62 protein-coding genes (1 of these 62 running past the window's edge) are annotated in these 57,671 nt (G+C 45.1%); 54 read left to right on the forward strand and 8 right to left on the reverse strand.

The genetic code is table 11. The features are described 5' to 3' along the window. Positions 1-85: 85 nt before the first annotated feature. Positions 86-598 (reverse strand): DUF2529 family protein, encoded by a 513-nt coding sequence (locus BA724_RS09895; RefSeq protein WP_211272229.1) that lies wholly within the window; start codon positions 596-598, stop codon positions 86-88. Positions 599-820: 222 nt separating this feature from the next. Here BA724_RS09895 and BA724_RS09900 point away from each other — a divergent pair, with 222 nt between their 5' ends. From BA724_RS09900 to spoIID, 34 genes are all read left to right on the forward strand, one after another. Then, positions 821-1,183, forward strand: coding sequence for a response regulator (locus BA724_RS09900; RefSeq protein ID WP_069938499.1), 363 nt, complete (start codon positions 821-823; stop codon positions 1,181-1,183). Positions 1,184-1,285: 102 nt separating this feature from the next. Next, entirely contained in the window at positions 1,286-2,143 is an 858-nt protein-coding gene (locus BA724_RS09905; RefSeq protein ID WP_069938500.1) for a class II fructose-bisphosphate aldolase, read from the forward strand. Between the two features lie 119 nt (positions 2,144-2,262). Continuing rightward, complete coding sequence (gene fsa / locus BA724_RS09910) at positions 2,263-2,910, forward strand: fructose-6-phosphate aldolase (protein ID WP_069938501.1); 648 nt, start codon at positions 2,263-2,265, stop codon at positions 2,908-2,910. A gap of 95 nt (positions 2,911-3,005) precedes the next feature. Next, positions 3,006-4,289: a UDP-N-acetylglucosamine 1-carboxyvinyltransferase gene (locus BA724_RS09915; protein WP_069938668.1), complete on the forward strand. Its 1,284-nt coding sequence runs from the start codon at positions 3,006-3,008 to the stop codon at positions 4,287-4,289. A gap of 98 nt (positions 4,290-4,387) precedes the next feature. Then, positions 4,388-5,353: a class II fructose-bisphosphatase gene (gene glpX, locus BA724_RS09920; RefSeq protein ID WP_069938502.1), complete on the forward strand. Its 966-nt coding sequence runs from the start codon at positions 4,388-4,390 to the stop codon at positions 5,351-5,353. A 139-nt stretch (positions 5,354-5,492) separates the two neighbouring features. Then, positions 5,493-6,776 (forward strand): transcription termination factor Rho, encoded by a 1,284-nt coding sequence (gene rho / locus BA724_RS09925; RefSeq protein ID WP_069938503.1) that lies wholly within the window; start codon positions 5,493-5,495, stop codon positions 6,774-6,776. Between the two features lie 128 nt (positions 6,777-6,904). Further along, entirely contained in the window at positions 6,905-7,117 is a 213-nt protein-coding gene (gene rpmE, locus BA724_RS09930; RefSeq protein ID WP_069938504.1) for a 50S ribosomal protein L31, read from the forward strand. Between the two features lie 74 nt (positions 7,118-7,191). Further along, positions 7,192-7,764, forward strand: coding sequence for a thymidine kinase (locus tag BA724_RS09935; protein WP_069938505.1), 573 nt, complete (start codon positions 7,192-7,194; stop codon positions 7,762-7,764). Positions 7,765-7,781: 17 nt separating this feature from the next. Next, complete coding sequence (prfA, locus tag BA724_RS09940; protein WP_069938506.1) at positions 7,782-8,852, forward strand: peptide chain release factor 1; 1,071 nt, start codon at positions 7,782-7,784, stop codon at positions 8,850-8,852. Between the two features lie 3 nt (positions 8,853-8,855). Further along, positions 8,856-9,701 (forward strand): peptide chain release factor N(5)-glutamine methyltransferase, encoded by an 846-nt coding sequence (gene prmC / locus BA724_RS09945; RefSeq protein ID WP_069938507.1) that lies wholly within the window; start codon positions 8,856-8,858, stop codon positions 9,699-9,701. A gap of 45 nt (positions 9,702-9,746) precedes the next feature. Further along, positions 9,747-10,409, forward strand: coding sequence for a stage II sporulation protein R (locus tag BA724_RS09950; RefSeq protein ID WP_069938508.1), 663 nt, complete (start codon positions 9,747-9,749; stop codon positions 10,407-10,409). A gap of 92 nt (positions 10,410-10,501) precedes the next feature. Then, positions 10,502-11,548, forward strand: coding sequence for an L-threonylcarbamoyladenylate synthase (locus BA724_RS09955; protein ID WP_069938509.1), 1,047 nt, complete (start codon positions 10,502-10,504; stop codon positions 11,546-11,548). A 132-nt stretch (positions 11,549-11,680) separates the two neighbouring features. Next, positions 11,681-12,208: a manganese efflux pump MntP gene (locus tag BA724_RS09960; protein WP_069938510.1), complete on the forward strand. Its 528-nt coding sequence runs from the start codon at positions 11,681-11,683 to the stop codon at positions 12,206-12,208. Positions 12,209-12,292: 84 nt separating this feature from the next. Continuing rightward, positions 12,293-12,715 carry a low molecular weight protein arginine phosphatase gene (locus BA724_RS09965; RefSeq protein WP_069938511.1) on the forward strand — a complete coding sequence of 141 codons (423 nt, stop codon included), beginning with the start codon at positions 12,293-12,295 and terminating at the stop codon, positions 12,713-12,715. Further along, the gene (locus tag BA724_RS18865; RefSeq protein ID WP_069938512.1) at positions 12,712-13,257 is read left to right on the forward strand and encodes a HAMP domain-containing protein; all 546 of its coding nucleotides are present in this window, start codon (positions 12,712-12,714) and stop codon (positions 13,255-13,257) included. The genes BA724_RS09965 and BA724_RS18865 overlap by 4 nt, the downstream gene beginning before the upstream one ends. Positions 13,258-13,405: 148 nt before the next feature. Continuing rightward, the gene (locus BA724_RS18870; protein WP_069938513.1) at positions 13,406-13,603 is read left to right on the forward strand and encodes a hypothetical protein; all 198 of its coding nucleotides are present in this window, start codon (positions 13,406-13,408) and stop codon (positions 13,601-13,603) included. 57 nt (positions 13,604-13,660) lie between these two features. Beyond that, positions 13,661-14,110 (forward strand): ribose 5-phosphate isomerase B, encoded by a 450-nt coding sequence (rpiB, locus tag BA724_RS09980; RefSeq protein ID WP_069938514.1) that lies wholly within the window; start codon positions 13,661-13,663, stop codon positions 14,108-14,110. Further along, positions 14,110-14,688, forward strand: a complete 579-nt coding sequence (locus BA724_RS09985; protein WP_069938515.1) for a TIGR01440 family protein — start codon at positions 14,110-14,112, stop codon at positions 14,686-14,688. The genes rpiB and BA724_RS09985 overlap by 1 nt, the downstream gene beginning before the upstream one ends. Before the next feature lie 164 nt (positions 14,689-14,852). Next, positions 14,853-16,094, forward strand: coding sequence for a serine hydroxymethyltransferase (glyA, locus tag BA724_RS09990; RefSeq protein ID WP_069938516.1), 1,242 nt, complete (start codon positions 14,853-14,855; stop codon positions 16,092-16,094). A gap of 304 nt (positions 16,095-16,398) precedes the next feature. Then, complete coding sequence (upp, locus tag BA724_RS09995) at positions 16,399-17,028, forward strand: uracil phosphoribosyltransferase (RefSeq protein ID WP_069938517.1); 630 nt, start codon at positions 16,399-16,401, stop codon at positions 17,026-17,028. Positions 17,029-17,047: 19 nt separating this feature from the next. Next, on the forward strand, positions 17,048-18,196 hold the full coding sequence (gene wecB, locus BA724_RS10000) for a non-hydrolyzing UDP-N-acetylglucosamine 2-epimerase (RefSeq protein WP_069938518.1): 1,149 nt from the start codon (positions 17,048-17,050) through the stop codon (positions 18,194-18,196). A 255-nt stretch (positions 18,197-18,451) separates the two neighbouring features. Next, positions 18,452-18,676 (forward strand): AtpZ/AtpI family protein, encoded by a 225-nt coding sequence (locus BA724_RS10005; protein ID WP_069938519.1) that lies wholly within the window; start codon positions 18,452-18,454, stop codon positions 18,674-18,676. A gap of 6 nt (positions 18,677-18,682) precedes the next feature. Continuing rightward, complete coding sequence (locus BA724_RS10010) at positions 18,683-19,075, forward strand: ATP synthase subunit I (protein ID WP_069938520.1); 393 nt, start codon at positions 18,683-18,685, stop codon at positions 19,073-19,075. Position 19,076: 1 nt separating this feature from the next. Continuing rightward, entirely contained in the window at positions 19,077-19,799 is a 723-nt protein-coding gene (gene atpB, locus BA724_RS10015; RefSeq protein WP_069938521.1) for a F0F1 ATP synthase subunit A, read from the forward strand. Positions 19,800-19,879: 80 nt separating this feature from the next. After that, positions 19,880-20,092 carry a F0F1 ATP synthase subunit C gene (gene atpE / locus BA724_RS10020; protein WP_045852010.1) on the forward strand — a complete coding sequence of 71 codons (213 nt, stop codon included), beginning with the start codon at positions 19,880-19,882 and terminating at the stop codon, positions 20,090-20,092. 324 nt (positions 20,093-20,416) lie between these two features. Next, positions 20,417-20,935 (forward strand): F0F1 ATP synthase subunit B, encoded by a 519-nt coding sequence (gene atpF, locus BA724_RS10025; RefSeq protein ID WP_069938669.1) that lies wholly within the window; start codon positions 20,417-20,419, stop codon positions 20,933-20,935. Continuing rightward, positions 20,932-21,474 carry a F0F1 ATP synthase subunit delta gene (locus BA724_RS10030; RefSeq protein WP_069938522.1) on the forward strand — a complete coding sequence of 181 codons (543 nt, stop codon included), beginning with the start codon at positions 20,932-20,934 and terminating at the stop codon, positions 21,472-21,474. The genes atpF and BA724_RS10030 overlap by 4 nt, the downstream gene beginning before the upstream one ends. Before the next feature lie 49 nt (positions 21,475-21,523). Further along, complete coding sequence (gene atpA / locus BA724_RS10035) at positions 21,524-23,032, forward strand: F0F1 ATP synthase subunit alpha (protein ID WP_069938523.1); 1,509 nt, start codon at positions 21,524-21,526, stop codon at positions 23,030-23,032. Positions 23,033-23,111: 79 nt separating this feature from the next. Further along, positions 23,112-23,972 (forward strand): F0F1 ATP synthase subunit gamma, encoded by an 861-nt coding sequence (locus tag BA724_RS10040; protein WP_069938524.1) that lies wholly within the window; start codon positions 23,112-23,114, stop codon positions 23,970-23,972. A 52-nt stretch (positions 23,973-24,024) separates the two neighbouring features. Beyond that, positions 24,025-25,431: a F0F1 ATP synthase subunit beta gene (gene atpD / locus BA724_RS10045; protein ID WP_069938525.1), complete on the forward strand. Its 1,407-nt coding sequence runs from the start codon at positions 24,025-24,027 to the stop codon at positions 25,429-25,431. A gap of 23 nt (positions 25,432-25,454) precedes the next feature. Then, positions 25,455-25,862, forward strand: a complete 408-nt coding sequence (locus BA724_RS10050) for a F0F1 ATP synthase subunit epsilon (protein WP_069938526.1) — start codon at positions 25,455-25,457, stop codon at positions 25,860-25,862. A 111-nt stretch (positions 25,863-25,973) separates the two neighbouring features. Beyond that, entirely contained in the window at positions 25,974-26,207 is a 234-nt protein-coding gene (locus BA724_RS10055; RefSeq protein ID WP_069938527.1) for a DUF1146 family protein, read from the forward strand. A 308-nt stretch (positions 26,208-26,515) separates the two neighbouring features. Beyond that, a complete protein-coding gene (gene murA, locus BA724_RS10060) occupies positions 26,516-27,805 on the forward strand; it encodes a UDP-N-acetylglucosamine 1-carboxyvinyltransferase (RefSeq protein WP_069938528.1) in 1,290 nt (429 codons plus the stop codon). A 123-nt stretch (positions 27,806-27,928) separates the two neighbouring features. Next, positions 27,929-28,867 carry a stage II sporulation protein D gene (spoIID, locus tag BA724_RS10065; RefSeq protein WP_425389018.1) on the forward strand — a complete coding sequence of 313 codons (939 nt, stop codon included), beginning with the start codon at positions 27,929-27,931 and terminating at the stop codon, positions 28,865-28,867. Positions 28,868-28,894: 27 nt separating this feature from the next. Here spoIID and BA724_RS10070 read toward each other — a convergent pair whose 3' ends face one another. Next, entirely contained in the window at positions 28,895-29,329 is a 435-nt protein-coding gene (locus BA724_RS10070; protein WP_069938670.1) for a VanZ family protein, read from the reverse strand. A 152-nt stretch (positions 29,330-29,481) separates the two neighbouring features. Between BA724_RS10070 and BA724_RS10075 the strand changes: the two genes are divergently transcribed. The 10 genes from BA724_RS10075 to BA724_RS19045 all read left to right on the forward strand — a co-directional run bounded on the left by BA724_RS10075 (position 29,482) and on the right by BA724_RS19045 (position 35,497). Further along, positions 29,482-30,138, forward strand: coding sequence for a M23 family metallopeptidase (locus BA724_RS10075; protein WP_069938530.1), 657 nt, complete (start codon positions 29,482-29,484; stop codon positions 30,136-30,138). Between the two features lie 121 nt (positions 30,139-30,259). Continuing rightward, entirely contained in the window at positions 30,260-30,511 is a 252-nt protein-coding gene (gene spoIIID / locus BA724_RS10080; protein ID WP_069938671.1) for a sporulation transcriptional regulator SpoIIID, read from the forward strand. A 292-nt stretch (positions 30,512-30,803) separates the two neighbouring features. After that, positions 30,804-31,808: a rod shape-determining protein gene (mreB, locus tag BA724_RS10085; RefSeq protein WP_069938531.1), complete on the forward strand. Its 1,005-nt coding sequence runs from the start codon at positions 30,804-30,806 to the stop codon at positions 31,806-31,808. Between the two features lie 140 nt (positions 31,809-31,948). Continuing rightward, positions 31,949-32,749, forward strand: coding sequence for a flagellar hook-basal body protein (locus BA724_RS10090; protein WP_069938532.1), 801 nt, complete (start codon positions 31,949-31,951; stop codon positions 32,747-32,749). Between the two features lie 13 nt (positions 32,750-32,762). Then, positions 32,763-33,551, forward strand: coding sequence for a flagellar hook-basal body protein (locus BA724_RS10095; protein WP_069938533.1), 789 nt, complete (start codon positions 32,763-32,765; stop codon positions 33,549-33,551). Between the two features lie 14 nt (positions 33,552-33,565). Beyond that, a complete protein-coding gene (locus tag BA724_RS10100; RefSeq protein WP_069938534.1) occupies positions 33,566-33,769 on the forward strand; it encodes a DNA-directed RNA polymerase subunit beta in 204 nt (67 codons plus the stop codon). Positions 33,770-33,783: 14 nt separating this feature from the next. Further along, complete coding sequence (fabZ, locus tag BA724_RS10105; protein WP_069938535.1) at positions 33,784-34,203, forward strand: 3-hydroxyacyl-ACP dehydratase FabZ; 420 nt, start codon at positions 33,784-33,786, stop codon at positions 34,201-34,203. 216 nt (positions 34,204-34,419) lie between these two features. Next, entirely contained in the window at positions 34,420-34,776 is a 357-nt protein-coding gene (locus BA724_RS10110; protein ID WP_069938536.1) for a hypothetical protein, read from the forward strand. A gap of 143 nt (positions 34,777-34,919) precedes the next feature. Continuing rightward, complete coding sequence (locus BA724_RS10115; RefSeq protein WP_069938672.1) at positions 34,920-35,324, forward strand: hypothetical protein; 405 nt, start codon at positions 34,920-34,922, stop codon at positions 35,322-35,324. Between the two features lie 38 nt (positions 35,325-35,362). Beyond that, positions 35,363-35,497 (forward strand): hypothetical protein, encoded by a 135-nt coding sequence (locus tag BA724_RS19045; protein ID WP_281182007.1) that lies wholly within the window; start codon positions 35,363-35,365, stop codon positions 35,495-35,497. Between the two features lie 14 nt (positions 35,498-35,511). Here the strand turns inward: BA724_RS19045 and BA724_RS10120 are convergent, their stop codons facing one another. Further along, positions 35,512-35,952: a YwpF family protein gene (locus BA724_RS10120; RefSeq protein ID WP_069938537.1), complete on the reverse strand. Its 441-nt coding sequence runs from the start codon at positions 35,950-35,952 to the stop codon at positions 35,512-35,514. Between the two features lie 223 nt (positions 35,953-36,175). Between BA724_RS10120 and BA724_RS10125 the strand changes: the two genes are divergently transcribed. Then, positions 36,176-36,553 carry a single-stranded DNA-binding protein gene (locus BA724_RS10125; RefSeq protein WP_069938673.1) on the forward strand — a complete coding sequence of 126 codons (378 nt, stop codon included), beginning with the start codon at positions 36,176-36,178 and terminating at the stop codon, positions 36,551-36,553. A 394-nt stretch (positions 36,554-36,947) separates the two neighbouring features. Here the strand turns inward: BA724_RS10125 and BA724_RS10130 are convergent, their stop codons facing one another. Further along, positions 36,948-39,695 (reverse strand): DEAD/DEAH box helicase, encoded by a 2,748-nt coding sequence (locus BA724_RS10130; RefSeq protein WP_069938538.1) that lies wholly within the window; start codon positions 39,693-39,695, stop codon positions 36,948-36,950. Further along, on the reverse strand, positions 39,688-40,989 hold the full coding sequence (locus tag BA724_RS10135) for a hypothetical protein (protein WP_141719914.1): 1,302 nt from the start codon (positions 40,987-40,989) through the stop codon (positions 39,688-39,690). The genes BA724_RS10130 and BA724_RS10135 overlap by 8 nt, the downstream gene beginning before the upstream one ends. 248 nt (positions 40,990-41,237) lie before the next feature. On the opposite strand from BA724_RS10135, the gene BA724_RS10140 reads away from it, so the two are divergent. The 4 genes from BA724_RS10140 to BA724_RS10155 all read left to right on the forward strand — a co-directional run bounded on the left by BA724_RS10140 (position 41,238) and on the right by BA724_RS10155 (position 48,151). Then, positions 41,238-42,659 (forward strand): N-acetylmuramoyl-L-alanine amidase, encoded by a 1,422-nt coding sequence (locus BA724_RS10140; protein ID WP_069938540.1) that lies wholly within the window; start codon positions 41,238-41,240, stop codon positions 42,657-42,659. A gap of 103 nt (positions 42,660-42,762) precedes the next feature. After that, positions 42,763-44,691, forward strand: coding sequence for a S8 family peptidase (locus tag BA724_RS10145; RefSeq protein WP_069938541.1), 1,929 nt, complete (start codon positions 42,763-42,765; stop codon positions 44,689-44,691). Positions 44,692-45,056: 365 nt separating this feature from the next. Continuing rightward, a complete protein-coding gene (locus BA724_RS10150; protein ID WP_083256176.1) occupies positions 45,057-46,061 on the forward strand; it encodes a C40 family peptidase in 1,005 nt (334 codons plus the stop codon). Positions 46,062-46,168: 107 nt separating this feature from the next. Then, entirely contained in the window at positions 46,169-48,151 is a 1,983-nt protein-coding gene (locus BA724_RS10155) for an S-layer homology domain-containing protein (protein ID WP_069938542.1), read from the forward strand. 54 nt (positions 48,152-48,205) lie between these two features. Here the strand turns inward: BA724_RS10155 and BA724_RS19050 are convergent, their stop codons facing one another. Further along, positions 48,206-48,328 (reverse strand): hypothetical protein, encoded by a 123-nt coding sequence (locus BA724_RS19050; protein WP_281182008.1) that lies wholly within the window; start codon positions 48,326-48,328, stop codon positions 48,206-48,208. 462 nt (positions 48,329-48,790) lie between these two features. Between BA724_RS19050 and murJ the strand changes: the two genes are divergently transcribed. The 3 genes from murJ to gndA are packed head-to-tail and all read left to right on the forward strand — an operon-like array spanning position 48,791 to position 53,259. Continuing rightward, positions 48,791-50,308, forward strand: coding sequence for a murein biosynthesis integral membrane protein MurJ (gene murJ, locus BA724_RS10160; protein WP_211272227.1), 1,518 nt, complete (start codon positions 48,791-48,793; stop codon positions 50,306-50,308). Beyond that, positions 50,305-51,792 (forward strand): hypothetical protein, encoded by a 1,488-nt coding sequence (locus BA724_RS10165; RefSeq protein ID WP_069938544.1) that lies wholly within the window; start codon positions 50,305-50,307, stop codon positions 51,790-51,792. Before murJ ends, BA724_RS10165 begins: the two co-directional genes overlap by 4 nt. Before the next feature lie 51 nt (positions 51,793-51,843). Then, positions 51,844-53,259, forward strand: a complete 1,416-nt coding sequence (gene gndA, locus BA724_RS10170; protein ID WP_069938545.1) for an NADP-dependent phosphogluconate dehydrogenase — start codon at positions 51,844-51,846, stop codon at positions 53,257-53,259. A gap of 207 nt (positions 53,260-53,466) precedes the next feature. Here the strand turns inward: gndA and BA724_RS10175 are convergent, their stop codons facing one another. Continuing rightward, the gene (locus BA724_RS10175; protein WP_069938546.1) at positions 53,467-54,633 is read right to left on the reverse strand and encodes a glycosyltransferase family 4 protein; all 1,167 of its coding nucleotides are present in this window, start codon (positions 54,631-54,633) and stop codon (positions 53,467-53,469) included. Between the two features lie 11 nt (positions 54,634-54,644). Next, a complete protein-coding gene (gene csaB / locus BA724_RS10180) occupies positions 54,645-55,751 on the reverse strand; it encodes a polysaccharide pyruvyl transferase CsaB (RefSeq protein ID WP_069938547.1) in 1,107 nt (368 codons plus the stop codon). A gap of 122 nt (positions 55,752-55,873) precedes the next feature. Here csaB and BA724_RS10185 point away from each other — a divergent pair, with 122 nt between their 5' ends. Together BA724_RS10185 and BA724_RS10190 are read left to right on the forward strand one after the other, a co-directional pair. Beyond that, entirely contained in the window at positions 55,874-57,139 is a 1,266-nt protein-coding gene (locus BA724_RS10185; RefSeq protein ID WP_069938548.1) for a nucleotide sugar dehydrogenase, read from the forward strand. 85 nt (positions 57,140-57,224) lie between these two features. Continuing rightward, positions 57,225-57,671, forward strand: partial view of a WecB/TagA/CpsF family glycosyltransferase gene (locus tag BA724_RS10190; RefSeq protein WP_069938549.1) — the 5' portion only. Its footprint extends 282 nt past the window's final position; only the first 447 of its 729 coding nucleotides appear in the window; the start codon lies at positions 57,225-57,227; the stop codon falls past the right edge of the window.

Raw genomic sequence — 57,671 nt, forward strand, 5'->3', positions numbered from 1 at the left:
TATGAAGGACCTGTCGAATTAGACAGGTCCTTTTCTGTATTTTACGTTGGAGGATTTTTTCTCTTTTTACGCGTGATGTTTAAACTTACCCTTCTTCATACTCTGCTATAATTTCTTCAATCGTCATTTTCATCAAAAAGTATACATACAAACCTGCAATAGAAGAAGGGAATCCAGTTCGTCCGCCGTCATCATCCGGCAGCAAGCCTTTTGTCAGGCGTAAATCGATAAACACATCAGCTGTCTCATCGATGCCGGCTTCAGCTTTTTTAGACGCTATGGCTGCAAAAGGAATTCCCTCTGCCGCCAGTTTTTTAGCCAGATGAACCGCATCTGGATCATCTGAAAAACGAGTAGCTATAAGCACGCGGTCGGCTTCGGTCAGCTGGGTGTCTTCGGTCCAGCGCTTTACGCTACTCAGTACTTCGGCACCAAATACTGCTTCGGTTTCAATTGCGGCCATCTCGCTGAATCCTTTCATATATATAGAACCCTCGCTCATAAAACTTTGCGCCAGCAATCGTCCCGCGTCTTCAATCGCAAACTCTTCTTTTTCACTGATTCGTTTCAGCAAGCCGCTTAGCTGTGTCATAAACATTTTCGACAAATCCAATCACTCTTTTCTTTTTTCTACATTATAAGTGAAGTTCTCCTAAAAACGCACACATCCTGTATGCAACGGAGAACCCAAAGCGTCCTTTATGCAGCGGAGAACTCAAAACATCCTGTTTAAGTAAAATGAAAAAAGGAATTTGAAATGTTCTGTCGAATGTAACAAAAAGGAAGAAACGGAAGTTGACACATATAGGGGGAATAGGAAATGACAGCAACAATACTTATTGTAGATGATCAATACGGCATTCGGATTTTATTGAACGAAGTGCTGAAAAAAGAAGGATATGAAACGCTGCAGGCAGCAAACGGGCCGGAAGCGATTCACTTGGCAAAAGAACGGAACCCTGACCTTGTTTTGCTCGATATGAAAATTCCAGGTATGGATGGGATTGAAATTCTAAAAAGGATGAAAGCAGAAAATCCGGATATCCGGGCGATTATTATGACAGCCTATGGAGAGCTGGATATGATTCAGGAAGCGAAAAACATCGGCGCCATTATGCACGTTCCGAAGCCGTTTGACATTGATGATATTCGTAAAAATGTGAAAGATCATTTAACTCATTAATCGAATAGCGTAATTTCTGTTGGTAATAAAAAGATGAATTTGATATGATACTAATGTGGTTTTTTTCATGAAGCAAACATTTCCCTTAGAGGAGGAAACAAAATGCCATTAGTATCAATGAAAGAAATGTTAGACACTGCGAAAGAGAAAAAATACGCAGTAGGCCAATTCAACTTAAACAATCTTGAGTTTACTCAAGCAATTCTTCAGGCGGCTGAAGAAGAAAAGTCACCTGTTATCCTTGGTGTATCTGAAGGCGCAGCTCGTTACATGGGCGGCTTTAAAACGGTTGTAAAAATGGTGGAAGGTTTGATGGAAGACTATGGGACAACTGTGCCTGTAGCCATTCACCTTGACCACGGTTCAAGCTTTGAAAAATGTAAAGAAGCGATCGATGCAGGTTTTACATCTGTTATGATCGATGCATCACACCATCCATTTGAAGAAAACATTGCCACAACTTCTCAAGTTGTAGAATATGCACATTCAAAAGGCGTTTCAGTCGAAGCGGAACTTGGAACAGTTGGCGGACAAGAAGACGACGTTATTGCTGACGGCGTTATTTACGCAGATCCAAAAGAATGCGAAGAGCTTGTTAAACGCACAAACATCGACTGCCTGGCGCCGGCGCTTGGTTCTGTTCATGGTCCTTACAGCGGTGAGCCTAACTTAGGTTTCAAAGAAATGGAAGAGATCGGAAACGCAACTGGTCTTCCACTCGTTCTTCACGGTGGTACAGGCATTCCAACAAAAGACATTGAGAGAGCAGTTTCGCTTGGAACAGCTAAAATCAATGTAAACACAGAAAACCAAATCGCTTCTGCAAAAGCAGTTCGCGAAACACTTGCAGCAAAACCGAACGAGTACGATCCACGTAAGTACCTTGGACCAGCTCGTGATGCAATCAAAGCGACGGTTATTGGCAAAATGCGTGAATTTGGTTCTTCAGGCCAAGCATAAAAGAAGCCCGCGTAATGCGGATTTTTGATTTAAAATGAATAATGACAAGAACCGCCTTTTTTAACGAATAGGCGGTTGTTGTTTATATCTTAAAATGAACTGAAAAGAGGGAAAATTTAATGAAATTCTTTATCGACACAGCAAACATTGACGAAATTCGCGAAGCACACTCTTGGGGTATCCTCTCAGGTGTTACAACAAATCCTTCACTGGTTGCAAAAGAAACCATCCCATTTCATGAGCGTCTTCGTGAAATTACGGACCTTGTTTCAGATTCAGTTAGTGCGGAAGTAATCGCGCTTGATGCGGAAGGCATGATTGAAGAAGGCCGTGAACTGGCGAAAATCGCGCCAAATATTACCGTGAAAGTACCAATGACGCCAGAAGGTTTGAAAGCGGTCGCAGTGTTCGCAAAAGAAGGCATTAAAACAAACGTTACACTTATCTTTAGTGCGAACCAGGCATTGATGGCAGCTCGTGCAGGTGCTTCATACGTTTCTCCATTCCTTGGCCGTTTGGACGATATTGGACAAGATGGACTTGAATTGATTGAAACCATTGCTGATATTTTTGCGATTCACGGAATTGAAACAGAAATTATTGCAGCATCCATTCGTCATCCGCAGCATATTACAGCAGCGGCATTAAAAGGTGCACACATTGCGACAACTCCTTACAAAGTGCTTGAGCAATTATTTAAACACCCATTAACGGATAAAGGTATCGAAGGATTCCTTGCTGACTGGGAAAAACGCAAAGCAAAGTAAGAATTGTACATGAGACGATTGTTATCGGTTAAACTACGACTACCAAGAAAGCTTTCCCGCTTTCCGTTTACGCTGGAAGAAGGGAGTACAACATGATGGAAAAGTTAAAAGTTGAAGGCGGTCATCCTTTAAAAGGAACGATCAAGGTAGATGGAGCTAAAAATAGCGCTGTTGCCCTTGTGCCGGCTGCCATCTTAGCGGAATCTCCGATCGCAATCGAAGGACTGCCGGATATTTCTGATATTCACATGCTGAAAGGTCTTTTAGAGGAAATTGGCGGAGACGTAACGTTTGAAGACGGTGAAATGAAGATTGACCCGACGGCCATGACGGCTATGCCTCTTCCGAACGGAAAAGTTAAAAAGCTGCGCGCCTCTTATTACTTGATGGGCGCGATGCTAGGCCGTTTTAACAAAGCGGTTATCGGCTTGCCGGGGGGATGCCACCTCGGTCCTCGTCCAATCGATCAGCATATTAAAGGGTTTGAAGCGCTCGGTGCCGAAGTAACAAACGAACAGGGCGCGATTTATTTGCGTGCGGGCGAGCTGCGCGGCGCGCGAATTTATTTGGATGTTGTCAGCGTTGGCGCTACCATTAATATTATGCTGGCGGCTGTTAAGGCAAAAGGGCAGACGATTATTGAAAATGCCGCGAAAGAACCTGAAATCATTGATGTAGCGACTCTTTTGTCAAATATGGGTGCTAAAATTAAAGGGGCCGGCACGGATGTCATCCGCATCGACGGTGTTGAACGGCTTCAAGGCTGCAGACATACAATTATTCCGGATCGTATTGAAGCAGGAACGTTTATGATTATGGCGGCTGCAACTGGTGAAGGTGTTATTATTGATAATGTCATCCCGCTCCACATGGAATCATTAACAGCGAAACTGCGGGAAATGAACGTGCCGATTGAATTGGGGGAAGACCGCATTTTTGTCGGAAAGGCGGAAAACCTTAAAACGGTCGACATTAAAACGCTTGTGTATCCAGGATTTGCGACAGATTTACAGCAGCCATTTACAGCGCTTTTAACGAAAGCGGCTGGTTCAGCCATTGTGACCGATACGATTTATCCAGCGCGTTTCAAACATATTGATGAACTGCGTCGCATGGGAGCAAATGTAAAAACAGAAGGTCGTTCTGCGATTATTAATGGGCCGGTGCAGCTGCAGGGGGCGAAAGTGAAGGCAAGTGATTTGCGTGCGGGTGCAGCGCTTGTCCTGGCCGGTTTAATGGCAGATGGCGTAACAGAAGTAACCGGACTTGAGCACATTGACCGTGGTTACAGTAAGCTGACAGAAAAGCTCACAGCGCTCGGTGCGAATATTTGGCGGGAAGAGATGACCGAAGAAGAGTATAGCGAAATAAAAAGTTGAGATGATTATGCTGAACAATTGGTTAATGTGTTACAATATATAAAAGATTATGTGGCATAAAGCGACTATTTGATCGTCGTAGGGGAGGCTGGAGAGCAATGGAGAGAAGTTTATCGATGGAACTGGTTCGCGTAACAGAAGCAGCTGCGCAAGCATCAGCACGCTGGATGGGCCGTGGCTTGAAAGATGAAGCCGACGGTGCGGCAACGTCAGCAATGCGCGATGTATTTGATACCATTCCGATGAAAGGCACGGTTGTAATCGGTGAAGGGGAAATGGATGAAGCCCCTATGCTTTATATCGGTGAAAAGCTCGGAAACGGCTACGGCCCTCGTGTTGATGTTGCGGTCGATCCGCTTGAAGGAACGAACATCGTCGCTGCAGGCGGCTGGAATGCATTAGCTGTTCTTGCTGTTGCAGATGCAGGCAATCTGTTAAATGCGCCGGATATGTACATGGACAAGATTGCCGTTGGACCTGAAGCGGTCGGCATGATTGACATTAACGCTTCTGTGACAGATAACCTAAGAGCAGTCGCAAAAGCAAAAAACAAAGACATTGAAGATGTTGTGGCCACTGTTTTATACCGAGAACGCCATCAGCATATCATTGCTGAGTTGCGTGAAGCGGGCGCTCGTATTAAACTGATTAATGACGGTGACATTGCCGGCGCAATCAATACAGCGTTCGATAAAACAGGTGTTGATATTTTGTTTGGTTCGGGCGGCGCACCAGAAGGCGTTATTTCGGCGGTTGCGCTAAAAGCGCTCGGCGGCGAAATTCAAGGGCGTCTTTTGCCGCAGGACGATGCAGAGCTCGAACGATGCATCAAAATGGGTCTTGATGTAAATAAAGTGCTTCGCATGGAAGATCTTGTCCGTGGTGACGATGCGATTTTTGCAGCGACCGGTGTGACAGATGGTGAACTTCTCCGCGGTGTTCAGTTTAAGGGTACTTATGCAGAAACGCAATCAATTGTCATGCGTGCAAAATCAGGCACGGTCCGTTTCGTCGATGGACGCCATAGCTTAAATAAAAAACCCAACCTTGTTATTAAGCCATAACAACAGCCAACAGCGGTGCAGCCGGTCCGGTTCTCCGCTGTTTTGTTTGATTTGCCCACTTGTCTAAAATGCTTCAAGATTGCCGGCTATCGCCATCCCTCCCTCTTAAAAAATCAATTTAATAAAGTGTGGTGCCATAATGGAAGAACTTACAATTAATCATCTTGAAAACTTAAAGTTGAAAGAACTATATGAACTTGCCAAAACATACAAAATCTCCTACTATAGCAAGCTCACCAAAAAAGAACTCATTTTTGCCATTTTAAAAGCGCGTGCTGAACAGCAAGGCTTCTTTTTCATGGAAGGTGTATTGGAAATTATTCAATCAGAAGGCTTCGGTTTTCTTCGTCCAATCAACTATTCAGCCAGTTCAGAAGACATTTACATTTCCGCTTCTCAAATCCGCCGTTTTGATCTGCGGAACGGTGACAAAGTATCCGGGAAAGTTCGTCCGCCAAAAGAAAATGAACGGTATTACGGCCTTCTGCATGTAGAAGCCGTTAATGGAGATGACCCGGAAACAGCGAAAGAACGTGTTCATTTCCCGGCTCTCACACCGCTTTACCCGGATCGTCAAATTATGCTTGAACTCGAATCGAAGCATTTATCGACTCGTATCATGGATCTTGTGTCGCCAGTCGGATTTGGCCAGCGCGGATTGATCGTTGCCCCGCCAAAAGCAGGGAAAACGATGCTTTTAAAAGAAATTGCCAACTCGATTTCAGCGAATCATCCGGAAGCGGAGCTGATTGTTCTCCTCATTGATGAACGTCCGGAAGAAGTAACTGACATTGAACGGTCGGTTCAAGCGGAAGTAGTCAGTTCGACATTTGATGAAGTGCCGGAAAATCATATTAAAGTAGCGGAACTTGTGCTTGAGCGTGCGATGCGCCTCGTTGAGCATAAACGCGACGTCATTATTTTAATGGATTCGATTACACGTCTTGCCCGTGCGTACAACCTTGTCATCCCACCGAGTGGCCGAACGCTTTCGGGTGGTATTGACCCGGCGGCCTTTCATCGTCCAAAGCGCTTTTTCGGAGCTGCCCGTAATATTGAAGAAGGCGGAAGCTTAACGATTTTAGCAACTGCACTGGTCGATACGGGGTCACGGATGGATGACGTCATTTATGAAGAATTTAAAGGAACGGGTAATATGGAGCTGCACCTTGACCGTTCACTGGCCGAGCGCCGTATTTTCCCGGCAATCGATATCCGCCGGTCAGGTACACGAAAAGAAGAGCTCCTCATTGGCAAAGAACAGCTTGATATGGTGTGGGCCATTCGAAAAACGATGTCGGATGCACCAGACTTGGCGGATAAAGTACTTCGCCGTCTCCGCCAGACGAAAAACAATGAAGATTTCATTGCCCAGTTGCTCGCGGAAACGAAGAAAAACGGCGCATCGAAAAAAATGCTGTAATGCATTTGCAATTTTTTGAAGTGGCTGTTATAATGTAGTTTGTATGAATGAAATAAATAGTTAGGCCAAGCGTCTAATTATATTTAACTCTGTTTCGGAATGACTCAGGGCGGAAGGAGAGAAAAAACATGCAAGCAGGACTTCATCCTAACTACAAAACTGCACTTGTTAAATGTGCATGCGGAAATGAGTTTGAAACTGGTTCCGTAAAAGAAGAAATTCGCGTAGAGGTTTGCTCTGAATGCCATCCATTCTATACTGGACGTCAGAAATTTGCTGACGCAGGCGGACGTGTGGATCGTTTCAACAAAAAATACGGCATTAAAGATCAAGCAAGATAATGATAAAAGGGACAGGCAAGGAGTGCAAACTGCTTGCCTGTTTTTTTGTATGTAAAAACGGAGGGACTACCAGCATGGCCCAGCTTTTTTTCAAATATGGTGCAATGAACAGCGGCAAGTCGATTGAAATTTTAAAAGTTGCCAATAACTATGAAGAACAAAATAAATGTGTGCTTTTGTTTACATCCGGACTCGACACGCGGGATGAAGTCGGCTACATTTCAAGCCGTATCGGTCTTCGCCGTTCGGCTCGCCCGGTATTTGCGGATACGAACGTATTCGATGAAGTGAAAAACGATCCATCCAATCCATCATGTATTTTACTGGATGAAGTACAGTTTTTATCAAAAGAACATGTGCTGCAGCTGGCAAAAATTGTAGATGAATTAAACATTCCGGTGATGGGATTCGGCTTGAAAAATGACTTTCAAAATGAATTATTTGAAGGAAGCCAATATATGCTCATTTACGCAGATAAAGTAGAAGAAATGAAAACAATCTGCTGGTTCTGTGAGCGGAAAGCAACGATGAATTTACGCGTTGATGAAGCGGGCAAGCCGGTTTATACAGGTGAACAAATTCAAATTGGCGGCAATGATTCCTATTATCCGGTCTGCCGGAAATGCCATCAAACTCCGCCGCTTTAATAAATGAGGTGAACGCAATGTTTGATCGATTACAGGCGGTGGAAGACCGCTATGACAAGCTGAATGAATTGCTCAGTGACCCGGCAATCGTCAATGATTCGACGAAGCTGCGTGATTATTCGAAAGAGCAGTCCGACATACAAGAAACGGTGGAAGTCTATCGGCAATATAAAGAAGCAAAAGCACAATATGCGGATGCAAAAGCGATGCTTGACGATAAGCTGGATGCGGATATGCGTGAGATGGTCAAAGAAGAAATAAGCGAACTCGAAGAAACACTCGCCGACCTCGAAGCGCGGATGAAGATTTTGTTGATCCCGAAAGATCCGAATGACGACAAAAACGTCATCATGGAAATCCGTGGTGCAGCCGGCGGCGATGAAGCGGCGCTTTTTGCCGCTGACTTGTACCGGATGTATTCACGCTATGCAGAAGCGAACAACTGGAAAATTGATGTTATTGAAGCGAGTACAACGGGTGTTGGCGGCTATAAAGAAATTATTTTTATGATCAACGGACGCGGTGCGTACTCCAAGCTGAAATATGAAAATGGGGCGCATCGCGTCCAGCGCGTGCCAGAAACAGAGTCGGGCGGCCGGATTCATACATCAACGGCGACGGTTGCTGTTTTGCCTGAAACAGAAGAAGTTGAAATTGACATTCATGACAAAGATATTCGGGTGGATACGTTCACGTCAAGCGGGCCAGGCGGCCAGTCGGTTAACACAACGATGTCTGCCGTCCGCCTGACGCACATGCCGACTGGAATTGTTGTATCGTGCCAAGATGAGAAATCGCAAATTAAAAATAAAGAAAAAGCGATGAAAGTTCTTCGTGCCCGCATTTATGATAAATTTCAAAAAGAAGCGCAGGCCGAATACGATGCGGTGCGTAAATCAGCGGTCGGCACGGGTGATCGTTCTGAGCGAATCCGCACGTACAATTTTCCGCAAAACCGCGTCACGGATCATCGAATCGGGTTAACGATCCAAAAGCTGGATCAAATTCTTGAAGGTAAAGTTGGCGAAGTGATTGACGCTTTAATTGTAGAAGATCAATCAAGCCGCCTTGAAAACCTGGAGGATTAACCTGTGGAACAAAAAATATACGAAGCCCTAAAGTGGGCTTCTTCTTATTTAATCGAGCATGGACGCGACGTGAATGCAGGCGAGCTTGTTATGAAGCATGTGTTAAAGACGAGCCGTTCCGACCTGCTGGCCCGTCTGCATGACGAATTGAAAAGCGGGCAGATGGCTGCATTTCAACAAATGGTTATGGACCATGCAAAAGGGGTGCCGGTTCAGCATTTAATTGGCACCGAAGATTTTTACGGACGGTCGTTTATCGTCAACGGTGATGTACTCATTCCGCGCCCGGAAACGGAAGAACTTGTCTATCATGCGCTCCAAAAAATAAAAACGATGACAAATCCTATTATTGCTGACATCGGTACTGGCAGCGGAGCTATTGCAGTCACGATGAAGGCTGAAAGACCGGATGCCGATGTCTACGCCGTGGATTTATCGGCGGAAGCAATTAAAACAGCTGCTCAAAATGCTGAAGTGCTTGGAGCGGAAATTACATTTTTACAGGGTGACTTGGCGGCACCGCTAATGGAACGGGAATTGATTGTGGATATCCTGTTATCGAATCCTCCTTATATTCCTGTGAATGAACGAGAAACGTTGTCCACAGTTGTTGTGGATTATGAGCCGCATATGGCTTTATTCGGTGGAAAAGACGGGCTTGATTTGTACCGGAAATTAGCCGAACAGCTGCCATTTGTAATGAAAAAAGGCGGGCTGGTCGGTGTAGAAACAGGTGCCGGCCAAACAAAAGACGTGGCCGCGATGTTTCAAGCGTCTTTTCCAAACAGAGAAACAGAGATTGTTTATGATATTAACGGAAAAGATAGAATGGTATTTTTATACGTTTAAGATTGTCCCATCCCGGTGATACTGATTGCCGGGAGGGATAACAAGATGAAAACAAAAATCCTGATTCTATATGTATATGGACTTTCAGCAGCTGCATGCTTTATGATGTACTTTGCCCCGGATGATCCGGCGGCGGGTGGTATTCCGGATGAAGCGATCCGCATTCGTGTTGTCGCGCATGACAATAGTAAACTGGAGCAAGAAAGAAAAGAACACGTTCACCTGGCAGTAGCAGCTCAAATTGGAGAATGGGCGTCTAAAGCACATTCTTCCGAAGAAGCTCGAACACTGATTGCGGAGAATATAAAAGAGGTTAAAGAAAGCGCATCAAAAGCGGCTGGCGAAAACGTCCAGGTCTCATTAGGCAAAGAAGCATTTCCTGCTAAGCAATACGGACGTTATGTTTATCCGCCAGGTGACTATGAATCACTCGTGGTCACCATTGGGGATGGACGTGGGGATAACTGGTGGTGCCTGCTTTACCCATCGTTTTGTTTTCCGGAAGAAGAAGAGGAAGAGCCAGAATATAAGTGGGCTGTGAAGGAATTGTGGGAAAAAGTGAAAAAGGAAGATCGTATAGAGGTAAATCAGAAAACTGTTGCAGCTAAAGAAGACATAGATTTATTTTGTTCAACGATTTTAAAAAATGGACAATCATCCACACAGTTATCCACAAATGTAGATAATTTATCAACATATTGTGAATAACTTTTACTTACAAAAAGTGGAAAGTCGATTTATGTATAGAAAAAATAGGATTATAATTAGATTCTGTAAATAAAAAAGTAAAGGTGACGAATATGGAGACGAAACACTGGGTTGTGGATAAGTGCGGTATAAATCTTCAGAATTATCCACATATAAAAGAAGCGGCGGGTCTTATCAGAAAAGGTGAAGTGGTTGCTTTTCCGACAGAAACGGTTTATGGGCTGGGTGGCCAAGTGAAATTGGACAGTGCTGCGGAAAAAATTTTTCAAGCAAAAGGCCGTCCATCCGATAATCCACTTATTGTCCACATTGCGGACCGGGCAGAGGTGGACGAATTAGCACATTCGATTCCCCCATACGCTTATCTGTTGATGAATGCATTTTGGCCTGGACCGCTGACAGTTGTTGTGCCGAAAAAAGAAGGTGTATTATCCGAACGTGTGACGGCTGGGCTTCCGACGGTGGCAATTCGCATGCCGAACCATCCTGTAGCGCTTGCGCTAATTAAAGAATCCGGTGTTCCGGTCGCGGCGCCCAGTGCAAATCGATCAGGCAAGCCAAGTCCGACCGCTGCAAAGCACGTGCTTGATGATTTGAATGGACGTATTGCCGGTATAGTGGATGCCGGTGAAACAGGAGTCGGTCTTGAATCGACTGTTGTCGACTGCACAGGGGATTATCCTATTGTTCTGCGCCCGGGTGGAGTTACCCAGGCGGACATTGAATCTGTAGCGGGAAAAACGGATACAGATACGACGCTGAAACAAAAAGAAGAAACACCGAAAGCGCCGGGCATGAAATATGCGCATTATGCGCCCGAAGCGCCTCTCTTTATTATGGAGGGGCTGCCGGCTGTTATTCAGCAAAAAGTAGATGAATGGCGTGTGGAAGGAAAAAAAGTCGGTGTGCTTGCGACTGAAGAAAGTACTGGACTTTATAAAGCAGATGTGGTGATTCCATGCGGCCGTCGAAGCGATTTGACTTCTGTAGCGAAAGAATTATATGGAACGCTGCGGTCATTTAATGAACAGCCAGTTGATGTAATTATTGCGGAAGCTTTTCCAGCAGAAGGAGTCGGCGCTGCGATTATGAACCGGCTGGAAAAAGCAGCGGGGGATAAATGGATTAAAGCGAAGTAAGCAGGCTGTACAAGCAGCCTGCTTATTTTTTCTCTGTCTATATTAAGTTGACCTTTATACTTCAAAAAAATACATGGCCGAGTTGTTATTCTGTTTCTAGTGTGTGTATAGAAAAAAACGGCAGGCATATAAATGAGCATGGATATTTTTATTTTATCATTGGCGTTGTCGGCAGACGCATTTGGGGCAGCACTGGCTGTTGGAATGAGGAGAATGGGACTTTTGGACAAGCTGATGTTAAGTTCATCGGTCGGCATTATGCATATTATATTGCCGTTGATCAGCATGACAGCGGGCAGTGAACTGTACGAAAGATTTGGCGATATTCTCTTTTCGGCGGGAGGTATTATACTCGCGCTTACCGGTCTGCAAATGGTCTTGTCTTTTTTCAGAAAAGAAGAAAGGCAAAAGCCGACGGGGCTTGGCATGTTGCTTTTTGCTTTTGGGGTAAGCATGGATAGCTTTTCAACAGGGCTGTCACTCGGTGTGCTTGGGATGGACAAGTCAACAGCGGTGATAAGCTTTGGTGCATGTGCCGCTTGCCTGACAATGGCCGGTCTTATCTTCAGCAGCCGGATGAGTACAGCGGCGGGGAAAGCGGGTGAGGTAGCGGGAGGGGTGCTTCTTTTAATAATTGGTTTAAAATGGATATTTATTTAATAGAGTCCTTTTCTTTATGAAAAGGACTATTTTCATGTAAAACGTTCCTTTATAATGAAGAAAACGGATGAAAAGGTGGTTTTTATGAATATTTTGTTTGTGTGTACAGGCAATACGTGCCGAAGTCCGATGGCAGAAGCAATTTTGCGTCAAAAAAAACCGGATTGGAAAGTAAAATCGGCAGGTTTATATGCAAATCCCGGTGAGCCGGCTTCAAAAGGAACAGCCACAGTCTTAACTGAAAAAGGCATTTTGCATCACCACACCTCTTCTCAAGTAACGGAAGAATTACTTGACTGGGCAGATGCGGTTTTAACGATGACAGCGTCACACAAACAATTGATTGATATTCACTTTCCTCATTTTCAGGATAAAGTAATGATGCTAAAAGATGCAGGCGGTGACGTGGCAGACCCGTTTGGCGGTCCCGATTCCAAATACAGAAAGACATTTGAAGAATTAGACTATTACATAAGCAGATGGCTTGAAAAGGCGACGCGGAAATGAGTGAGAAAAAAACATATGCATTTGGCATTCGGAAAAAACTTGTCGTATTCGTTACATTGCTTGCAATTGTAACATATACCTTTAGTGCGTTATTTATGTATTATTTATATCCGGCTTATTTTTCGCATATAAACGAAATGGTGTTTACCATTGCCACACTGTCACTCGGAATATTTTGGTCGGGAGCGCTTGCCTATTTCGCTGCTTCGTATTTTGTAAATCCGATTGTCCGGCTTGAATCAGCGGCTCGTTCGGCAGCTGCGGGACGGATTGAACAAGAAGTGGAACTGCCAAAAAGCGATGATGAAATCCGTGCGCTTGGCGTCGCATTTAATGAAATGCTGGCCAATTTACGAACGATGGTACAAAGCATTGAAAGCAATTTTTCGGTCACAAATGAAAGTGTCAGATATATCGCGGAGATAAGTGGTCAAGCGGCAAAGCAGGCGGACGGCATGGCGCTTACAGCAGAAGAAATCTCTGGCGGTGCAGAAAGCTCGGCTCATGCGTGCAGGCAACAGCAGAGGCGATGGAGGATGTAGCAGGTATTGCTGGAACGGTACAGAAGAAAGCAACAGAGTCGGCGGAGAAAGCGGAAGGGATGATACAGGAACTGGCAGATGAAAGTGCGACAGCGGTGAAAGGCATTTTCGACCTTGTCAAGAAATTTCGCGTCTCGTTGACGAGCAGATGGGGAAAATCGAACAAACAACACGCCAATCGCAGGAAGTGGCGGCGATCGCCGAAGAAACATCTGCCGGTGCCAACGAAGTCAAATATGCGGCGCGTACACAATCGGATATTATTCATGAAATCGGCGACATTAGCCAAAAACTGCAGAATCAGGCGGCTGCATTAAAGTCGGTCATTGCTCGTTTCAAATTGTAGTTTTCGTGTAAAATATGAGAAAATAAGAACAGAAAAGCTTGAAAGGAGCACTTTAACATGAAAGTGGCAATAGCATCAGACCACGGCGGCCTGAATATCCGTGAAGAGATCAAATCTTTAATGGAAGAAATAGGCATTGAATATGAAGATTTTGGCTGTGAATGCCAAACGTCCGTGGATTATCCGGATTATGCCCTTCCAGTAGCCCAAAAAGTGGCGGCAGGTGAATTTGACCGCGGTATTTTAATTTGCGGCACAGGAATTGGCATGTCCATTGCGGCCAACAAAGTGAAAGGCATTCGCTGCGCACTTGTCCATGATGTATACAGCGCCAAGCTGACGCGCCAGCATAATGATACGAATATCATCTCTATGGGTGAGCGAGTTATTGGAGCAGGGCTTGCACGTGAAATTGTCCAAACATGGCTGACAACAGACTTTGAAGCAGGGCGTCACGCGACGCGTATTGGCAAAATTGCGGAATATGAAGAAAAGAGTGAGCAATGATGGATGAGCTTGTTGCGTACAAAGAGGAACTGGAGACACTGCTTTTAGAACTGCAGGAGCAGGCACAGTTTAAAAAAGGACAGTTGTTTGTTGTGGGCTGTTCGACTTCTGAAGTTGCCGGCGGCCGGATCGGTACAGCCGGTACGGATGAAACAGCAGCTGCTCTTTACGAAGTACTCCGTTCATTTGCAGAAAAAACAGGCGTGCATCTTGCTTTTCAATGCTGCGAGCATTTAAACCGGGCGGTCGTGCTTGAGCGCCAAACGGCTGAGAAATTGGGTTATGATGAAGTGGCGGCTGTGCCCGTACGGACAGCAGGCGGTGCTATGGCAGCATATGCATTCAGGCAAAAAGATTGTGTGCTCGTTGAATTTGTCAAAGCAGACGGCGGCATTGACATTGGCGACACGTTTATTGGCATGCATTTAAAGCATGTGGCTGTGCCGGTACGTACGTCCGGCAGTTCAGTCGGAGCCGCGCATGTGACGATGGCAAGAACCCGTCCAAAATTAATCGGCGGTCCGCGTGCTGTTTACGAAAAAACGAATGTAAGCGATTTGAATGGACCTGAATGTTAAGAAATTGCTATCTTTTTTGTGGGAGACAGCCCCTTTTTTAATGAAAAATACGTAAAAAAGCATAAAATGCAGTTGAAAGATTCGGAAAACATGTTATTATGAAAGAGGATTTTTTAACAACTATTCGTACACATTATTTTTATAGATTGGGAAGGGGAACAACGATGAGTAAAATTCAAGCGCAAGACCCGGCTGTATTTGCAGCAATTGAAGATGAACTAAAGCGCCAGCAAACGAAAATTGAGCTGATTGCGTCAGAAAACTTCGTATCGGAAGCGGTAATGGAAGCACAAGGTTCGGTTTTAACGAATAAATATGCGGAAGGCTATCCGGGCAAACGCTACTATGGCGGCTGCGAGCATGTTGACGTTGTGGAAGATTTAGCGCGTGATCGTGCAAAAAAACTTTTCGGTGCAGAATATGTAAATGTTCAACCGCATTCAGGCGCACAGGCAAACATGGGTGTTTACTTTGCTGTTTTAGAAACAGGCGACACGGTTCTTGGCATGAATTTATCTCACGGCGGCCACTTAACACACGGAAGCCCGGTTAACTTCAGCGGTGTTCAATATAATTTCGTTGAGTATGGGGTCACAAAAGACGAGCAGGTAATCGATTATGAAGATGTTCGTCAAAAAGCGCTTGAGCACAAGCCGAAATTAATCGTTGCAGGTGCAAGTGCATACCCGCGTGCGATCGACTTCGCAAAGTTCCGTGAAATTGCGGATGAAGTCGGCGCTTACTTGATGGTGGATATGGCGCACATTGCTGGTTTAGTTGCTGCAGGCCTTCATCAAAGCCCAGTTCCATACGCGCACTTTGTAACAACAACAACGCATAAAACGCTTCGCGGTCCACGCGGCGGTATGATTTTGTCAACTGAAGAGTTTGGCAAAAAATTCGATAAATCCATTTTCCCTGGTATTCAGGGCGGTCCGCTTATGCACGTTATTGCTGCAAAAGCGATTGCATTGGGCGAAGCGCTTCAGGATGATTTTAAAGTATACGCGCAAAACGTAATTGATAATGCAAGCCATTTGGCTGAAGGTTTGAAAAACGAGGGCATCGACATTGTGTCAGGCGGAACAGATAATCACCTTCTATTGATTGATCTTCGTTCACTTGGACTGACAGGTAAAGTAGCGGAAGCGGTACTTGACGAAGTTGGCATCACAGTGAACAAAAATACAATTCCTTACGATCCAGAAAGCCCGTTTGTTACAAGCGGTATCCGTATTGGTACAGCAGCGGTAACATCACGCGGATTTGATCTTGCGGCAATGGACGAAGTTGCAGCGATCATTGCGAAAACATTGAAAAACCATGAAGATGAAGCTGTATTAAAAGAAGCAGCAGAACGTGTTGCTTCATTAACATCAAAATACGCTCTTTATCAAGAAGCGTAAACATGGAAGGAGCTGTCTCGAATAGAGACAGCTCTTTTTTTACAAAGTAATAAATGTCCGATTTTTCAGTCGGTTGCCCGTCCTTTGCTTTTCAAGTAAAATAGGATTGACTTTGCATGGCCTTTTAAAGTAAATCTTTCGTTAGTGGGGATTTTCTTCATCTCCGCTAACGGTTAGATGAACCAATCGGGCTTTTACGGGCAGTTGGATCTTCTGCTAGAGCCTCTTTGTTTTATTCAAAATCTTGAGGTGGGAGTGGGAGTTTTACTGCCTGTTAATGCGGGATAAATAAGGAGTGAAAACGATGGGAAAAGTTTATGTATTTGATCATCCGCTTATTCAGCATAAGCTGACAATGATCCGTGATAAAAACACCGGGACAAAAGATTTCCGTGAGTTAACAGATGAAGTGGCAACATTAATGGCTTTTGAAATTACACGTGACCTGCCGCTTGAGGAGGTAACGGTCCAGACACCGGTTTGTGATGCAAAAGCGAAAGTGCTTGCGGGCAAAAAGTTAGGCATTGTGCCAATCTTGCGCGCGGGCATTGGCATGGTGGACGGTGTATTAAAGCTGATTCCTGCGGCGAAAGTAGGCCACGTTGGCTTATACCGTGATCCAGAAACACTTCAGCCGGTTGAATATTATGTGAAGTTGCCGACGGATGTGGAAGATCGCGATTTCATCGTTGTGGATCCGATGCTCGCAACGGGCGGTTCTGCTATTGAAGCAATCAATTCCCTAAAAAAACGCGGGGCGAAAAATATTAAATTTATGTGTCTGATCGCAGCTCCTGAGGGCGTGGGCTTATTAAAAGAAGCGCATCCGGATGTGGATATTTATATTGCATCTTTAGATGAAAAGCTAAATGAAAAAGGCTACATCGTCCCGGGTCTTGGTGATGCCGGCGACCGGTTATTCGGAACAAAATAAAGAAAAGCAGGTGGAGAGAATGGATCGCCCGATTAAAGTAATGACGATTTTCGGCACGCGGCCGGAAGCGATTAAAATGGCACCGCTCGTTTTAGAATTAAAAAAACGTCCGGAAGAATTTGAAGCCATCGTAACCGTAACAGCACAGCACCGCCAAATGCTTGACCAGGTGCTCAACATTTTCAATATTACACCGGATTATGATTTGAATATTATGAAAGACCGCCAGACGTTGATCGATGTAACAACGCGTGGACTTGAAGGGCTCGACCAGATCATGAAAGACGTTAAGCCGGACATAGTGCTTGTTCATGGTGACACAACAACGACATTTGTTGCAGGCCTTGCTGCATTTTACAACCAGATTGCGGTTGGCCATGTGGAAGCGGGGCTTCGTACGTGGAATAAATACTCGCCGTTCCCGGAAGAAATGAACCGCCAGCTGACAGGTGTGATGGCGGATCTTCATTTCTCGCCGACAGAGCAGTCTGAACAAAATCTATTAGATGAAAACAAAAAGCCGGATTCGATTTTCGTAACAGGGAACACGGCCATCGATGCGCTGAAAACAACTGTTAAAGAAGAGTACACACATGATGTGCTGAAAAAATTGGGCGACGACCGTCTCATATTGATGACCGCACACCGCCGTGAAAACCTTGGAGAACCGATGAAAAACATGTTCCGCGCGATCAAGCGTCTTGTGGAAGATCACAATGGCATTCAAGTTGTATATCCGGTCCATTTAAACCCGGCTGTCCGTGAAACGGCGGATGCCATCTTAGGGGATGACCCGCGTATTCATTTGATTGAACCGCTTGATGTCATTGACTTCCATAACTTTGCCGAGCGTGCCCATATTATTTTAACGGATTCCGGCGGCGTACAGGAAGAAGCGCCGTCACTTGGTGTACCGGTTCTCGTTTTGCGTGATACGACAGAACGTCCTGAAGGAATTGATGCAGGGACGTTGAAACTGGCTGGTACCGATGAAGAGACGATTTACTCGCTTGCTTCAGAGCTTCTGACGGATCAGGCCGCTTATGAAAAAATGGCGAAAGCATCGAATCCATACGGTGATGGAGAAGCGTCACGCCGCATTTGTGACGCAATTCGTTATTACTTTAAAGCAGCAGCGAACAAGCCGGAACGATTTGAAGTAAAATAAAACAGAAGAAGGGCGTCTAAAATAGCGGACGACCTTCTTCTGTTTTGAAATGAACGTTCGGAAAAAATGGAAAAAGTATGAGCATTTTGTGAAATATCCGTGTGGGCTGCTGAGGTTTTCGTTCTCAACACATTGACATTGAAAAAGGGCTATTGTATGCTAACAAAGGGTAAGGAGAATGGGTTTTTATACATAGTGTAACCGTTTTTTTGCCGCTGTTTTTTTATGTCGTCAAGCATGCAATTGAGGTGTGTGATGAACCGGAATCAGGAAAACCGACCTTTTAGGGCTATGGCGCTTTATAGTGCCGTACTTGCTCAGCTCGCCGGCTCGATGATTGCCGGTATTTTTGCAGGTCTGGCGCTTGACAATCATTTTAATACAGTGCCTCTTTTTTTAATCATCGGACTGCTGGGAGGCCTTTCAGCAGGAATTTACGCCATGATGCGGACAATTCAACATTTCAATTCAGGAGACTAGCACTTTATGCCCGAACTCCAGCATTCTATTAAACGACAACGAAAATATTTGATTTATCTGCTTGCCATCTTCGTCATCGGCTGGGGGTTTACGTCTGTACAGGACATTTATGCAGGGCTGATTTTAGGAACTGCGCTCAGTCTTTACAATCACTGGATTATCGCAAGGAGAATTGAACGTTTTAGCAAAGCAGTGGAAGAGGGACGGAAAATTCCATCTCTTGGCACAATTCTGAGAATGGGATCTGCAGCACTTGCAGCGATGATCGCTCTCCAAAACCCGGATCAATTCAATTTGATCAGCACCGTTATTGGATTAATGACTGCTTATGCAGTGATTATGATAGATTTTGTCATCCAACATATTATAAAACGCACGAACGGGAAAGAGGTGAAATAATTTGGATCATAAGTCTCCATTATATGATCTCGATTTATTTGGGATCACATTGACGTTCAACCTGGCAAACATGCTGATGATTACAGTAGCCAGTGTCATTGTATTTCTGATCGCGTTGCTTGCCACGCGTAAGCTGGCACTTAAACCAACAGGAATGCAGAACTTCTTTGAATGGGTCATGGACTTTGTCAAAGGGATTGTTAAAAGCAATATGGACTGGAAGACAGGCGGGCGATTCCATGTTCTTGGAATCACACTGATTATGTACATTTTCGTATCCAATATGCTCGGACTTCCGTTCGCGATTGTTTATAACGATTATTTATGGTGGAAATCACCGACAGCCGATCCGGTTGTCACACTCACGCTGGCCGTTATGGTAGTGGGCTTGTCTCATTATTATGCGATCCGCATGAAAGGTTTTTCCGAATACGGAAAGGATTTCTTCCGCCCGATGTGGTTTATGTTCCCGTTGAAAATTATCGAGGAATTTGCCAACACGCTTACACTCGGTCTCCGGCTGTATGGTAATATCTTTGCCGGTGAGATTCTGCTTACACTACTTGCAGGATCGCTTGCTACAGGCGTTGGCGGACATCTGGCAGCTGTCATTCCGACACTTGCATGGATGGGCTTCTCTGTTTTCGTTGGTGCCATTCAGGCATTCATCTTTGTTATGTTAACGATGGTTTATATCTCACACAAAGTGAGCCATGACCATTAATATAATTAGCCTGTTCAGTCATTGGACAAATATTTATGTTAGTAAATCATGCTTTTCAAAAATAAGGAGGAAAAATTAACATGGGTCTTTTAGCAGCAGCAATTGCAATTGGTTTAGCGGCCGTTGGTGCCGGTGTAGGTAACGGTCTGATCGTATCAAAAACAGTCGAAGGTATGGCTCGTCAGCCAGAAGCACGTGGTATGCTCCAAACAACAATGTTCATCGGGGTAGCACTAGTAGAGGCGATTCCTATTATCGCCGTAGTAATCGCGTTCATGGTACAAGGACAATAATAAAGGATCGAATGCTAAGTTCGCCGCGTCCTGCGGCAACGCATTCGTGACCCACATCCTGTGGGCCCGCGGCTGGCGTTCGTTCAGAGGCTGGCCGTCGGAGCTGGACAATAAACGCTTCAGGAAAAAGGAACAAAGGCTAAGAACGCAACGTCCTGTTGCAACGCCTTTGTGACTCACATCCTGTGAGCCCTATGGCGAAGATCACATTCTTATGCGAGCCTTCGCCATTCCTTTATGTGTAAATCGCAATAACCGTTTATTTAAATGTTTTTTCTTTATAATAGGAAAGAACGCGAACCTCTTGAAGGGAGTGAAATGATCGTGACGACAAACGCATACGTACTTGGAGCGGGTGCCGGCTTTAATGGCGGAGATATCCTTTTCCAGTTAGTGATGTTTATTATCTTGCTCGCGTTGCTGAAAAAGTTTGCATGGGCGCCATTAATGGGCATCATGACTCAGCGTGAAGAGCACATTGCATCAGAAATCGAAGCGGCTGAAAAAAGCCGTGTCGAAGCGAATCAATTATTAGAACAAACACGTGCGGAAGTAAAAACAGCCCGCCTTGAAGCACAAAATACAATTGAAAACGCCAAGAAACTCGGCGAAGAGCAAAAAACAGAAATTCTGGCGGCTGCCCGCGCTGAATCTGAACGCTTGAAAGAATCAGCGAAGCTTGAAATCGCGCAAGAGCGTGACAACGCAATGAACTCATTGCGTGAACAAGTGGCTGCTTTATCTGTTATGATCGCATCGAAAGTAATCGAAAAAGATCTTTCAGCGGCAGATCAGGAAACGCTAATTAATCAGTACATTAAAGAGGCAGGGGAAGAGCGATGAGTAAATCCGGAGCGGCAAAACGCTACGCGATCGCGCTTTTCGAACTGGCAAAAGAACATAACGAGGTAGCGAAGTATGATCAGGAACTGCGCGTCGTAAAACAGGTTATCGATGAAAATGGCGAAATCTCCAAATTATTAGAGTCGCCAAACTTGTCGGTTGCAGAAAAGCAGGCTCTAGTTAATACACTGGCTGCCCACGCATCAGTAACTGTTGCAAACACGTTAAAGCTGCTTGTTGAGCGTCGGCGTGCTAATGAAATCGTAGCTGTATGTGAAGAATTTATTAAGCTTTCCAATGAAGAACGGGGTATTGCAGATGCCACAGTTTTTTCTACGCGTCCATTGACGGAAGCAGAAGAGGCAAGCGTGTCTCATACTTTTTCTCGTAAAGTCGGCAAGCAAACATTAAATATTGAAAACATTGTGGACCCGAATCTTCTGGGCGGCTTAAAAGTCCGAATCGGTAACCGCATTTTTGACGGCACTTTGCGTGGCAAATTAAACCGTCTTGAAAAACAATTAACAACGAATTTATAAATTAGATAGAAGCGTTTAAGCTTCTTGAAGAAACTGAGGGGTGACATGCATGAGCATCAAAGCTGAAGAAATCAGTGCGCTGATAAAAAAGCAAATTGAAAACTTCCAGTCCGATATTACAGTTAGCGACGTCGGTACTGTCATCCAGGTTGGGGACGGTATCGCACGTGCTCATGGCCTCGACAACGTTATGGCGGGAGAGCTTCTTGAATTCTCTAACGGCGTAATGGGTATGGCTCAAAACCTGGAAGAAAACAACGTAGGTATTATCATTCTTGGTCCTTACACAGGCATCAAAGAAGGCGATGAAGTACGCCGCACAGGCCGCATCATGGAAGTACCGGTCGGCGAAGAACTAATTGGCCGCGTTGTAAACTCACTTGGTCAGCCAGTCGATGGTCTTGGTCCAGTCAATACAACAAAAACACGTCCAATCGAAAGCCCAGCAACAGGCGTTATGGCCCGTAAATCGGTTCATGAACCGCTGCAAACTGGGATTAAAGCGATTGACGCCCTCGTGCCAATCGGCCGTGGACAGCGTGAATTAATTATTGGTGACCGTCAAACAGGTAAAACGACAGTTGCAATCGATACAATCTTGAACCAGCGTGACCAGGATATGGTATGTATCTATGTTGCGATTGGTCAAAAAGAATCAACAGTCCGTAATGCGGTAGAAACACTTCGCAAACACGGTGCGCTTGATTACACAATCGTTGTAACAGCGTCGGCGTCTTCACCAGCTCCAATGTTGTTCCTTGCGCCTTACACGGGCGTATCAATGGCAGAAGAATTCATGTTTAACGGCAAGCACGTTTTGATCGTATATGATGATCTTTCAAAACAAGCAGCCGCATACCGTGAACTTTCCCTTCTTCTTCGCCGTCCTCCAGGTCGTGAAGCGTATCCTGGTGACGTATTCTACTTGCATTCACGTTTATTAGAGCGTGCAGCGAAATTGAACGATACACTTGGTGCAGGTTCGATTACAGCACTTCCATTCGTTGAAACACAAGCAGGGGATATCTCCGCTTACATTCCAACGAACGTAATCTCAATTACAGACGGACAAATCTTCTTACAGTCTGACTTGTTCTTCTCGGGCGTACGTCCGGCGATCAATGCGGGTCTTTCTGTGTCACGTGTTGGTGGTTCCGCACAAATTAAAGCGATGAAAAAGGTAGCAGGTACACTGCGTCTTGATCTCGCCGCTTACCGTGAGCTTGAAGCATTTGCACAGTTCGGTTCAGATCTTGATGCGATCACGCAGTCGAAGCTAAACCGTGGTGCCCGTACAGTTGAAGTATTGAAGCAGGATTTAAACAAACCGCTTAAAGTTGAGCGCCAGGTTGTCATTCTTTATGCATTGACACGCGGCCATCTTGACGATATTGCAGTTTCTGATATCACTCGTTTCGAAGATGAACTGTTACACTGGCTCGATAAAAACCACACAAATGTGTACGATCATATTCGCACAACGAAAGAACTTCCGTCTGATGATGAATTGAAAGCAGCAATCAGCGAGTTTAAAAAGTCGTTTGTGAAATCCGAATAAGAGTAGCATAAGGGCGGTACCGTCTATCGGACGTCCGCCCTGTCTGCGTCATCAAACACAAAAAGGGTGGTGAGAGAAAGTGGCATCGTTACGCGATATACAAACACGTATTACATCGACGAAAAAGACGAGTCAGATTACGAAAGCCATGCAAATGGTATCCGCTTCTAAATTAAGCCGTGCGGAATCAAATGCGAAATCATTTGTTCCTTATATGGATAAAATTCAGGAAGTTGTTGCGTCAATCGCGCTCGGCAGTAAAGATGTAACACATCCGATGCTTGTCTCCCGCCCCGTTAAAAAAACCGGGTACCTTGTTATTACATCGGACCGCGGTTTGGCGGGAGCTTATAACAGCAGCATTTTACGTTCTGTTTACAAACAAATTCAAGAGCGTCATACGTCAAAAGACGAGTATGTTGTCATTGCGCTCGGACGCGTTGGACGGGATTTTTTCCGCATGCGTGGCATTGAAGCCATTGAAAGCGTCACAGGTCTTCCAGATCAACCGTCTTTCGCTGATGTAAAAGAGATCGTTCGTAAAACCGTCGATCTTTTCTCAGAAGGCGCGTATGATGAGCTTTACATGTATTACAGCCATTTCGTCAATGCGATTCAGCAGGACGTAACAATGAAGAAAGTATTGCCATTGACGGAAATTGAGTCGTCAGGCGGCCGTCTTTCTTCATATGAATTTGAACCTTCCGCAGAAGAAATTCTTGAAGTTTTGCTTCCTCAATACGCAGAAAGCTTAATTTACGGAGCACTTCTTGATGGAAAAGCGAGTGAGCACGCAGCGCGTATGACGGCTATGCAAAATGCAACCGACAACGCGAAAGAGCTTATACGCAATTTGACACTTCAATATAACCGTGCTCGTCAGGCCGCGATTACCCAGGAAATAACGGAAATTGTTGGCGGAGCTGCAGCACTCGAATAGTCACTTAAGGCGGGAAGCTATTGTCCCGCTTATAAAAACAGGAGGGAAAATGATGAACAAAGGACGCGTTCTTCAAGTTATGGGTCCGGTCGTTGACGTAAAGTTTGCAAACGGTCAACTTCCTGCCATTTATAACGCTTTAAAAGTTCAAATCGGTTCAGAAGCCGGCAAAGAGCTTACACTAGAAGTCGCTACACACCTTGGCGATGACTCTGTTCGTGCGATTGCGATGGCTTCGACAGACGGCCTGCAGCGTAACCAGGAAGTAATTGATACAGGCAGCGCTATTTCAGTACCAGTTGGAGACATCACGCTTGGCCGTGTATTCAACGTACTTGGCGAACCAATTGACGAGAAGGAGCTCGAAGCAGGAGCTCGTCGTGATGCGATTCACCGCGCAGCGCCTACATTTGACCAGCTTTCAACAGAAGTTGAAATTTTGGAAACAGGTATTAAAGTCGTTGACCTTCTTGCACCATACATTAAAGGTGGTAAAATTGGTCTCTTCGGTGGTGCCGGTGTAGGTAAAACGGTACTTATTCAGGAATTAATCAACAACATCGCGCAGGAACACGGTGGTATTTCAGTATTTGCCGGTGTTGGTGAGCGTACTCGTGAAGGGAATGACCTTTTCCACGAGATGAGCGATTCAGGTGTTATTGCGAAAACAGCGATGGTATTTGGACAGATGAATGAGCCGCCAGGTGCACGTATGCGTGTTGCCCTGACAGGTCTGACAATGGCTGAATATTTCCGTGATGATCAAGGACAGGACGTATTGTTCTTTATCGATAATATCTTCCGTTTCACACAAGCGGGTTCTGAAGTATCTGCCCTTCTTGGACGCCTTCCGTCAGCGGTAGGTTACCAGCCGACTTTGGCAACTGAAATGGGTCAGCTTCAAGAACGTATTACATCAACTAACGTAGGTTCCGTTACATCTATCCAGGCAATTTATGTCCCAGCCGATGACTATACGGATCCGGCTCCAGCGACAACATTTGCTCACTTGGATGCAACAACAAACCTTGAGCGTAAACTTTCTGAAATGGGTATCTACCCTGCGGTAGATCCACTTGCTTCTACATCACGTGCCCTTTCACCAGAAATTGTTGGCGAAGAGCATTACAACGTGGCGCGTTCTGTACAGCAGACATTGCAGCGCTACAGAGAACTGCAGGATATTATCGCAATCCTCGGTATGGATGAATTGTCAGAGGATGACAAATTGACGGTATCTCGCGCGCGCCGCATTCAGTTTTTCCTTTCACAAAACTTCCACGTGGCCGAGCAGTTTACAGGCCAAAAAGGATCTTACGTACAGGTACAAGATACTGTACGCGGATTCCGTGAAATTTTGGATGGTAAACATGATAATCTTCCTGAAGATGCATTCCGTTTGGTCGGCGGCATTGAAGAAGTTGTGGCAAAAGCACAAGAAATGGGTGCGAACGCTTAATATAGGGACCAGGAGGTTTAGCTATGAAGACATTTAACGTCAATATCGTCACTCCTGACGGCCCGGTCGTGGATACGAACGTGGAACTCGTTAGTGCAAAAGCACAAAGCGGCGAACTCGGCATCATGGCCGGCCACGTCCCGATGGTCGCTCCCTTGCAAATCGGCGTAGTCCGGTTAGTTACAGGCGGCAAGCAATCCGAATTGGTCGCTATCAGCGGCGGCTTTCTCGAAGTTCGTCCGGATCAGGTAACGATATTAGCGCAAGCTGCTGAAAAAGCGGAAAACATCGACGTTTCCCGAGCGAAAGAAGCTCAGCAGCGCGCTGAGCAGCTATTACAAAGCAAGCAGGAAAACGTCGATTTTAAACGTGCCGAACTGGCATTGAAGCGTGCGATTAACCGCGTCAATGTATACGAAGGCAAATTATAAAAAAGCTGCCCATCGTTTTTGACGATCGGGCGGCTTTTTTATATTAATAAAAATAATTTGAATGTTAATAACAAATGAGTCCCATCTCATGATGATAAAAGGAGAATTTGCATGATTGAATCATTCGGGCAAGAGGCGCTGATCAGCATGATTCTCAGTCTTTTTTGCATTGGCTTGTCGTTTTGGGCATTACAATCGCTTCGGCTCGATCAGCTTTTTCGTAAAAACCACGTTGCACAGGCTCGTATGCTTTATTTGCTGCTTTCGATTGCAATCGGGTCAGCTGTCAGCAGCTTCTTTTTAAACTATTTACAATGGGCTCGTCAGCTTCCTTTACTTTTTTAGTTTAAGTCTTGCACTGACGTACTTGCCTTTTCTAGTAAAATCATTTAAATTGAATGGAGGCAATTTGTGAAAAAACATTCATTTTGGTTTTAGTGCTCGATCAGACGGGAAAACAAAAAAGGATGGTTTTTTGAATAATTTCACAAAGTCTCTACAAATTGTGCTAAATTTCACTTGTGAAACGCACGATCAGAATGATAAACTTTAGGAAGTTTTGTCGAAGTTATGAAAAAGACATTGGACAGGGCTGGAACGTCAGTCCACTGATTTGAATATGTATAATAGAAAAGGACGCGGAGGGGAACAGTTTGGACAAAATTATCGTCCGCGGCGGCCGTCAGTTGAACGGTACCGTCAAAGTTGAAGGAGCAAAAAATTCGGTGCTGCCGGTTATTGCAGCGACCATGCTTGCAGGAGAAGGAAAGTGTGTCATTCGTGACGTACCTACTTTATCCGATGTATATACGATTAATGAAGTATTACGCCATTTAAATTGTGAAGTAACGTTTGAAAACAATATGGTAACCGTTGATGCAACAAAAGAACTTTTAATTGAAGCACCATTTGAATATGTTCGCAAAATGCGCGCCTCTGTTTTAGTTATGGGTGCACTTTTGGCACGGAATGGAAAAGCACGTGTGGCATTGCCGGGCGGATGCGCGATTGGTTCACGTCCCATTGATCAGCATTTAAAAGGGTTTGAAGCAATGGGTGCACGTGTGCGCGTTGAAAATGGTTTTATTGAAGCAGAAACGGATGGCCGTTTAAAAGGTGCAAAAATTTATCTTGATTTCCCAAGCGTTGGGGCGACGGAAAACATTATGACAGCTGCTGCTCTTGCAGAAGGCACAACCATCCTTGAAAATGCTGCAAAAGAGCCGGAAATTGTTGACCTTGCAAACCTCATTAACAAAATGGGCGGCAAAGTAATTGGTGCTGGAACAGAAACGATTCGTATCGAAGGCGTCGACGTTTTAGCGGGTGCAGATCATGCGATCATTCCTGATCGTATTGAAGCCGGAACATTCATGACAGCCGCAGCGATTACAGGCGGCAACGTTCTCATTGAAGGCGCTGTAGCAGAACACATGTCTTCATTGATCGCGAAATTGCGTGAAATGGGCATTGAAATTATTGAGGAAGAGAATGGTGTTCGTGTTATCGGTCCTGAAAAAATGAAATCGGTCGATATTAAAACGATGCCGCATCCTGGATTCCCGACAGATATGCAGTCACAAATGATGGCACTTATGCTGAAAGCGGAAGGCACCGGCGTCATTACCGAAACGGTTTTTGAAAATCGTTTTATGCATGTGGAAGAATTCCGCCGAATGAATGCAAATGCAAAAATTGAAGGCCGCTCCGTTATTATTGATGGACCATCCGATCTCCAGGGCGCAGAAGTGGCAGCGACTGATTTACGTGCCGCAGCGGCTCTTATCGTCGCTGGACTTGTTGCAGATGGCTACACACGTGTTACAGAATTAAAGCATCTTGACCGCGGATATGTAAACTTCCACGGCAAGCTTGCAGCGCTTGGTGCAGATATTGAGCGCGTAACAGAAACAGCAGATACGCCAGTCGCGGTGAAAAGCTGAATTCATTCTTAATTCTTTATTTTTATTTTTTTACAAAAACCGTCTGTAAGTGCAGGCGGTTTTTTTACGTTCAGTCATAATCAGTATAGTCGAGCATATCCCTTTTTATACAGCAAGGAGGGAATTTTGTTGAAAAAGCCATTGTCCGCTTTTTTATTTATTATCATTGCAGCGATTGCCATTCCTGCTGCAGGCTTATGGCTGACAGAAAAAGAAACGACTCAGGCTCCTGTGCAGGAAGAAGATCCGACAGTCGATGTCATTCGGTCAGATACACAAAAAACAGAATCTGTTCCACTTGAAGAGTATGTGGCAGGCGTAGTAGCGGCAGAAATGCCGGCGTCTTTTGAAAAAGAAGCATTAAAGGCACAAGCAGTTGCTGCGCGGACATTTATTTTAACGCAAACATTAAAAGGGATGGATGTAACCGATACGGTAGACGATCAGGTGTTTAAAGACGAGGAAGACCAGAAGGAACTGTGGGGAGCAGATTTCGAGACAAATAAAGCTAAAATTGAAGCAGCCGCACAAGAAACAGAAGGAGAAGTGCTCATCTATGACGGAGAGCCGATTACCGCTGCATTTTTTTCATCCGGCAACGGGCAGACGGAAAATGCAGAAGAATACTGGCAGTCAGCTGAGCCTTATCTAATAAGTGTCGCCAGTCCGTGGGATGCTGCCGCGCCAAATTTTGAGCAGGAAGTCGTTTTGACAAAACAAGAAGTCGAGGAAAAGCTGGGGGTTTCATTGCCGGGATCGGGTGTTGTTGGTGCTGTCATAAAAAAAACAACGGGAGGCCGTATTGGATCTATAGCCATTGACGGGAAAACATTTACCGGCCGTGAAATTAGAGAAACGCTTGGACTTCCTTCTGCCGACTTTCAAATGACAGTAAGCGATGCAGATGTTGTCATCACGACAAAAGGATATGGTCATGGGGTGGGCATGAGCCAGTACGGAGCGAATGGTATGGCAAAAGAGGGGAAAGATTATCAAGACATCATCGCTCATTATTACCCGGGTACTGTCATTAGCGATGCTCAAACATTTTTAAACCGTTAAAAACGAACTAAAAAAACACGTCCGCTCTTATTGCGGACGTGTCCATTCACTAAAGCCGGCCATCCAGCGGCCAACCCGGGATTTACGTTCAAAATACATATAATTAATAGCTAAAAAAGCAATAGTAACCCCAACCACATCTTTAATGGCATCGATCAATGTGGCTGACCGGTATGGAACAAACACTTGATGAATTTCATCGACCAGTCCGTAAACAGAAGCAAACATGGCTGCAGCCAGGCTGACAAGCGGCGTTAATCTGCCATTCGCAAGAAACGCAAGTATAATGAGTACATACAAAATCGCGAATTCAACGAGGTGAAGCGATTCTTTCACAACTAAATCCATTTTGTTGTTCGGCAAATCCATAATCGTATCGTGCGGAAGTCCCGACATGATCCAAATTGCAATCATATATAAAACAGGCAGCGCCATTAATATGAACCGAATCCATCTTTTCACTTCCACACCTCCATATCCTCTTTGATTTTACCATCTCATCTGAGCGCAAACGCAGTCGTTTGTGGCGGTTTTTTTACGATTTTAGGGAATTTTATGGAATAGATGTATAAAAAATCATCAGCCTGTCCAAAATGGTTCTCGAGGTGATGACTATGAAAGAGGGCGGCAAAAAAACACTCCCCCCAAAACTGAAAGACTTTTTTATGAAGCGGCGGGCTTTGCCTGCGATTTATCTTGCTTGTGCTATTTTATTGATTTCAAGTCTCATGTTTTATGAAGTGATGAAGCCGGATGAGAAGGAAGATGCGACTGTATTTAACGAAACGGCAGAAAGCGTTAATGGCAGCGGAGAGCCGGAAAAAATGATGATGCCGGCCGTTAAAGAAGCAGTCGCGAAGACCGCTTTTTATGATGAGAAAGCGGAATTAGGAGATCAGGAAGATGCGCTTGTTGTGTTTAACGACACATATTATGAAAGCACGGGCGTTGATTATGTTCTCGAAAATGGAAAAACATTTGCTGTTTCAGCACCGCTTTCGGGAACGGTTACGGATGTCCGTGAAGATGCATTTCTCGGCAACTATATCGAGATTGATCACGGAAACGGCGCAATCAGTACATTCCAATCGATTACGGATATTCAAGTGAAAAAGAACGATACTGTCAGCCAGGGGCAAAAAATTGGAAAAGCCGGACGAAGTATTTTAAATGAATCAGCGGGCATCCACGTTCATTATGAAATGACCAAAGACGGCGAACTTTTAAATCCATCCGCGCTCTATGGAAAAGCCGTCAGCGAATGGAAATGAATATTTTCCAGGCAATATGCATATGGTTAATAAAAAGAAATGGGTCTACTTTCATTCAATGAAACCTGTGGCCGAACCATTCGACACCGCTCATCCCGTTTCCGTTGAAGGAGGCGTGTGCGTGCGCGAATACATTAAAGAAAGAGCGCTGAAGGCCGGCAAGTATATCGTTGAAACAAACAAAACAGTCCGGGACATTGCCAAAGAATTTGGCATCTCAAAAAGCACCGTCCACAAAGACTTAACAGAGCGGCTGCCGAACGTAAATCCTGAACTATCTGCCCGCGTCGAACATATTTTACACTACCATAAGTCCATCCGGCATCTGCGGGGAGGAGAAGCGACCAGGCAAAAGTGGAAGAGGCCGGTCTAAGGACCGGCGCACTTCCACTTTTGTAATGAGTAAATGCTAGGATTAAGGATCGAATGATAAGAAAGCCGCTTCCTGCGGCAATGCATTCGTGACCCATATCGTGTAAGCTTTCGACATATTTGGTTCTATAATTAAAAAAGGATGTCTCAGTTTTAATGAGCGTCCTTTTTCGTGGTTAAAAACGAATATTCACCATCCATTCTTCTTTGAATATATGGTAAAATAGGTATTTGGAACATAAAACTTAACATTATATGAAAAATAGATAAGAGATATTCAGGGGGAATTGAGTATGTTATCCAGAGATATTGGGATTGACCTTGGTACGGCCAACGTTTTGATTTATGTAAAAGGGCGGGGCATCGTGTTGAATGAGCCTTCCGTTGTGGCGCTAGACCGCAGCACGAATAAAGTATTAGCAGTTGGAGAAGAAGCCTACCAAATGGTTGGCCGGACTCCGGGTAATATTGTCGCCATGCGGCCGCTTAGTGATGGTGTTATTGCCGATTTTGAAGTGACGGAGTCCATGCTGAAGCATTTTATTAACAAGCTAAATGTAAAAGGTTTTTTGTCAAAGCCGCGCATTTTAATTTGCTGCCCGACACAAATTACAGCAGTAGAACAAAAAGCAATCCGTGAAGCAGCAGAAAAAAGCGGCGGGAAAATGGTTTATCTTGAAGAAGAACCGAAAGTAGCAGCGGTTGGCGCCGGCATGGATATTTTTGAGCCGAGCGGTAACATGGTAATTGATATTGGCGGCGGAACAACAGATGTGGCTGTTTTATCACTTGGATCGATTGTCACAGCTGAATCAATTAAGGTGGCTGGAAATACATTTGATGCAGATATTATGAGCTACGTGAAAAAGCAGTACAAATTGTTGATTGGTGAACGGACGGCGGAAGCAATCAAAATGAGTGTGGGCACGGTGTACCCGGGCGGGCGAAATGAAGAAATGGAAATTCGCGGGCGCGACATCATGACGGGCCTGCCGCGTATCTTAACGATTACCTCCACAGAAATCGAAGGCGCGCTGCGTGAATCGGTTGCACAAATTGTACAGGCGTCTAAAAATGTGCTGGAACAAACGCCGCCGGAATTATCAGCGGATATTATTGACCGCGGCGTTATGCTGACTGGAGGCGGAGCGTTATTACATGGTATCGACCAGTTAATGGCAGAAGAACTGAAGGTGCCGATTTTTGTTGCGGAAAACCCAATGGACTGTGTGGCAATTGGGACAGGCATTATGCTCGATAACATGGACCGGATTTCTTCCAAAAAAAGAAAGATATGAATAAACAGAGCTGCTTAATAAAAGCAGCTCTGTTTATATTGTCTTATTCTATGTTGTTTTCTCATTATTTTCTGTTAATATATAGAGCGCCTATTGTATAATAAAGATGGCATGTACTGCTTAAAAATGAGGTGAATAAGTTGTTTAAAGGTTTTTACACAGCTGCTTCCGGCATGATTGCGCAGCAGCGGCGCACTGAAATTTTAACAAATAATATGTCAAATGCGAATACACCGGGCTATAAAGCAGATCAGACGAGCGTAAGAGCTTTTCCGGAAATGCTGCTGCAGCGAATCGATGAAACATCCATACCGGTCGAAAATAAATTAAATTTGCCTTTTGAACCACAAATAGGTTCTTTAAATACTGGCGTATATTTACAGGAAACCATTCCGAATTTCCGTCAGGGTGATTTGAGAGAAACCGGTCTGACGACAGATTTAGCGCTGCAAGGAGAATCGGTTTTTTTCACGGTTCAAAATGCGGCTGGTGAACCGCGCTATACGCGGAACGGCAACTTTACACTCGATCTTGAAGGATATTTAACGACGGCTTCCGGTTTTTACGTTCAGGATACAAATGGAGAACGCATTCAATTAACGTCTGATCAATTTGAAGTAGATGGATCGGGCCAGATTACAGAAAATGGTCAGGCCATTGCGCAAATCGGCGTAGCGTATGCTCAAAATCCAAATGATTTGATTAAAGAAGGAGACGGACTGTATCGGATCGATGGAGCGGCCCTTCCAAGCGCATTTGGCACGGATGAAGCCGTCTTCTCTATTCAGCAGTCATTTTTAGAAGGATCAACAACGGATACGGCGCGGACAATGACCGATATGCTTTCAGCGTACCGTTCTTTTGAAGCGAATCAAAAAGTGCTGACGGCGTACGACCGCAGCATGGAGAAAGCGGCAAATGAAATCGGACGTGTAACGTAAAGGAGAGCACAGCATGAATAGAACAATGATTAATGCGGTCAATACGCTGTCACAGCTTCAGAAAAAGATGGATGTCACCAGTAACAACGTTGCGAACATAAACACAGCCGGATATAAACGAAGCAACGCGACCTTTGCCGATCTCATTCATCAGCAAACCGTCAACATGTACCGTGAAAATGAAGACGTAGGCAGAATGACGCCATATGGCATTCGACTCGGTGCCGGCGCAAGGATGGCGCAGGCGCAAATGGTCGGCACGCAAGGTACATTACAGCAAACAGGGCGTACGCTTGACTTTGGATTATCAAAACCAAATCAATTTTTCAAAGTACTCGTACAGGACGAACAAGGCAATAGTCGTGTGCAGTATACGCGTGACGGCTCTTTTTCTGTTACACCGGCTGGCGGCGAAAATGTCATGCTTGTTACGTCAGATGGCCATCCGGTGCTTGATGAGAACGATAATCCGATTGTTCGGGCAGCGGTTGATATGGAAGAGCAGGCATCCGGCCTTCTCGGTCTCATCGAAGTCGACAAGCCGCAGTTTTTAGAACGTGCTTCTGCAAACAGGTTTGTGCTGCCGGAAAACCCGGCGACGGTCGAAAACCAGATTTTACGCAATTTGAACGCGGCAGAGCGGCAGGAAGCGGGCGTTCAATCCGGCATGCTTGAAATGTCCAATGTCGATTTTTCAAAAGAAATGAGCGATCTAATGATCACACAGCGTTCATATCAATTTCAATCTAAAGCGATCTCTATCGCAGATCAAATGCTGGGCTTAATTAATGGGGTCAGATAAGGGGAAGGATACTAGTGGCAAATGAACTGAAGCGGAAGAAAGAAACCCGCCTCACCCCCCTCGGCAGATTTATAATCTCATTGTTTTTCATTGTCCTAACAGCTATCATCGGCGCATTGATTGGATACAGCATTATCGGTCAAGGCAATCCTATAGATGTATTTAAAGTGGACACATGGATTCAATTGTATGATGTAGTCGTAAATAGTCTTTTTTAAAGGTGGGTGTCAATATGGATATTCGTGAAATCAAAGAAACAATTCCGCATCGCTACCCATTTTTGCTTGTGGACCGGATCCTCGAAGCAGAAGATGGCAAGCGTGCGGTTGGAATTAAAAATGTGACCGCTAATGAAGAGTTTTTTAACGGTCACTTTCCAGAGTACCCGGTAATGCCGGGGGTTTTAATCGTTGAAGCATTGGCGCAAGTTGGCGCAGTCGCAATGCTTAAAAAAGAAGAAAATAAAGGCCGTCTCGCATTTTTTGCGGGAATTGACAACTGCCGCTTTAAACGTCAGGTCGTCCCGGGTGATCAGCTTCGCCTTGAAGTTGAAATGACCCGGCTTCGCGGTTCAATCGGGAAAGCGAAAGCAACGGCAACAGTGGATGGCGAACTTGTATGTGAAGCGGATTTAATGTTTGCGCTCGAATAGTACCAATTAAGAAGCGATGCTTAAAATAATTATATTTTAAGCATCGCTTCTTTTTGCTCAAAATAGGTCATTTACAATGTTTATATTTTTAAATATTTTGAAAGCAAGGACTTCCCGACTCTTTTTATAAAAAAAACGGTTATTTTGACCAAATGCGGGAGATAATACTGCAAGTAAGCATACAAAATTGGAATTGGTGAAAGGAGATTTTTACGAATGAATGCAAAACTTTTAAAATTAGTCGGTGGATCAGCACTGGCAGCGATGCTTCTAGCAGGGTGTGGAGGAGGAAATGATGACGAGCCGGCTAACGACCCGGCTGTAGAAGATGATGGCAATGATGTACAGGATAATGTTGATGAGGGTGTCAATGATACGCAAGAAGAGGTGGACGAAGGTGTCAACGATGCACTAGATGGAGACAACGAGGATACCAACATGGATGAAAATGGTGAAACAGGAGATACAAATACCGGCGATGACATGGATCCAGCCACGGATGAAAACACGCCTGAAGAAGATGTTATTGAAGATCAAAATGATATGCAAGACGCTAATAACAAAGACAGCTAACAATAAAAGCATCAAGCGATTACCCGCTCGATGCTTTTTTCTATAAGAAAAAATTTTGTCACCGGTTCAAAAGTATGATAGAGTATAAGAGTTATTATTTTAAAGAAGTCAATGTGGCTATTTCTAGGAGGTGCCTATTGGCAATGTCAATATTAAATGGATTATCACACGGTATTAAAATCAGCATTACCCGTTCAATTACGAAGGCGTTTGAACAATATATGGCGAACATTATGTGGGATGAGGATGCGTACAGCCCGGACGACTTCATGAAAGAGTGGCAGCGCCACATTCAGCAAAATGCTTCATGGTACAGCCACGTGCCGGATAATATCAAAAATGATCCACAGTTCCATGCAGAACTTGCCGTGAAAATTAATCAAGTGGTTGCGAAGATTTTCTCGGAAAAACCGACGGAAGAGCAAATTGAGACAATCAATAAACTGCAGGAAAAGCTTGGCACAGATTATGACTTCTCATGCAAGGCGGAAGCGCGTTTTTATATTGATTTTTTAAACGAATACGAAAAAAAAAAGCTGAACAGCTAAGACCTGCCGATGAGCAAGACTTAGCGCTGGCTTCACTTTTGTACGTTCAAGTGTATAACGAGGAAATGCCGGTTCAATCTTACACAAAACAGGATATACACTACATTATTCAATTGCTTCAGCAAACGATTCTAACCGGTCAGAATGGCCTGCAGCCGGGCATTATTCATTAATTAAACGTTTTCCTTCAATGGATAACGTTTTTTTCTTTGTCTGGCGCATTTGGATGCTTTCGAATGATCTCGGAAAATGTCTCGAGCAGCTGTTCACCTTCTAAGCCCTGTTCAACAAGAGAATGAAGCACTTGTTTCGCATATTCGTTTCGCATTTGGCGCAGTTGTGCGTCAAAGAGAACACTTGTGCCGTTCTCAAGAGGCTGAAAAGAACGAATAGATACAGTAAACATTGCCGGGTCATTTCCGCGGTGGGAAATTGCGATGCGTGCCGTTAACGGCTTATCTTGTTCGAATGAGCGGACGGCCTGCACGTCTTTTTCATGTAAAAATAATTCAATCAGCCATGAGCGTTGTTCATCTTCACGATTAATGATCAATCCGTCCTGAAGCGGGATTGGAATGAGCTCTCCTTTTTTCTCGAAAAAAAATGATGCCACTTTAAAGGTTTTCAAGCGACTTCCGCTCCTCTCATGAAAGCGATTTATAAGAAAGTATATCAATAATTAGGCGAAAAATCATTTTTTGTCCAAAAGAAACTGGATACAACAGTAAATGGTCTTCTGTTGATTCCCATTCTTTCGAAAAAAATGGGTGGAAATGAAATAAAGCGGGAATTGTCGAGAAATGTCCTTTTCATTTATGATAAAGCCATTCAAATGGAAGGAGGGGAGCAGGCTGATTAATCAAGTGACGCTTGTTGGCAGGCTGACGAAACATCCCGAAGTAAAGCATACAGCCGATGGAACGCCGCTTTTGCAAACGACGATTGCGGTCAGCAGACCGTATCGGAATGCAAAAGGCGAAACGGACACGGACTTTATTTACTGTTCAGTCTGGGGCCGCCTGGCGGAAACAGCAGCGAAGTACAGCGAAAAAGGATCACTTGTTGCAGTACTGGGTATGATTCAAACGAGAAATTACAAAGATTCAAATGGAAAAACCGTTTATGTAACCGAAGTGCTCGTTCAGACGATTCGTTTTCTGAGTAAAAAACATCAGGAAACGGAAACAAAAGAAGTGCCTGAATTCATTCAGACAGTACCGTTAATTTAGGAGTGAGCGTATGACGGAGCAAGTCGAACGTGTCATTGAAGATGTAATTTTTCAGCTTGGCAAAGCGAAAGCTGTGATTTATCAACTTGAAGAACGAATTGAAAAATTGGAAAAAGAAGGACGAAAATAAAAAAGCAGCCAGTTTGAAGACCGGCTGCTGCAGAGTGTAGACAAAGTAAGAAAACAGGCTGATTGAAAACGGTTGTCTTTTCAGGAACGCCGCCGGGCGGGAAGTGGAGTGGCCTTTTGGGGGTCATCAGCATTCACGCACGGCAAGTGACGCCGAAAGCGGGCGTTTGTCAACAGCTTGAAGCAGCCGGCTTGGGAACCGGCTGCTGTGGGATCCTCTCTCATCTTCGCAATGGCGCCAGCCGCTGCCCCGCCTTGCGCTCCTCTAGCGTGGGGCCGAGCTTTTATCTAATTGGAACAAGTCCGACAGCTCCTGGTCATTCATATTGGCAATAAAGGCGCCGCTTTGAATAATCTCACTGCTGGCCGCCTGCTTCGATTCAATCATGGCATCAATTTTTTCTTCAATTGTGCCCGTCGTAATAAATTTATGCACATGAACAAACCGGCTTTGGCCAATGCGGTATGCCCGGTCTGTCGCCTGATTTTCAACTGCTGGATTCCACCAGCGGTCATAATGAATAACGTGATTGGCAGCTGTTAAATTCAGCCCCGTACCGCCGGCTTTCAGTGACAGCAAAAAGAAGGGAAACTCGCCGTTTTGAAACTGCATGACGAGTTTGTCACGTTCCTGCTTGGGCGTAGAGCCATTTAAAAAGGGCACATGGATACCGAATTCTTCCGCCAATTCCCGCTGAATCATTTCCCCCATGCCAATGTATTGTGTAAAGATAAGGCAAGCTTCATTTTGCTCGAAAATATTATCGGCCAGTTCCATCAGCTTATCCATTTTTGATGCCCTGCTCCGTACATCTATGGGATCTTTTTCTTTTAAATAGAGAGCCGGATGGCTGCATAGCTGTTTTAACTCATTTAAAAGCCGGAGAATGAGGCCTCGCCGTTCAAAAGTGGATAATTGTCCAATTTGTTCCATCGTTTCGCGGACGGTCTGCTCGTATAAAACAGCCTGTTCTTTTGAAAGAGGGCAATACTCTTTTTGTTCAACTTTATCCGGCAGTCCAAGTGCCGCTTCCGGATCGGTTTTCGTCCGCCGTAATAAAAAGGGCCGTATCTTTGCCTGCAAAGCGGCTACACGCTCAGCATCGTGATCTTTTTCAATCGGTGCCATATACGTTTTTTGAAATTGAGTAAGCGAGCCGAGCCAGCCGCGATTTGTAAAGTCAAATATCGTCCATAGCTCGGACAATCGATTTTCCATCGGTGTGCCGGTCAGGGCGATTGCATGACGGCTGTTTAGTTTCCGGACAGCGCGTGACTGTTTCGTTCCGGCATTTTTTATGTTTTGTGCTTCATCCAAAGCGGCTGTATTCCATTCCACTTTTTGAAGCGTTTCAAAATCAGAGTGAACAAGTCCATAGGTTGTCAGCACAACATCGGCATGGGAAATTTCTTCTAAAAAAGCGTCGCCGCGCGGCCGGTCTTTTCCATAATAAAGCATAACAGACAAGTCCGGCGCAAAGAAAGCGAGCTCACGCTGCCAATTGCCAAGTACAGAGGTTGGACAAATAATAAGCGCTGGTGTTTCCGGCCGTTCATTTTTTTCGACATGCAGCAAGTACGAAATAAGCTGCACGGTTTTTCCAAGCCCCATATCATCGGCAAGGCAGGCCCCAAAGCCGCACTCCCGCAAAAACAGCAGCCAGCTCATGCCAGCCAGCTGATAGGGGCGCAATTCACCATGAAGCTTGTCCGGCGGAGGAAGAAGTGGAATATCCGCACCGCTTTTCAGCCGGTCAATCATTGCCTGAAGCGAACGGTTTAGCCGGATATGCACACGAGCGGCATCATCCGGATCTGCAAATTCCTGATTCAGCACATCTACAACCGTCATGCCTTCCTGCTTCGCTTTTTCCATGAGCGCTTTAATTTTCCCAACCACTTCTGGATCAAGGTGCACCCAGCGGCCGTTTGCTTTTACAAGACGAGAACCTGCTCCCGCAAGCGCTAAAAATTCTTCTTCCGTTATTTCTGCTCCGCCAAGGGCAACTTTAAAATCAAAATCCAAAATAGCGTTCATGCCGACAAACGACTGCTTATTTCCGTCCCGGACATCGGCAGCGACCGAGACAGCCGCTGAACGGACCGATTCCCACCAGGGTGGAAGCAGCACAGGAATGCCAAGAGCTGTTAATTTTTCTCCGCGATCCGTTAAAAAGGCAATCGCTTCTTCTTCAGATAAGAAATGTTTTAATTCTCCATGATCATCAAGCTCCGGGAACAGCCGAAGCCATCGGTGGACTTCTTGCTGCGCGCCCTTCAAAAACGGTTCGGCTGATTTTGGCAGTTTTTTCTTTAATTCATATATTTTTTCAGATGGCTTGCTGCGCAGCAGAATAGGCTCAAGCGTCCAGCTGTCATCTTCCGCCTGAGGTTCTGACAAGCGCAGACCCGCTTCATAGGCGTCGGGTTCACTGGCAGAAAGATAAGCTTGGAGCCGTTCCGGGTCAAAATAGCGGTTTAATTCTTTTGCTGTTAAGCCAGCACCGATCGAGTCCATGACTGCCGTCATATTCGGGTGTGCTTCCGCTGCAATCAATGGAAAAATTCGTTCCACAAATGACTGGCGGCTTTCACCAAAAATTGGTTCCTGCCAAAACACATCTGCAAATTCATCGTATACATCTTCTGGTACGGTCCATTCAATGCCCTCTTCTACAAAAGCAGGCATTGCCTCAAAGACGGCTTCATACAGCACTGGTGCACAGGCAAGACTAAAGTGACCCGCTTCATCCCACTCAAAGCGGGCAAACCGATTAAAGTGTTCCGCTTTAAAAAGTGAAGCCCATTCAAACGGGGTCACCCGTATAGCGGGCTCTCCATCCAATTCGCTGTCTGTTAGTTTTGTTCCGTAAAAACTTTCCGAGTGGCCGCCGAACAAAAGGCGCGTCCACGAGTCAAAAGGCAATGGTGCACCTTCTGCATCCATTGCCCGTAAATAGAAAAATCCATGTTTAAATTGTGTAACAAGATGAATCCTTCCAAGATTAATCATCCAGCAGCCCGCCTTTTCTGCATTCTTCCTGAAACGCACGAAGCCGCTTTGTCTCGCCGAGTTTCCAGTCGAGCCAGCGGTCAAATTCGTCTGTTCGTTTTATTTTTTTATAAATGGTTCGCATTCGCTTTATAAACCGGACCGCTTTTTTATAAGATGCCCGGTTTCTTTCCGCAATGAGTGCCGCAATACCATGGTGAAGAAGCGGCAGCGTGAGCTCAGGCACTTCTTTTATAGCACTTTTTAAGCCGGCCCGGTCAAGATCGGTTAAGTCTGCATCGACAAGCATCTGCAAATCGACCCATTCCGCATAATCACCGCGGCCGATTAGAAAATAGCTGAGAGATACGTAGCTGAATGGCAAGAGGGATGTATACAGCTCCTTTACAAGCAAAGGGGCGCGTTCCGATACGTCCTCTTCATCCACGAGCCGAATCAGCTGCCGAACGAACAAGCGCCGGCTGTATTCATTCTCAATCGTTAAAATACCATCATGAGCAAGCGAAGCTGCGGAACGAAGCACGTATACAAAGCGGCCGGATCGTTTTGAATCCTGCAGCCAGTGAAGAAAGTATGGAAATAAATCTGCCGGCGCGGCCGATGCTTTTGCTGTAAAACGGTCCATTTCGCCCAGTAAATAAAGCTGGTGTAAAAAAGCAGCATGATGGACTGTGCTGCTTCCGGAGACTGGTGTCATTCGTTCCAGTTCCGTTAAGCGCCATTCTGTTCTCATGAAAAGTGACTCCCATAATAGGCGGTATAGGTCAAGCCGCGCCGCAGGGAATCGCTCAAATGGAAAGCCAAGCAATCGTCCCGTATCCGCCCGTAGCTGGTCAATATATGGTTCAAATGCGAACGGCATCGCGCTGCCGGTCATTTTTGCAGCATCATACGCTTCATCTGCAAAGTAAAATAGTACGTCATACGCCGCACGCTCCGCTGTTTCCGGCGATAAAGCCGCTTCATCCAGCTGTTCTGCCAGCGCAGAAAACGAATAAAATGCAACGAATAAGCGGAAGAGAAGGGCCCATTCCCGATCAGAGGGTGCCTTTTTGAGAAGCGACTGATATAAATCCTTCGCCATATATTCTGTGCGATATGGCTCGTGTTCAATTTCTTCGGCTGAAAGGCGGCTTCGAAAAGCGGACAGCACGAATTCTTTCCACTCGTCAGCAGACATTCCGGCAGAGAGAGCCGGCTTCAAGTCAGATGCCCGCATTACGCCAGGAATGGAAAACAAATCGGCCCGCTCTAAAGAAGATGAATCAGTAAACAGCGTTTTCGCCTTCGTCAAAATAGATGGCACCCTTTCAATTCTGTAAGATTTCTTCATTATAGCATGAAACATCCCCTTTTATGCAACAAAAAAGAACATTAGTTCTATTATTTCTCTATAATGACAACTGTTACATTAAAATTACATTTTTAGGGGAAAACTATTAAACTAGCGGTTTGTTCGTTAAATGTTAAAAAAGAGAGGTTTTTAGATTACATTTTCTATGCTAGACTTAGGTGGTAAATTTTAAGAAAGGAGACAATTTAGTGAAGAAAAAGTTGTTTTATAGTTTGATTGCTTTATTTGTTATGATTCCCCTTTTCAATGTGAATTCACCTGCTCAAGCAGCGGGTTTTACGGATGTTCCTGCTCGTGCCCTGGAGGAAGTAACATATTTATCTGATGGAAATATTGCCAAAGGCTCGTCAGCGACAATATTTAATTCAGATCGGACGATTACAAGAGCGGAGGCAGCCATTTTTATCGGGCGCGCTTTACAGTTAAATGGTACACCGAGAAAAACAGTTTTTCGTGATGTAGATAGAAGTTCAACAGCAGCAGGCTACATACAGTCTGGTGTTGATGCAGAGATTATTTTGGGGTATTTATCAGGTGTCAGTCAAGGAAATTTTTACCCGAATAAAGCAATCACACGCGGCGAAATGGCCATCATGATTGCCAATGCATTTGAATACTCGTACGGAGGGACAGCATCCGGTGCTGCGAAGGCGTTAATGACCCGCGGTGTTGCGGACGGGATGGGCAACGGCTCATTCGGTGCATCTTATTTAATTAAACGGGCCGATTTCGCTGTATTTTTAGGACGTGCAATTAACCCGGAATTCCGGACAAAAGATTCAGCCAGTTTTTCTAAATCACTTTGGTCAAATGGACCAAACTTGAACATTCGCAAAGGCCCTTCCACTGCGTATGCGTCTATCGGCAAATTGAGTGAAAACCAGCAGGTAACAGCAGCTCATTCCGTTGGCGGATGGACATATATTAAAGCAGGTACAACGACAGGCTTTGTCGCTACCTCTTATACACGCCCCACGGCGGTAAAACCAGCTGCTCCAACTGAAAGCGCAGATTCACGGATTGCCAGCCAGACGATCATCATTGATCCAGGACACGGCGGAACAGATCCGGGTGCGGTTGGATTTGGTCTTCATGAAGCAGACGTGGTGCTTAAAACTGGTCTAAAGGTAAACAATCTGTTAAAACAAACACCGTTTAACGTGAAAATGACACGTTCTACCGATACATTTGTCAGTTTGACTGGCCGCTCTAACTTTGCGAAAAATCAAGGCGGGGACGTATTTGTCAGCATTCATGCCAATGCTGCTACGGCAAGTGCATCCGGCACAGAGACATTCTATTACTCTGCTGCAACAAATCCGTACGTTGCAGACAGCAAATTGCTCGCTGCGAAAATTCAAAACCGCATGATTGCGGCATGGAATTTGAAAAATCGCGGTGTGAAATCCGGCAACTATTCTGTTCTTCGTGAAAACAATATGCCGGCGGCCCTGGCGGAACTCGGGTTTATCACGAATAAAAGTGATAATGCAAAACTGGCATCCGACTATTGGCTGAATTCTATTTCAAAAGCAATCTACTACGGTATTCTCGATTATCACAAAGCAAAAGGCTATGAAGTCGATTCTTTATACAATGTAGCTAAATAATCACATAGAATATTTTGCTTGTAGACGGTACAATAAAGAGAGGCTCCTTATAAGGACCTCTCTTTATTTTTATTTTTGGAAGAACGAGGTGTTGGTATTGACTATGTTTAAATACGGACTATTTTTTATCGCAGCTCTTTTCTCTTTTGCTTATACCCCATCCATTTCATTTGCAAGCGGAGAAAATGCGGAACCAGCGGTTGTTTTATTCGAAGAAACGATTGACAGCGGACTGCTGGACCAATACTCGCAGTCAGTGGATCATTTCTATGAAGCGATTCCGGCTGCGAATATTACCGTGACAGAAGAGCAAAAGCAGCTTTTGTCCCAAGCACCGGGTGTGAAGTCCATCGAATACGATGCAAAAGTGGAATCATCGGCCCAGAAGATTCCGTATGGTTATAAGTTAGTTGGAGCCGATAAACGCCTACCATCTTCCTTAACAGGAAAAGGTGTGAAAATTGGCATTCTGGATTCCGGAATTGATTCAACTCATCCTGACTTGAAAGGAAGAGTCGCTGGCGGCATTTGTTTAATGAAAGACCTGGATCCTTCCGCGTGTATTTCCGGTTATAATGATGATTTCGGCCACGGAACACATGTGGCGGGTATTATCGCAGCGAATAACAACTCAATCGGTACAGTCGGCATTGCGCCGAATGCATCGTTGTATTCGATCAAGGTGCTGGATAGTATGGGATTTGGGACGACAAGTACGATGCTTAAAGGAATCGATTATGGCATTAAACATAAGCTCGATATATTAAATATCAGCATCACCACGTCTGATCAGGACAGCGCACTTCAGGCGATGCTTCAACAAGCATATGACGCCGGTATTTTAATTGTCGCGGCGGCAGGCAACAATGGTCCGCCATCAGCAGCGTCCGGATCGACCGTTCAATACCCGGCGAAATATGAAAGTGTGATCGGGGTTTCCTCTATTGATTCGGCGAAAAAAATGGACCCGCTTTCTGCGGTGGGAAAAGAAGTGGAACTTTCAGCACCGGGTGTAGGAGTATATAGTACGTATCCGTTAGAAATTTCCCCGTCCGGCTATCAAGAATCGACTGGCACATCCATGGCAGCACCATACGCTTCAAGCATAGCGGCTCTTTATATGGAGAAATACCCTGAAATGACAAATGTTCAGATCCGTAAGCTGCTTCAGTTGAATGCGGCCGATCTCGGCACGGTGGGACGTGATCCATCTTTTGGCTATGGACTGGTGCAGCCAGATGCATATCCAGCTGCGGGAGAAGTAAAACTTCCATATTCAACGGATGGAAAAGGAAAAATCACGTTTAATACGTCACAGCTTTTGGAAAAAGGAGATTCTTACGATGTATATAGAGGTGAAGAGCGGATTAAGCAAGGTGCTACTGCAGCTCAATTTACCGACTATGCATCTAAAGGCTCCATTTCATATCATTTCTATCCTGTAAAGAGTGGAAAAGCAACAGACCGGCCGCTTTCTATGCCGGCTGTGGCGAATGCAGGACCTGTTCTGTCTGACTTGTCTTCATCCATTTGGTATAACCGATTTGTTGTTTACTTGTATCATGAGAAAATTTTGCAAGGATATCAAAACAATGAAATTCGCCCGACAAGCAAAATTACCCGCGGTGAAGCAGCCATCTTAATTGGCAAAGCACTTGGCTATGATGGTACGCCGCGTACTACACGCTTTACAGACGTTACCGATCAAGTACTTGCATCGGGCTATATTGAGCAACTGGCAAAAAACGGCGTTATTACTGGGTTCTCTAACAAAACGTTCCGGCCACACGAAGAAGTGTCACGGGCGGAAATGGCCATTCTTGTTGCAAAAGCATATAAACTTGAAACAAGCACCAATTCCACAATGAAGGACATTAGTCCCAATGTGACTGGCTATCAATACATTAATGGTATGCTGGATGCAAAGATTGTGTCTGGCTTTGCAGACAATACATTCCGTCCGGGCGTGAAAATTACCCGTGCCGAATTTGCTAAATTTTTATCGTTAACGATAAACAAAGACATGAGGTAACAATAAAGGTCGCTCTTTAAATGACTGGCTTTCTCTTACATAACAAATAGGCAGTTTATTCCTTTTTCTAAAACTGCGTATTCGTTTATAGAGAAGCCAGCCTTTTTTTGCCAGTTATATTTCAAATAAATAGTCCGAAAATTTAGTAATATTTCATTCGTGTTTCTAGAGTGCTTATTAGTAGATTATAAACAGATTTGAAAAATGGATATACAGAAAAAACCTGTAAAATCAACCTTTATAATGTAACAAAATGACTTTTCATTGTAATGCAAACGTAAAACTATTTAATGTTTAGATTTGTTACAATGAATTTAATAGAAAAAGAGAGAGAAAAAACAAGTGAGAGCTTTAGGAGGTTTACGTTGAGTAGGTGTAAGAAAGTCGTAGTAACATTGATCGCAGCTATTATGTTTGTAACACTTTCACCGCTCGCTTCGAACAAAACAGAAGCAGCATCGGCAACTGTCGGAGAGATTATTACGGCATATGGAAAGAAGTTTATGGGAGTTCCTTATGTCTTTGGTGGAACAACGCCTAAAGGGTTCGATTGTTCAGGATTTACACAATATATTTTTAAAAACGCGGCGGGTATTTCACTGCCACGCACAGCCGAACAGCAATACAACGTCGGTAAAGCTGTATCGAAGAGTGACCTTCAGCCGGGCGACTTGATTTTTTATGCGAATACATATAAAAAAGGCATCTCGCATGTTGGAGTATATGCAGGAAACAATCAGGTATTAAATGCAACATCAAGCAGCGGCATCACTCTTGTCTCAATGAACAATTCATACTGGGGTCCTAAGTATGCGGGTGCAAAACGTGTAATTACCGATCAAAACTGGTTCGTGGATGTAGCAAAATCAGACGTTTCATATGCAGCGATTAAATCGTTGACAGAGCAAGAAGTGATTGCCGGTTTTGATAATCTTCAATTCCGTCCTGATGCAAAAGTAACACGCGGTCAGGCAGCAGCAATCATTAACCGTGTTCTTGGCATGACGCCGAATCAAATTTCGCATTTCCGTGATGTAGGCGCGTCCTACTACTTTGCAAAAGATATCGCGGCAATGAAAGAATCAGGGATTATTAAGGGTTATTCTGATGGAACATTCCGCGCGGGCGCTGAAATGACACGTGATGAAATGGCGAGCATTATTAAGCGGGCATTTAACATGACACCGACACAGTCAGCAGCAGCTTCAGTAAAATATACAGATATTCGCTCAACTCACTGGGCATATGATGGCATTATTGCTATTGCATCGTCAGACCGCACAGGCTATTATGCCGGTACAAAATACAACGGAACGAAAGATGCTACGCGTGAAGCGTTCGCCGTTGCCATTTACAATGCGATGAAATAAGAAAAATCGAAAGAGTCCCGGAAATCCCATTTCCGGGACTCTTTTTTACGATATAATGGAAATGTGGGCAGATTATGCCACCATAATGGAAGGGAGTTTATTCTTAGATGAAAAAAGCAGTTTCAATTATGATGGCATTTCTTTTACTATTCCCGGTTTTTCAGCCTTTAAACGGAAAAGCCGCGGAAATAAAAGATGATGTTACGGGAATTACACTGGAAAAAGAAATCCGGGCCATTATTAATGCCGGAATTATGGGCGGCTACGCAGATGGTACATATCGTCCGGGGAATAATGTTACCCGTGAAGAATTTGCGACGTTTTTAGCGCGCGCCTTGAACCTTCCAGATGGGCCGGCCGTGTTCAGTGACGTCTCTTCTACGGCAGCGCTTGGGCCCTATATTCAAGCGGCCGCGGCTGCTAAAATAGTTAACGGAACATCAGATGGAAGATTCCTGCCGAAAGAAACGATCACCCGCAAGGATATGGCGATGATGATCAGTAATGCGATTACGTATATGAAGATTGATGCAGCCTACACGGAGCCTCCTTTTACAGATATTGCGACGCTGAATGAGTCTTATAAAACCGCTATTGGCAAAAGCGTCAGCTTGAAAATTATTAATGGTATTTCACGTGAGCAATTTGCGCCGTTTGCAACTGCGACACGTGATCAGGCGGCCGCTTTTATTTATCGTCTGCTCCTTGCAGATGGGATCGTGCCGGAAGACATCGAGCCGCCGCTTCGTCCCTATCAAACTGCTAACATTGATGCAGCAGGAAAAATAACGACTGCTTCTCTTTCCTATGAAACATACGAGCAGGCAAAAAATGTGATGGCGAATAACGGCGCTGAGCTGCTTCTTCAAAATGGCCGGATTATTAAAATGAAAGACAACAGCGGTGTTGTCTTCACAAGACCGCTCACGGGGGCTGGCGGAACCGTCAATTTGTATACGGACCCCGAATTAACAAAAAATAAAACATATGTAACGGGCAACTCTATGACAGCTACAAAATTTACCTATACAACGGCTGAAGTCAAGTACGTCACAGCAACAGACAAGTATGTACAAGTTTACGTAGGCGGAGAAACCTATTATATGAAGCCTTCGGATGCGGTGATGGTGCCATTTGAAGGAGCAAAAGGACGCGGATACTACCAAAATAGCGGAGGGTTGCTTGTTCACAGTATTTATCAGGTTGAAACAGATAAATATGCCTCTTATTCTCTTGGGAAAGCGCCATCCTTTATGAAAAGCGGGACGAAATATTACAGCTGGGACGGATTTTCTTTTTATAATGAAGCCGGCAGTCCTGTTGGACAAGCTTATCAATACTTCCAATATTTATCCGCACGCGCAGCTACTTCTTATACAGCAGCCGAGCTGAATAAATTTATTACGGACACATTGGCAGAAAGAGAGTCTCTTGGACTGGCAAAATATAAAGATATTACAAAGAAAAGCAAGCTGATTGGCCTGGGTGCGACATTGAAAAAAGTAGAATCAGAGACACGTGTAAATGCATTGCTTATTTTAGCAATGGCCATTCATGAAAGTGACTATGGCATCAGCAATCACGCACAGACGAATAATAACTTGTTCGGCATTGCGGTATACGACAGCGCGCCTTCATCCGGAACTTCGTTTAAAACGGTCGAAGAAGGTGTCTATCACTTGGCCAACGATTATTTAAATGGGAAAGCAGACTGGCGCGGCGGCTATTTAATGCCGAATACATGGCGTGCATACGGTGCGGCACCAGGTACGAAAGCGAACGGTTTGAATGTTAAATATGCGTCTGATCCAAACTGGGGCGCCAAAGTAGCCGGGCATATGTACCGGATTGACCAGTCACTTGGCAGCAAAGATTATAATAAGTATGCAATCGGCCTTACAAAAGCGCCTGATTTAAATGTTAGAAGCGCAGCCAGCACGACCTCAGCGATTCAATTTACGTACAGCTTGAATAGAATGCCGGTGACCATCCTGCAGCAAGGGACATGGAATCAAGTCATTTCAGACAACCTGGCAACAAAAGAAGGATATATCCACAGCAATTACGTGAATGTACTGCAGCTTCCTTAATAACAAAAGCCCGCTCTGGCCAATTGGCCGGAGCGGGCTTTTCGCATAAATCGCTTATTTAGAAGAAGGCGCCCAATAAGATTCAATGCCTGTAAATGAATCCGTTAAGTGGTGGGAAACCTCTTTATTTGCATCGCCATTGGCTAAAATCCCATAAAAGAAAGTGAAAATTTTCATTTAAAAAACTCCTTTCAATATTTAAGATATATTTTTAATGTATCTTTACTATAAAGGAGGAAAGAAAAAGAATCTGCAATCTTGTGAATTAATCTGACACGGTTTCTTTCAGCCCCCATTCTGAAGGGTTCTCGCATGGAAAGAATAAATGAGGTAAAATAAAGTGAATCTTCCATCAGTGGGGGATTCTTCATTCCCCACTGATGGTTAGTTCCATTCTACTGTCGCTATGTTCTCCGCTAGCTCTTTGAACAATCGACAGTACGAACCCGATTGGTTCAACTAAGCCGCAGAAAAGCACAGCGGCAAGTTTCACTATAACTCACGAATCGGGCTTTTACGGGTAGTTGAACTCCCACCTGTTTTCTTCGATTTACTTATAAGATTGAGGAGTGAGTCTTACTGCCCGTTAATGCGGGATGAACGAGGGAATTTAATTAAAAACTGGGGTGTACGACGATTATGTCTTTGAAAAAAACAGCAATATGGCTTGCTCTTTTTGCGCTTACTGTCAAATTATCCGGCTTTGTCCGTGAAAGTATTATGGCGTATAAGTTCGGCGTCAGCAGCGAAACAGATGGCTATTTGCTTGCTTTCTCCTTTATCACGCTTGCGATTGCGATGATTGCCGGCGGCTTTAACAACGTCTTTTTGCCGCTTTATGTGAAAAACAGACAAAACAATCCAGAGCGGACTGACCGGACAGCGAGCGCCATTATGAATATCACGTTTCTTCTATTTATAGTAATCTCTCTTTTAGGTTATTTATTTGCACCTTGGTTCGTCCCGGTTATTTATGGAAATATGACAGAAGAAACAGCCAAAACGGCCATTTCTATTACACGATTTTTCTTCGTTTTTATGTCGTTTATCGCATTAACGAGTATTTTAGATTCGTATTTGCAGGGGCGGCGTATTTTTGTCCCATCGCAGGTCGCCAAACTTTTGCAGACCGTTTTTGGTGTGTCATTTGCACTCCTCTTTTCTGGGCAATGGGGCATTGCGAGTCTCGCTTACGGGTTTATTGTTGGAACGATTCTCGGTATTTTGGTTCAGTTTTTTTACCTCTTTAAAACCGATTACCGTTGGAAGCCGGTTCTGTCTGGCGACAAAGAATTTCAGCATTCGTTTCTTGTTCTGCTTGCCCCGGCGATTCTCAGCTCGGTTGTCGGGCAAATTAATGTGTTCGTCAATAAAGGATTCGCTTCCGGCATTGGGGAAGGACCAGTTACGTATTTAAACAATGCGCAGCTGCTGTCGTCGATTCCGCATACGATTTACGCGACAACGATTGCGGTTATTATTTTTACACTGCTCGCGGAACAAATCACTGACCGCCCGCGTTTTCAAAATACGTTTTTCAGCGGCATGCAAATTTCTTTGCTGACGCTTGCCCCTATTGCAGCAGGGCTTTGGGTCGTCGGTGAAGAAGCGCTGTCGTTTATTTTTGAACGCGGAAAATTTACCGCTGAAGATACGCATAATACGTATGTCGCACTCGTGTATTATCTTCCGACGATTGTGACGCAGGGGATGCAGTACATTGTCGCAAAAGCACTGTATGCACAAGGGAAAACAAAAACCGTTTTCCGGATCAGCGTATTTACCATTGCGATCAATGCCTTCTTAAACTGGCTGTTTATCGGGCCGTTTGGTTATCCGGGGCTGGCTCTCACAACGTCTATTGTGTCTCTTTATTATTTAACAGCATGCACCATTTTTGTTTACAAAGATTTTGACAAATCAGAACCTGCACGATTAGTTGGTCTTCTCGTGCGGACGGCAATTGTCACGGCCTTTATGGCGGTGCCGCTTTATTTCATGCGCCCGTTTGTTGAAGATCTGTATTCACTTTGGCAGCTGGCGATTCTTGTCCCGATTGGTGTTGTTCTTTACGTTATCGGCTTGTTTCTTTTTTACAAGGAAGGGTTCCGCAAGCTGCTTAGCATTGTGAAACGCAACAAAGGAGCTTTATCGTGAAAAAAGCTTTCCTCCTTCTTTTCACGATGATGATGACGGGCTGCACAGCAAGGGAAGAAGTGGAACCGGCTCAGGAAAAGATCCGCATTGCACTCGGCAGCCAGGCGCTGCATTTAGAAGCGGAAGAGCTTCGGATGGAAAAGGAGCGATCCCCGGAAGGCATTGCTTCATTGTATGAAGATACAGTTTATGAGCTCGATGCAGGCGCGGCAGATGTGACAGTGAATGTGCGCAAGCTGCATAACGGGGACCGGTTTGTTATGCTCAGGCTTGACGGAAGCGGCACGCTGAAAGGAACGATTTCAATTCCAGAAGCCGATGATTATTATTTAGTCGACTGGGCGAAAAATATGCCCGTACGTGAACCGGGTACAGATTTAACGAAACCGCCTGTTGGGTTGCTTCGCTATACGCAAAATTATCAGTTTGTGAATGAAATTGTCGTAAGCCACGCGTTCACATCTAAAACACTGACCGAACTGTACGGCAAAGGCCGTGCAAGTACATTGCAGGAGCTGGTTGCCGAAGAAAACAATGCCATATTAACAAAAAACGGCGTTCAATTTGAACTTGAAGCAGATCGGGGACAAAGAGCAGAGCAGTGGTTTTTGATAGCCCAAAAACCGCTGTTTGACGATACGGATCGTTTAAACGAATGGATTACGTTTCAAAAAGAACAAGAAGCAGAAGTGAACAACTGGTTTACAGTAGACGGGCCGCTCAAAAAAATGTCTGCTGTAGAACCGGCCACACAAAAAGGCTATGGCTATGACCTTGAGACAATGATTGAAGGAGAAGCTATTGGCCGGTTTCTCAAAAGCAAAGACCGGTATTTTTATAATATCACCGTGCAGTCGGCTGCCAATTTATGGACGTATCGCCAGTCGCGAAATGATCTTGTCTGGAAAACGAATGTGACAAGTACAGCACTAAAAAAGAAATATGGGCTGACCTCTCCATATGTCGACATGCGGGATAATGAGCGAATCGCTCGCTATTTGCATCAGGTTGGTGAAGAATTAGATGTACCGGAACTTAAAGGTGTTTTAGGAGGATACAGCGATTATTTGCTCGATTTGATTAGTATTGGCAATACGGTTCCGGCGGAAAATGGGTATTACCCCGCTGACTACTACTCACCGTACCAGAAAAAAGCAGTGCTTCATGCATCACTCGATCAGGCACTCGGTGAATCCAGCCTTCTTTTAGCCGCATATAAAGAAACTGGGGAAAAAAAATATGTGGAGGCGGCGCGCAGCATTCGTGACGCGGTGGAATCAACGGGGGAAAAGTGGATTCGTCCTAATGGGAACTTATGGAATCAAATCCATCGCGATGGAACCTTTACAGCGGAGGGCAATGATTTACAGGTGCTTCAAAGCCTGCGAAATCGCGAAAAAAACTGGCAAGAACTCGGTGGAAGTCCGAGTCCGATTTTGCAGAAATTAATTGAAAGTAAAGAACAGTATTTAAATTCAAAATAACTTTCGCTATAATGCTTAATTAAGGGGAAAAAAGAAAGGAAGGATTTATTCATGACAAAACAACAAATTGGCGTTGTCGGCTTAGCTGTAATGGGCAAAAACCTGGCGCTTAACATTGAAAGCAGAGGCTACTCTGTCGCGGTATTTAACCGTTCAGCTGATAAAACAACTGCTTTTTTACAAGAAGAAGCTAAAGGGAAAAATTTCAAGGGCGCTTACAGCGTAGAGGAGTTTGTGAACTCACTTGAAAAACCACGCAAAATTTTGCTAATGGTTAAAGCGGGTACGGCTACAGATGCGACGATTGATTCATTGAAGCCGCATCTTGATAAAGGCGATATCATCATTGATGGCGGAAATACATTCTTCCAGGATACAGTGCGCCGGAACAAAGAGCTGGCAGGTCTTGGCTTTAATTTTGTTGGCACAGGCGTATCCGGCGGTGAAGAAGGAGCACTTAAAGGACCTTCCATCATGCCGGGCGGACAGCGTGAAGCGTTTGAACTGGTTCGTCCAATCTTTGAAGCGATCGCAGCGAAAGTAGATGGCGAAGCATGTACAACATACATTGGCCCGGATGGTGCGGGACATTATGTGAAAATGGTGCACAACGGCATCGAGTACGGGGATATGCAGCTGATTGCTGAAGCTTATTTTATCCTGAAAAATGTAATCGGCTTGTCAACAGACGAGCTGGCGGAAACATTTGCTGAGTGGAACAAAGGCGAGCTTGACAGCTACCTGATCGAAATTACAGCGGATATTTTCACGAAAAAAGACGATGAAACAGGCAAGCCGCTTGTTGACGTCATTTTAGATGCAGCGGGCCAAAAAGGAACAGGCAAATGGACGAGCCAAAACGCGCTTGATCTTGGCGTGCCGCTTCCAATCATCACGGAATCAGTTTTCGCACGCTTTATTTCAGCGTTGAAAGACCAGCGTGTCGCAGCAAGTAAAGAATTGAGCGGCCCTTCTGCAGTTGAAGTCAGCGAAGATCAAAAGAAAGACTTGATCGAAGCCGTCCGCCAGGCATTGTATATGAGCAAAATCTGTTCATACGCGCAAGGCTTTGCACAAATGAAAGCAGCATCTGAAGAGTACGGCTGGGACCTTCGCTACGGCGATATCGCAATGATTTTCCGCGGCGGCTGCATCATCCGTGCACAATTTTTACAGAAGATTAAAGAAGCGTTTGATCAAAATCCAGCACTTCCAAACTTATTGCTCGATGGCTACTTTAAAGACATCGTTCAAAATTACCAAACATCGCTTCGTAAAGTCGTTTCCCTTGCGATCGAAACGGGTATTCCGGTTCCATCATTTGCAAGCGCAATTGCGTACTACGACAGCTACCGCACTGAAACACTGCCTGCGAACCTGATCCAGGCGCAGCGTGACTACTTCGGCGCGCATACGTACAAGCGTGTTGACAAAGAAGGCACATTCCACACAGAGTGGATGAAATAAGATTTTTGTTTGTATAGCCCCTGCCGTTTAAGCTGGCAGGGGTTTTGTCTATTCTATCGCCGGAAAAAAGCCAGCTTTCGCCGATAAACCAGTATTAACGCCGGTAACTCTCCAGCCAGCGCCGGAATAATTGGATACCGGCGATAAACAAAAAATACCGGCGCAACAAGCAAGTAAGCCAGTGCTTAACAATAAAAAAGCTTCCCATCAAAGGGAAGCTTTGTAAATAGCCTCATATTTCTCTGCCGCAGCCGTGTGCGAGTATTGGTCTTCGATTTTCTTCCGGGCAGCAGCCGCAAAAGCCGCACCTTTGTCCGGATGGTCAAGCAATTCAAGCATCGCATCAGACAATTCCTCTACGCTTTTCTCTTCAACCAGCAGCCCGTCAACGCCATGATCGACGATTTCCTTCAAGCCGCCGACCGCACAGGCGATTAAAGGAGAACCGGAGCCCATTGCTTCGAGTGCGGAAATCGACGTCGCTTCTTCCACGCCTTCTGAATACACACTTGGCACAAGCACAACATCCGCAAGTGCGTAGTACTCTTTAATAACGTTATGCGGGATCGCGCCAAGCAGTTCGACGTTTGCTTCGATGCCGCGCTCTGCGATCAGCCGCTTCATTTCGTCCATTGCCTCGCCCGTACCAGCATAAATCAACTTCGCATTCGGGTATTTCTCCAGCACAGCCGGCAGTGATAAAATCGGGTAAATAACCCCATTTTTCTTCGTCAGGCGGCGCGGGACAAAAAAGACCGGTGCATCGGCCGGTACGCCATGCTTCTCGCGGTACGCCGCTTTATTTTCAGCATCCGGCTTAAAGTCATCGACATTGATAAAGTTGCGGATGGCCGTTCCTTCAATGCCGGCTTCTTTTTTCACGTAATTTTTAATGCGTGTATCCACCGTAATAATCGCGCGTGTTTTCCGGTACGCCTCAATTTCCTGCTGCAGCAAAAAGGCTTCTTCCTTGCTGCCTTTTAAAATGTTGCCGGCAGACAGCGCTTCGTATGTTAAATAGCCATGAACCGTTGAGACAACAGGAAGACCGGCATCCAGTGCCGCAAACGCCGCGTATACTTCCTGCGCGTTGACGATATCGTAGTTTTTCGACTTTTGTGCTTCCATAAGCTTTTGCAGCATTTTCTTCCGCTGCTGCAGGCCATACACAAAACCGGAGCCTTTTGCCACTTTGTTCATTAAAAAGCCAGGGCCGCGGACGATCGCTTTTTGCTGAAATTCCGGAATATCCGTAAATGATAAAATATCCACTTCATGCCCGCGTGCTTCAAGGCCCGCTTTTAACGTCGCCATATGAACAGATAACCCGCCTGTGTGCGGAAAATGATAAACGGTTGCCAGTAAAATTTTCATTCTTTCATCTCCTACATAAACCGCTTTTTCAGCAATTCGATATTTTCAAGCGCTTCGTGGCGCATAACCGCCGCGTTTTCTGTAACAACTTGATGCAGATCGTCTCTGTTTTGCAAAACATGCCGCGTATTCGCCACGAGTTTGTCCCGGTCCAGTTCTTCCAGACGGAACGAATATTCCCACATGCCGCTCCGCTTTAGCAGGCTTTCCACTTTTTTGTCATAGCTGATGCCGATATGCGGCACACCGGACAGAGCAGAGAAAATAAGCGAGTGAAGACGCAAGCCGACCGTCACATCACAGGTAGAAATAAAATTCAAGTATTGGTTCGGTGTAAAATCACCGGCTAATAAATGGCACGAGCCGGCATTTTGCATTTTGGCAAGCACACGCTTCGACGCATCAACATCGTGGTGGCCTTCCATTGGAACAAACACCGGTGTCACGCCGTCCATTTCAATCAGTTCATCCAGCGCAGACGCCAGCTTGTCCTCATAATCCTGATGCTCAAACCATGGACGGACCGATACCGCCACAAGCTTCTCGCTTCCCGTCAAAGGCAGGCTTTTCATACATGCATCGTCCGGCTTTTGCTGGAACGCAAACACGATATCTGCGGTAACGACCGTTTCCGGCTTCGTGACGCGGAGGTTTTCTAAATAATCTTTTGAATATTGATCGCGCACCGTAATGAAATCCGCTTTATTGGCAAACCGGCGCATTAAAAACTTGCCCCAGCCGGATGTGACCGGACCAATCCCCTGCGAGAAAAACATTACTTTTGCGCCGCACACTTTCGCCAGCATCGCGATGATCAAATAGTAAGGGAGCGGACCGAACAAAAACTTCGTCGGATACGTGTCCTGAAGCAGGCCGCCGCCGCCCGAGATCAGCACATCCGCCTGGCGGAGCGCCTGAATCTTCTCTTTATTCTCACGCCGCCATGCGCGGTACACTGTTTTTACATTGTGTTCTTTCGCTGTTTGTTCAGGCGATAGCGAGAACACCGTTATATCAATATTTGGCACTTCTGACCGTAAATTATCGACAATTGACTCAAGGATCGCTTCATCCCCGGTGTTGCCGAGTCCGTAAAAACCGGATATCACTACTTTCAAGCTTGTGTTCCTCCTAGTTTGGTTTACAAAACTAACCTTCATTTTATCATCGAAACGTGGCGTATTCAAATTGAATTTGCTATACTATGAAAAGCTATTGAAGAAAAGAGAGGGTCCTCACTATGCAAAAGATTTGTATCATTGGATTAGGCTATATCGGCTTGCCAACAGCAGCCGTTTTTGCCCGCGCCGGCTATGATGTCGTCGGAGTGGACGTAAATGAGAAAGTGGTTGAGCTTTTAAATAAAGGTGAAATTATTATAGAAGAAACCGGACTTCCGGAAGTGGTAAAAGAAGCCGTTGAATCCGGCAAACTGCGCGCATCACTCGAACCTGAGGCAGCAGATGCGTTTATTATTGCTGTGCCGACACCGGTACACGAGGATCATTCAGCAAACGTGGATTACGTTGTCAGTGCCGCTCAAAAAATCGTGCCGCACGTGAAAAAAGGCGATGTTGTTATTGTCGAATCCACGATTCCGCCACGCACGATTGATGATATTGTGGCACCGATTTTCCGTGAAGCGGGATTCGATCCGGAACAGGACATTCATCTTGCCCATTGTCCGGAGCGTGTATTGCCGGGCCGTATTTTAATCGAGCTTGTTGAAAATGCGCGCATCGTCGGCGGATTGACACCAGCTGCTGCCCAAAAAGCGGCAGACGTGTACCGCCGCGTGGTGACAGGGGACATTCTTGTGACAGAAGCGGTCACAGCGGAAATGTCGAAGCTGATGGAAAACACATTCCGCGACGTGAACATCGCGCTTGCCAATGAACTCGCGAAAATCTGTGCCGAACTTGGCGTGGACGCGCATAAAGTCATCGAGCTTGCCAACCGCCATCCGCGTGTAAACCTGCACCAGCCTGGACCGGGCGTCGGTGGCCACTGCTTAGCGGTTGACCCGTATTTCATCGTTGAAAAAGCGCCGGCAGCAGCACAAATGATCAAATTATCACGTGATATTAACAACTCGATGCCTGATTACGTCATCGACCAAATTATCCGCATGACTAGTGATATTGAGCGCCCATCTGTCGCGCTGTTTGGCTTAACGTATAAAGGAAATATCGATGATGTCCGGGAAAGCCCGGCGATCGAAATAGTGGAAAAAATGATCGAGAATCCGCGCTTTAATGTGCGTGTTCATGATCCACACGTCCGCACGGAGCAAGTGTCGTTCCCGCTGTCTTCCTTTGAAGAAGCGGTAGAATCCGCGCACCTTGTCGTCATTTTGGCAGACCATAATGAATTCAAGTCACTCGACGTCTCTAAACTGACAAACAGCATGGCGCGCCCGGTCATCTTTGATACGAAAAACTGTACCGGCTTAGAGAGCGGAAGCAGCTTGACTGTGCATAAAATTGGCGACCTGCGCGGACTGTGAAGCCGAGTAAATCACGCTAAAAACGATTATTCCGGCTCGAAACCGGGTATTTCCAGCTAAAAATGAATCAAAAGGTGAGGGTACGGTGAAAAAAGAACAATATTTAGGTGTGTCGGTATCGCCGCTCACGTACGATCAAATCATTGAAGACATGAAGCAGCGAATTAAGGCAGGGGAACAGTCGACGGTGATTGCCGTTAATCCGGAAAAAGTCATGGCAGCCCGGCGCGATCCGCTCGTCAAAGAGCTGATTAACAATTCAACGTATCAAATTGCGGATGGCGTTGGCATGATCATTGCGTCTAAGCTGAAAAAAGGCGAGCTGAAAGAGCGGGTCACGGGTGTTGATATGATGAAGCGCATTTTAGAAATGGCCGCTTCTGAGAACCTCGGTGTCTTTTTCTACGGGGCCAAAGAAGAAACCGTCAAAAAAGCGAAAGAAAATCTTGAAGCATCGATTCCAAACCTGCATGTTGCCGGATACGAAAACGGCTACGTACAGGACCAGGAAGTGCTGCTGGAGAAAATCCGC

The organism is Domibacillus iocasae (assembly GCF_001750285.1).
GTDB lineage: Bacteria > Bacillota > Bacilli > Bacillales > Domibacillaceae > Domibacillus > Domibacillus iocasae.

Coding starts and splice junctions, on each gene's coding strand:
- BA724_RS09895 (WP_211272229.1), bottom strand. CDS start 598: ATGTTTATGACACAGCTAAGCGGCTTGCTGAAACGAATCAGTGAAAAA.
- BA724_RS09900 (WP_069938499.1), top strand. CDS start 821: ATGACAGCAACAATACTTATTGTAGATGATCAATACGGCATTCGGATT.
- BA724_RS09905 (WP_069938500.1), top strand. CDS start 1,286: ATGCCATTAGTATCAATGAAAGAAATGTTAGACACTGCGAAAGAGAAA.
- fsa (WP_069938501.1), top strand. CDS start 2,263: ATGAAATTCTTTATCGACACAGCAAACATTGACGAAATTCGCGAAGCA.
- BA724_RS09915 (WP_069938668.1), top strand. CDS start 3,006: ATGGAAAAGTTAAAAGTTGAAGGCGGTCATCCTTTAAAAGGAACGATC.
- glpX (WP_069938502.1), top strand. CDS start 4,388: ATGGAGAGAAGTTTATCGATGGAACTGGTTCGCGTAACAGAAGCAGCT.
- rho (WP_069938503.1), top strand. CDS start 5,493: ATGGAAGAACTTACAATTAATCATCTTGAAAACTTAAAGTTGAAAGAA.
- rpmE (WP_069938504.1), top strand. CDS start 6,905: ATGCAAGCAGGACTTCATCCTAACTACAAAACTGCACTTGTTAAATGT.
- BA724_RS09935 (WP_069938505.1), top strand. CDS start 7,192: ATGGCCCAGCTTTTTTTCAAATATGGTGCAATGAACAGCGGCAAGTCG.
- prfA (WP_069938506.1), top strand. CDS start 7,782: ATGTTTGATCGATTACAGGCGGTGGAAGACCGCTATGACAAGCTGAAT.
- BA724_RS09950 (WP_069938508.1), top strand. CDS start 9,747: ATGAAAACAAAAATCCTGATTCTATATGTATATGGACTTTCAGCAGCT.
- BA724_RS09955 (WP_069938509.1), top strand. CDS start 10,502: ATGGAGACGAAACACTGGGTTGTGGATAAGTGCGGTATAAATCTTCAG.
- BA724_RS09960 (WP_069938510.1), top strand. CDS start 11,681: ATGAGCATGGATATTTTTATTTTATCATTGGCGTTGTCGGCAGACGCA.
- BA724_RS09965 (WP_069938511.1), top strand. CDS start 12,293: ATGAATATTTTGTTTGTGTGTACAGGCAATACGTGCCGAAGTCCGATG.
- BA724_RS18865 (WP_069938512.1), top strand. CDS start 12,712: ATGAGTGAGAAAAAAACATATGCATTTGGCATTCGGAAAAAACTTGTC.
- BA724_RS18870 (WP_069938513.1), top strand. CDS start 13,406: ATGGGGAAAATCGAACAAACAACACGCCAATCGCAGGAAGTGGCGGCG.
- rpiB (WP_069938514.1), top strand. CDS start 13,661: ATGAAAGTGGCAATAGCATCAGACCACGGCGGCCTGAATATCCGTGAA.
- BA724_RS09985 (WP_069938515.1), top strand. CDS start 14,110: ATGGATGAGCTTGTTGCGTACAAAGAGGAACTGGAGACACTGCTTTTA.
- glyA (WP_069938516.1), top strand. CDS start 14,853: ATGAGTAAAATTCAAGCGCAAGACCCGGCTGTATTTGCAGCAATTGAA.
- upp (WP_069938517.1), top strand. CDS start 16,399: ATGGGAAAAGTTTATGTATTTGATCATCCGCTTATTCAGCATAAGCTG.
- wecB (WP_069938518.1), top strand. CDS start 17,048: ATGGATCGCCCGATTAAAGTAATGACGATTTTCGGCACGCGGCCGGAA.
- BA724_RS10005 (WP_069938519.1), top strand. CDS start 18,452: ATGAACCGGAATCAGGAAAACCGACCTTTTAGGGCTATGGCGCTTTAT.
- BA724_RS10010 (WP_069938520.1), top strand. CDS start 18,683: ATGCCCGAACTCCAGCATTCTATTAAACGACAACGAAAATATTTGATT.
- atpE (WP_045852010.1), top strand. CDS start 19,880: ATGGGTCTTTTAGCAGCAGCAATTGCAATTGGTTTAGCGGCCGTTGGT.
- BA724_RS10030 (WP_069938522.1), top strand. CDS start 20,932: ATGAGTAAATCCGGAGCGGCAAAACGCTACGCGATCGCGCTTTTCGAA.
- atpA (WP_069938523.1), top strand. CDS start 21,524: ATGAGCATCAAAGCTGAAGAAATCAGTGCGCTGATAAAAAAGCAAATT.
- atpD (WP_069938525.1), top strand. CDS start 24,025: ATGAACAAAGGACGCGTTCTTCAAGTTATGGGTCCGGTCGTTGACGTA.
- BA724_RS10050 (WP_069938526.1), top strand. CDS start 25,455: ATGAAGACATTTAACGTCAATATCGTCACTCCTGACGGCCCGGTCGTG.
- BA724_RS10055 (WP_069938527.1), top strand. CDS start 25,974: ATGATTGAATCATTCGGGCAAGAGGCGCTGATCAGCATGATTCTCAGT.
- BA724_RS10075 (WP_069938530.1), top strand. CDS start 29,482: ATGAAAGAGGGCGGCAAAAAAACACTCCCCCCAAAACTGAAAGACTTT.
- mreB (WP_069938531.1), top strand. CDS start 30,804: ATGTTATCCAGAGATATTGGGATTGACCTTGGTACGGCCAACGTTTTG.
- BA724_RS10095 (WP_069938533.1), top strand. CDS start 32,763: ATGAATAGAACAATGATTAATGCGGTCAATACGCTGTCACAGCTTCAG.
- fabZ (WP_069938535.1), top strand. CDS start 33,784: ATGGATATTCGTGAAATCAAAGAAACAATTCCGCATCGCTACCCATTT.
- BA724_RS10110 (WP_069938536.1), top strand. CDS start 34,420: ATGAATGCAAAACTTTTAAAATTAGTCGGTGGATCAGCACTGGCAGCG.
- BA724_RS10115 (WP_069938672.1), top strand. CDS start 34,920: ATGTCAATATTAAATGGATTATCACACGGTATTAAAATCAGCATTACC.
- BA724_RS10130 (WP_069938538.1), bottom strand. CDS start 39,695: ATGATTAATCTTGGAAGGATTCATCTTGTTACACAATTTAAACATGGA.
- BA724_RS10145 (WP_069938541.1), top strand. CDS start 42,763: ATGTTTAAATACGGACTATTTTTTATCGCAGCTCTTTTCTCTTTTGCT.
- BA724_RS10155 (WP_069938542.1), top strand. CDS start 46,169: ATGAAAAAAGCAGTTTCAATTATGATGGCATTTCTTTTACTATTCCCG.
- BA724_RS19050 (WP_281182008.1), bottom strand. CDS start 48,328: ATGAAAATTTTCACTTTCTTTTATGGGATTTTAGCCAATGGCGATGCA.
- murJ (WP_211272227.1), top strand. CDS start 48,791: ATGTCTTTGAAAAAAACAGCAATATGGCTTGCTCTTTTTGCGCTTACT.
- gndA (WP_069938545.1), top strand. CDS start 51,844: ATGACAAAACAACAAATTGGCGTTGTCGGCTTAGCTGTAATGGGCAAA.
- BA724_RS10175 (WP_069938546.1), bottom strand. CDS start 54,633: ATGAAAATTTTACTGGCAACCGTTTATCATTTTCCGCACACAGGCGGG.
- BA724_RS10185 (WP_069938548.1), top strand. CDS start 55,874: ATGCAAAAGATTTGTATCATTGGATTAGGCTATATCGGCTTGCCAACA.